The organism is Bradyrhizobium cytisi (assembly GCF_008123515.1).
Lineage (GTDB): Bacteria > Pseudomonadota > Alphaproteobacteria > Rhizobiales > Xanthobacteraceae > Bradyrhizobium > Bradyrhizobium cytisi.
Genome location: NZ_VSSR01000013.1, coordinates 113,373 through 168,307, shown reverse-complemented (window position 1 = coordinate 168,307; position 54,935 = coordinate 113,373). Strand labels below are relative to the sequence as shown.

The following is a 54,935-nucleotide window of genomic DNA, read 5'->3' as shown; positions in this document are numbered from 1 at the left end:
TTGAGCACGACGACGTCGCCGACGGTCTGGATGTCACCGGCAGTGACAGCGCCCGGGCCCTGCTTCTTCACGACCATGCGCTTGGGGCCTTCGCCCTGCATCCTGATCGCGATATCCTTGATGTTCAGCACGATGTCGGTGACGTCCTCGCGGACGCCGGCGATCGAGGAGAACTCGTGCAGCACGCCGTCGATGTGCACCGACTGCACCGCCGCGCCCTGGAGCGAGGAGAGCAGGATGCGGCGCAGCGCGTTGCCGAGCGTCTGGCCGAAACCGCGCTCGAGCGGCTCGGCAACGATGGTCGCGAAACGCGAGGAATCGCTGCCGGGCTGAATCTGGAGCTTGTTCGGCCGAATCAGTTCTTGCCAATTTTTCTGGATCGTCACTGTTTCACCCATACAGGCCAGTCGATTTGAAAATTCAAATACTGGCGTTGGAGAAAGGCCGCAGATCAAACCCGCGGCTTCTTAAAAAAAGCATCGCGGGCGACGATGCGCCCGCAAGTTCGTATCAGACGCGCCGACGCTTGCGCGGACGGCAGCCGTTGTGCGGGATCGTGGTCACGTCGCGGATCGAGGTGACGGTGAAGCCAGCAGCCTGCAGCGCGCGGAGCGCCGACTCACGGCCCGAACCGGGACCGGCGACTTCGACTTCCAGCGTGCGCATGCCGTGCTCCTGCGCCTTCTTCGACACGTCTTCGGCGGCAACCTGCGCGGCATACGGGGTCGACTTGCGCGAGCCCTTGAAGCCCATGGTGCCGGCGGAGGACCAGGCAATCGTGTTGCCCTGTGCGTCGGTGATGGTGATGGTCGTGTTGTTGAACGACGAGTTCACGTGCGCGACGCCGGAGGCGATGTTCTTGCGCTCACGACGACGAACGCGGGTGGCTTCCTTGCCCATAGACTACCTTTCCTGGAGATCTCAAACGCCGCCGTAATGCCAGCGGCTACACCTGTGGAGGCGAATGGTGAGTAGCGAATGGCGAATAGGGACCCTCCCTACTCGCCATTCGCCAAACCCTATTCGCCAGTTTACTTCTTCTTGCCGGCGATGGCCTTGGCCGGACCCTTGCGCGTACGCGCATTGGTGTGGGTCCGCTGACCGCGCACCGGCAGACCGCGACGATGACGCAGGCCGCGATAGCAGCCGAGGTCCATCAGACGCTTGATGTTGATGCCGACCTCACGACGCAGATCGCCCTCGACGAGATAGTCGCGGTCGATCACTTCGCGGATCTGGAGCACTTCAGCGTCGCTGAGCTGATTGACACGACGATCCGCGGGGATCTTCACCTTCTCCACGATCTCGCCAGCGATCTTCTCGCCGATGCCATGGATGTACTGAAGCGCGATCAGCACGCGCTTGTTGGTCGGAATGTTCACGCCGGCAATACGGGCCACGGCCTTCTCCTGTTGCCGATCCCTCGTCAGGAATCGGGCTTTAAGTGCTTGTGTTTCTCGGGCAGGTGTTCACAAACGCGAACACGACGCCCACCCCTGGTCTTCCTGGGGCCCGGCATCGTTTGAAACTATCCGACTTGGATGCGGGGCTTATTAAGGGATTCAGGGGGCTTTCGTCAACTGCCGCTAGCGTTTGGCTCGCTTTTTCGTGACCTTTTTTGGACTCTTCTTCGAACCTTTCTTGACGGCCTTTTTGACCGTTTTCTTGGCTGTCTTCTTGGCCGCCTTCTTGGCGCCCTTCACGGCCTTCTCGGCGGATTTAGCCGATTTAGCAGCCTTTTTGCCGGTTTTCGCCGGCTTTTGGGCTGCTTTCTTGGCTACCTTGGCCTTCTTCGCCCCCGTCTTGGCGGGTGCCGCCTTGGCCGCGCTGCGCGCATAGCTCTTGCCATGGGATTTGGGTTCGACCGCGCCGAGCGCCAGGAGCTGGCGGTGGATGGCGCGGGTGACCTCGTCGATGGCCATCATGCCGTCGATGGTGGAGAGCTTCCGACGCTCGGAATAGTAGTGAATCAGCGGTTCCGTCTGGCTGCGGTAGCTCGCTAACCGTTTGGTCAGCACCTCCGGGGTGTCGTCGACCCGGACCTCCTCCCCGCGCTCCCGCATCTGGGCGACGCGGGTCTCGACGCGGCTCAGCAGCGCGCTCTCGTTGACGCGGAGCTCGATCACCGCATCAAGCTTCATGTGCTTGTGCTTGAGAAGCTCGTCCAGCGCCTCGGCCTGCGGCACGGTGCGCGGGAAACCATCGAGGATGAAACCGTGCCTCGCGTCCGGCTGATCGATGCGGTCGGAGATGATTCCAACCACGACATCGTCGGGCACGAGCCCGCCGCTGGCCATGATCTCCTTGGCCTTCAGTCCGACAGGCGTTCCGGCTGCAACGGCTGCACGCAACATCTCACCGGTCGAGAGCTGGACGATGCCATAGCGCTGCACCAGCAGTTGCGCCTGGGTCCCCTTGCCCGATCCCGGCGGTCCCAGCAGGATAATTCTCATCGGCGTACGCCCCCCCGATTGGTGAGCGATACGTCGCGCACCTGTGTTTGAAGTTTGACAACAGTGCAAACCATAATCGGCGCCGCACCGCTACCCATATCATAGGGGAGCAAATGCCCGGACGCCAAGAACGCCTTTGAAATCAGTGATTGCGCTGCAGTGAGAGCAGCTCTGCCGATGCGACCGAATGACTGGCTGATCACCTCGGCGGGCGCCGCGCGTGACTCGCGCGGCGAATCGGCAGCACAGGCGTGCTGCCTCGAGAGGACGCGGCTTAGCGGCGGCGACCCCGGAGCTTCGACTTGCGGATCAGGCCCTCATACTGATGAGCCAGCAGATAGCCCTGCACCTGCGCAACCGTGTCCATGGTGACACTGACGACGATCAGCAGCGAGGTGCCGCCGAAGTAGAACGGCACCGAGGCGTAGGAGATCAGGATTTCCGGGATCAAGCAGACGATCGCCAGATAGATCGCGCCGAGCACCGTGACGCGCGACAGCACATAGTCGATATATTCCGCGGTGCGCTCGCCCGGACGGATGCCCGGGATGAAGCCGCCATGCTTCTTCAGATTGTCCGCGGTCTCGGTCGGGTTGAACACGATAGCGGTGTAGAAGAAGGCGAAGAACACGATCAGCGCGAGATAGAGAATCAGGAACAGCGGACGGCCGTGGCCGAGCTGGGTCGTGATCCACTGGAACCATTCCGGCCCACTGCCCGCGTTGAAGTTCGCAACCGTGGTCGGCAGCAACAGCAGCGAGGACGCGAAGATCGGCGGGATCACGCCGGAGGTGTTGAGCTTGAGCGGCAGATGCGAGGACTGCCCCTCGAACATCTTGTTGCCGACCTGGCGCTTCGGATACTGGATCAGAAGCCGGCGCTGGGCGCGCTCCATGAACACGATGAAGGCGATCACGGCGACCGCCATCACGATCACGACCAGGATCAGGCCGGTCGACATCGCGCCCTGACGGCCGAGCTCGAGCATGTTGGCGAGCGCCGAGGGCAGTTCGGCGACGATGCCGGCGAGGATGATCAGCGAAATGCCGTTACCGATGCCGCGCGAGGTGATCTGCTCCCCCAGCCACATCAGGAACATGGTGCCACCGGTCAGCGTGATCGCGGTGGACAGACGGAAGAACATGCCGGGATCGCTGACGACATTGCCGGCACCCTCGAGGCCGACCGCAATGCCATAGGACTGGAACGCGGCCAGGATCACGGTCAGATAGCGGGTGTACTGGTTCAGCAGTTTGCGGCCGGACTCACCTTCCTTCTTCAGCGCCTCGAGCTGCGGCGAAACGGTGGTCAGAAGCTGGATGATGATCGAGGCCGAGATGTACGGCATGATGTTCAGCGCGAAGATCGCCATGCGGTGGATGCCGCCGCCGGCGAACATGTTGAACATGCCGAGGATGCCGCCGGCTTGCGACTTGAACACCTGCTCCCAGATGTTGGGATCGATGCCGGGCAGCGGGATGTAGGTCCCGAGCCGATAAACGAGCAGCGCACCCAGGGTGAACCAGATGCGCTTCTTCAGCTCATCGGCCTTGGCAAACGCGCCGAAATTGAGGTTGGCTGCCAGTTGTTCCGCTGCTGAGGCCATATTGGACTTTCTCCCGCCGCCTTTTGCGCCGTCATACCCGCGGCCGGGCTATTTTAGCGGACGCCGGACATTATCTGGGGCTTCGGCTTCGATAAGTCCATCGTTCCGCATGCGCAAAGGCCCGCGAGGCGCGGGCCAATGACGCAGTTGTTACGCCGCCTCGCCCTCTTCCTTGGCAGGGGCCAGGATCTTCACCGAACCGCCGGCCTTCTCGACCGCTTCGACCGCGGTCTTCGAGGCGCCATGCACTTCGATGTTCAGCTTGGCCTTGAGCTCGCCGCGGCCGAGCAGCCGCAGGCCGCCCTTGGCGCGGCGCAGCACGCCAGCCTTCACCAGGGCCTCGACGTTCACGACGCTACCGGTGTCGAGCTTCTTGGCATCGACCGCATCCTGGAGCCGGTCGAGATTGATCTCGGCGTACTCGACGCGGAAGATGTTGTTGAAGCCGCGCTTGGGCAGACGGCGATGCATCGGCATCTGGCCGCCTTCGAAACCTTTGATGCGCACGCCCGAACGCGCGGTCTGGCCTTTGCCGCCGCGGCCGGACTGCTTGCCCTTGCCCGAACCGATGCCACGGCCGACGCGCATACGCTTCTTGCGCGAGCCGGCATTGTCGGCGATATCGCTGAGCTTCATCGCCCTGCTCCTTGTGTTTTGCGCATGATCTGGCCCGAAAACCGGTATCCACTTTTCGGGATCATGCGCGCAATTTTACTTCTCGTCGACGATGCGAACGAGATGGTGAACCTTTTCGATCATGCCGCGGATCGCCGGGGTATCCGGCAGTTCGCTGGTGCGGCCGATCTTGTTGAGCTTAAGCCCGATCAGCGTCGAACGCTGCGAGTGATGGCGGCGGATCGCGCTGCCGGTCTGCTCAACTTTGATCGTCTTTGCGGCCTTGGCCATCGTGGTCTACTCCGAAAAGCGTTCGTTAGTCCGCAGCCGCCTCGGCATCGCCGCCGACGCGACGACCCTGGAGGGTGGACACCTTGATGTTGCGGCGCGCCGCGACCGAACGCGGGCTGTCCTGGTGCTTCAGCGCATCGAAGGTCGCGCGAACCATGTTGTACGGGTTCGACGATCCGATCGACTTCGCCACCACGTCCTGGACGCCGAGCGTCTCGAACACGGCACGCATCGGACCGCCGGCGATGATGCCGGTACCGGCCGGAGCAGCACGCAGATAGACACGGCCCGCGCCATGACGGCCGGCGATGTCGTGATGCAGCGTACGGCCCTCGCGCAGCGACACGCGGGTCAGGTTGCGCTTGGCGGATTCCGTTGCCTTGCGGATCGCCTCAGGCACTTCGCGCGCCTTGCCGTGACCGAAGCCGGCACGGCCCTTCTGGTCGCCGATCACGACCAGCGCGGCGAAACCGAAGCGCTTGCCGCCCTTGACGACCTTGGCCACGCGGTTGATGTGGACGAGCTTGTCGACGAACTCGCTGTCGCGCTCCTCGCGCTGCTGACGGTCACGTCCGCCGCGTTGATCGCGTCCACCACGTTGTTCGCGTTCTGCCATTTTTCCAATCCTTCAGAAGCTTACGCCTCAATCCTCAAATTCTGTTAGAAGCTCAGCCCACTCTCACGCGCAGCGTCGGCCAATGCCTTGACGCGCCCGTGGTAGAGATAGCTGCCGCGATCGAACACGACTTCCTTGACGCCCTTCTCGGCGGCGCGCTCGGCCAGCAACTTGCCGACCGCCTTCGCCGCATCGATGTCGGCGCCGGTCTTGCCGCCGTCGCGCATCGACTTCTCGAGCGACGAGGCAGAGGCCAGCGTCTCGCCCTTCAGGTCGTCGATGACCTGGGCATAGATGTGCTTGGACGAGCGGAACACCGACAGACGCGGGCGGCCAGCACCGGAGCGGCGCAGCTTCAGCCGCACACTCCGCTTGCGCCGGGCATTTGTAACCTTGGCTTTGGACATGACCGGCTCCGTTACTTCTTCTTGCCTTCCTTGCGGAAGATGAATTCGCCAACATACTTCACGCCCTTGCCCTTGTAGGGCTCCGGCGGACGATAAGAGCGGATCTCGGCGGCGACCTGGCCGACGCGCTGGATGTCGCTGCCCGTCACCGTGATCTCGGTCGGCTTCGGCACGGTGATCGTGATCCCTTCAGGGATCGCATAGACCACGTCGTGGCTGTAACCGAGCGCGAGCTGCAGGTTCTTGCCCTGCATTGCGGCGCGATAACCGACGCCGGTGATTTCGAGCTTCTTCTCGAAGCCCTTGGTGACGCCTTCGACCAGATTTGCGACCTGGGCGCGAGCGGTGCCATACAAGGCGCGCGCGCGATTGGTCTCGACCCGCGGGTTCACCTTGATCTGGCCGCTCTCGAGCTTCACCTCGACGTCGTCATGGACGACGAACTGAAGCTGGCCCTTCGGCCCCTTCATCTTGACGGTCTGCCCGTCCACGGTCGCAGTCACACCGGACGGCACCGCAACAGGCCTTTTGCCAACACGTGACATGGATCAAAAATCCTTCTCAGAACACCGTGAAGAGGACTTCACCGCCCACGTTCGCTTCACGCGCACTGTGGTCGGCCATAATCCCCTTCGGCGTCGACAACACCGAAATACCGAGTCCGTTATTGACCCGCGGCAGGTTCTTCACCGAGGCGTAAACACGACGCCCGGGCTTGGAGACACGTTCGATCTCGCGGATGACGGGCTCGCCGTCGAAATACTTCAGCTCGATCTCGATCTCGCTGCGGCCCGAGGAGTGCTCGAGCGTGGCGTAACCGCGGATGTAGCCCTCGCTCTTGAGCACTTCGAGGACGTTCTCGCGCATCTTCGAGCCGGGCGTGGAGACCTTGCTCTTGGCACGCATCTGCGCGTTGCGGATGCGGGTGATCAGATCGCTGATTGGATCGTGCGTAGACATCTAAACGACCCTCCTTACCAGCTCGACTTCACGAGGCCCGGGACCATGCCCTTGGAGCCAAGGTCGCGCAGCGCGATACGGGACAGCTTGTTCTTGCGGTAGTTCGAGCGCGGGCGGCCCGACAGCTCGCAACGCAGACGGATGCGGGTGGCCGACGAATTGCGCGGCATTTCCGCCAGCTTCAGGGTCGCGGCGAACCGCTCTTCCATCGGCAGCGTCTTGTCGGCGATGATCGCCTTCAACCGCTCGCGCTTCGGGGCGGCGTTCTTCACCATCCGCTTGCGCCGGTTGTTCTTCTCGACTGAACTCTTCTTTGCCATGCTTGGCTCCTGGGTATCCGCGTTTGAGAGGCTTTAGGTCAGCGTCTCACTGCCGGAACGGGAAATTGAAAGCGGTCAACAAGGCCCTCGCCTCTTCGTCGGTCTTGGCCGTGGTGCAGACGGTGATGTCCATACCGCGGGCTTCCGAGACCTTGTCGAAGTCGATCTCGGGGAAAATGATGTGCTCCTTGATGCCGAGCGAGTAGTTGCCGCGACCGTCAAAGCTCTTCGGGTTCAGGCCGCGGAAGTCGCGGACGCGCGGCAGCGCGACCGTCACCAGGCGATCGATGAACTCGTACATGCGAGCCTTGCGCAGCGTGACCTTGCAGCCGATCGGCTGGTTCTCACGCAGCTTGAAGGTCGCGATCGCGATACGCGAGTAGGTCACGATCGCCTTCTGGCCGGCGATCTGGGTCAGCTCGGCAGCGGCGGTCTCGGCCTTCTTGCGGTCGTTGACGGAATCGCCAACACCCATGTTCAGCACGATCTTGTCCAGACGCGGAACCTGCATCACGTTCTCATAACCGAACTTCTCGGTCATCTCCGTGCGGATCTTCGCATCGTATTCCGCGCGCAGGCGCGGCGTGTAAGCGGCCTCAGCCATCGATCTCAGCTCCCGAGCGCTTGGCGATGCGGACTTTCTTGCCGTCCGCCAGAATCTTGAATCCGACGCGGGTCGGCTTTCCATCCTTGCCGACATACGCGATGTTGGACAGTTGGACCGGCGCCTCTTTCGAGATGATGCCGCCCTCCTGGGCCTGCGTCTGCTTCTGGTGACGCTTGACCATGTTGATGCCGCGCACCAGCGCGGTACCGGCGTCGGGACGCACCTCGAACACTTCGCCGGTGCGACCCTTGTCGCGGCCGGTCAGCATGACGACCTTGTCGCCCTTGCGGATCTTCGCAGCCATCACAGCACCTCCGGCGCGAGCGAGATGATCTTCATGTGGTTCTTGCCACGCAGCTCGCGCGGCACGGGCCCGAAGATACGGGTGCCGATCGGCTCGGACTGGTTGTTGATCAGGACGGCGGCGTTGCGGTCGAAGCGGATGACCGAACCGTCGGCGCGGCGGATGTCCTTGCGGACACGCACCACGACGGCCTTCATCACGTCGCCCTTCTTCACCTTGCCACGCGGAATCGCTTCCTTGATCGAGACGACAATGATGTCGCCGATCGTGGCGTAGCGGCGCTTCGAGCCCCCGAGCACCTTGATACACATGACACGGCGTGCGCCAGAATTATCGGCCACGTCGAGGTTGGTCTGCATCTGAATCATTGATGCACCTCGTCCTCTTCTCTTTGCGCCAGCCTAGCCGGCGCTCAACATTTCCCTGAAGTCAGTCGGCCAAGGCCAACAGATCAGGCGCTTTTCTTGTGCTCGCCCCGGATCACGATCCAGGACTTCAACTTCGAGATCGGCTTCGATTCCTCGATCCAAACCATGTCGCCCGGCTTGAACTCGTTGTTCTCGTCGTGCGCGTGGTAGTTCTTCGAACGGCGGATCGTCTTCTTGTAGATCGGGTGCGTGAAGCGGCGATCGACGCGCACCACGACGGTCTTGGCAGTCTTGTCGCTGACGACCACGCCTTGCAAAGTACGTTTCGGCATATCCGTTAGCCCCTTACTTCTTCTTCGCGCGCGCTTGCGCAGCGACGGTCTTGATCCGGGCGATGTCACGACGGGCCTCGCGCAGGCGCGAGGTGTTCTCGAGCTGCCCGGTGGCACGCTGGAAGCGCAGGTTGAAGCGCTCCTTCTTCAGGTTCAGGACGGCGTCGTCCTGCTGGTCGGGGCTCATCGCGCGGATGTCTTCGATCTTCATCTGGGCCATGGCCATTACTCCGCAATGCGCTCGACGAAGCGCGTCTTGATCGGCAGCTTGGCGGCCGCCAGCGTCAGCGCCTCACGCGCCGTCTGGGTGTTGACGCCGTCGATCTCGAACAGCACCCTGCCCGGCTTGACACGCGCGACCCACAGTTCCGGCGCACCCTTGCCGGAGCCCATGCGGACTTCGGCGGGCTTCTTCGACACCGGAACGTCGGGGAACACGCGGATCCAGACCCGACCGGCACGCTTCATGTGGCGGGTCAGCGCGCGGCGGGCGGCTTCAATCTGACGCGCGGTGACGCGCTCAGGCTCGGTCGCCTTCAGGCCGAACTGGCCGAACGCCAACGTCGCGCCCGAAGTCGCAACGCCGTGAATGCGGCCCTTATGCGCCTTCCGGAACTTCGTTTTCTTAGGTTGCATCATGGCTTCAAGCCCTCAAATTCTCTGTGCTGGCGTCAGGCCGCAGCGTGGTCACGGCGCTGACGGCCGCCACGATCACCACCGCCGCCCGTCTCGCCTTCGGCCATTCTCTTGTCCTGGGCCATCGGATCGTGCTCGAGGATCTCGCCCTTGAAGATCCAGACCTTGACGCCGCAGGTGCCGAAGGTCGTGAACGCGGTCGCAACGCCGTAGTCGATGTCGGCACGCAGCGTGTGCAGCGGCACGCGACCTTCGCGGTACCACTCCATGCGCGCGATTTCCGCACCGCCCAGACGACCCGAGCAGTTGATGCGGATGCCCTCCGCGCCGAGACGCATCGCCGACTGAACGGCGCGCTTCATGGCGCGGCGGAACGCCACGCGGCGCTCGAGCTGCTGCGCGATCGACTCGGCCACCAGCGTCGCATCGAGCTCCGGCTTGCGGATTTCGACGATGTTGATGACGACGTCGGACGAGGTGATGTCCGCGACCTTCTTGCGAAGCTTGTCGATGTCGGCGCCCTTCTTGCCGATCACCACGCCCGGACGGGCCGAGTGAATGGTGACGCGGCACTTCTTGTGCGGACGCTCGATCACAATGCGGGCGACGGCCGCCTGCTTGAGCTCCTTGTGCAGGATCTCGCGGATCTTGACGTCCTCGTGCAGCAGCTTGCCGTATTCCTGCTTGCCGGCGAACCAGCGGGAATCCCAGGTCCGGTTGATGCCGAGACGCAGACCGATCGGATTGATCTTTTGACCCATCGTTTTCTCCTGCGACCCTTAAGCCGCTGCTGCTTCGGCTTCGACCTGACGAACAATGATCGTCAGCTGCGAAAATGGTTTGTAGACACGGCCCGAGCGGCCACGGCCGCGGGCTGCAAAGCGCTTCATCACGAGGCCGTTGCCGACGAAGGCCTGCGCCACGACGAGATCGTCGACGTCGAGGTCGTGGTTGTTCTCGGCATTGGCGATAGCCGATTCCAGGCACTTCTTCACGTCAACCGCGATCCGCTTGCGCGAAAACTGCAGGTCGGCGAGCGCAGCGGAAGCCTTCCGGCCGCGAATGAGCTGGGCGACCAGGTTGAGCTTCTGCGGGCTCACCCGCAGCATCCGGGCGACCGCCTTGGCCTCGTTCTCGGCGAGGCTCCGTTCGCGCTTAGGTTTGCTCATCGTTTAATCCTCAAGCCTTCTTGGCTTTCTTGTCGCCCGAGTGGCCATGGAAGGTCCGGGTCGGCGAAAACTCACCAAACTTGTGACCGACCATTTCCTCGTTGACGGCCACCGGCACGTGCTTCTGGCCGTTATAGACGCCGAAGGTCAGGCCGACGAACTGCGGCAGGATCGTCGAGCGACGGCTCCAGATCTTGATGACGTCGTGACGGCCGGACGCGCGCGCGGCATCTGCCTTCTTGAGCAGAGAACCCTCGACGAACGGGCCTTTCCAGACTGAACGAACCATGTCCGGCGTTCCTTACTTCTTCCGCTTGTGGCGGCTTAGGAGAATGAATTTGTTGGTCGACTTGTTGCTGCGGGTCTTCTTGCCCTTGGTCGGCTTGCCCCACGGGGTGACCGGGTGGCGGCCGCCCGAGGTCCGACCTTCACCACCGCCGTGCGGATGGTCGATCGGGTTCATCGAAACGCCGCGGTTATGCGGCTTGCGGCCCAGCCAACGGTTGCGGCCGGCCTTGCCGATCGAGGTGTTCATGTGATCCGGGTTCGACACCGCGCCGATCGTGCCGCGGCAACGGCCGTGCACGAGACGCTGCTCGCCCGAGTTCAGGCGGATGATGACGTAATCCTGGTCGCGGCCGACGAGCTGGGCGTAGGTGCCGGCGGAACGGGCGAGCTGGCCGCCCTTGCCGATCTTGACCTCGATGTTGTGGATGATCGTCCCGACCGGCATGTTGCCGAGCGGCATGACGTTGCCCGGCTTCACGTCGACATAGTTGCCGGCCACCACGGAATCGCCGACCGCCAGGCGCTGCGGCGCCAGGATATAGGCCTGGGTGCCGTCTTCGTACTTGACCAGCGCGATGAACGCGGTGCGGTTCGGATCGTATTCCAGCCGCTCGACAGTCGCGGGCGCATCGACCTTGTCGCGCTTGAAGTCGACGATGCGCAGCGTCTGCTTGTGACCGCCGCCACGGAAGCGCACGGTGATGCGACCGGTGTTGTTGCGACCGCCCGAGGAGTGCTTGCCTTCGGTGAGCGCCTTGACCGGCTTGCCCTTGTAGAGGGCTGAACGATCGACCATGACCAGCTGGCGCTGGCCCGGTGTCGTGGGATTGAATTTCTTCAGTGCCATCGTCGTGCGACCTTACAGACCGGTGGTCACGTCGATCCGATGACCCTCTTCGAGGGTCACGATCGCGCGCTTGGTGTTCGACTGCGAGCCGAGATTGCCGCGGAAGACCTTGGTCTTGCCCTTGCGGACCAGCGTGTTGACGCTCTTGACCTTGACGTCAAACAGCTTCTCGATCGCTTCCTTGATCTGCGGCTTGGTCGCCTTGGCGGCCACCTTGAACAGGACCTTGTTGTGCTCGGACGCCAGCGTCGCCTTTTCGGTGACGACCGGGGCGACGATCACGTCGTAATGGCGAGCCTCGATGTTCTTCGTCATTTGAAGCGCGCCTCCAGCGCATCGATGGCGGCCTTGGTCAGAACAAGCTTCTGACGGCGCAGGATGTCATAGACGTTGATGCCCTGGATCGGCAGCACGTCCATGTTCGGAATGTTGCGGGCCGCAGCGGCAAAGCCGTTGTTGAGCTCGGCGCCGTCGATGATCAGCGCGTTGGTGAGGCCCAGACCCGAGAAGTGACCGAGCAGCGCCTTGGTCTTGGCGGCTTCCAGCGCGGCCTTGTCGATCACGAGGAGATCGCCGTCCTTGGCCTTGGCCGAGAGCGCATGCTTGAGGGCGAGCGCACGGACCTTCTTCGGCAGGTCGGTGGCATGCGAACGCACCACCGGACCGAAGGCACGACCGCCGCCGCGGAACTGCGGCACGCGGGCCGAGCCGTGACGAGCACCGCCGGTGCCCTTCTGCTTGTACATCTTCTTGCCGGTGCGCCAGATCTCGGCGCGGCCCTTGGCCTTGTGGGTACCGGCCTGGCGCTTGTTGAGCTGCCACTGCACGCAACGCGCAATGATGTCCTGGCGCGGCTCGAGGCCGAAAATGGCGTCGGAGAGCTGGACGGAGCCCGCTTCCTTGCCCTCGAGGGTGGTGACCTTCAATTCCATCTCACGCACCCTCTTGCTGGGCCGAGGCTTCCGCTTCGCCGCCCGCAACCTTGAACTTGCCAGGCTTCGGAGCTTCCTTCGGCAACGGCTTCTTGACGGCGTCGCGCACGCGGATCCAGCCGCCCTTGGAGCCGGGAACGGCGCCTTCGACGAGGATCAAGCCACGCTCGACGTCGAGCTGAACGACCCGGAGGTTGAGCGTGGTGATGCGGTCGACACCCATGTGGCCGGGCATCTTCTTGTTCTTCCAGGTCTTGCCGGGGTCCTGACGACCGCCGGTCGAACCGATCGAGCGATGCGAAACCGACACGCCGTGGGTGGCGCGCAGACCGCCGAAGTTCCAGCGCTTCATGCCGCCGGCAAAACCCTTACCGACCGAGGTGCCGGTAACATCGACGAACTGGCCGACGACGAAGTGGTCGGCGAGGATCTCGGCTCCAACCGGGATCATGGCATCCGCAGAGACGCGGAACTCCTCGACCTGACGCTTCGGCTCGACCTTGGCGACCGCGAACTGGCCGCGCTCTGCCTTGGGCAGATACACGGTCTTGCGGCTACCCGACCCGAGCTGGAGGGCGACGTAGCCGTTCTTCTCTTCAGTGCGGTGGGCTACGACTTGGCAATTGCCGAGCTTCAGCACGGTCACGGGGATATGTTCGCCGGTCTCTGTAAAGACCCGCGTCATCCCGACCTTTTGTGCGATCACTCCGGAGCGCATCGGCGTGCTTCCTGTTCTTTCTGTCCGCAAGTGGCGAACGTGATCCAAAAATCTTAGAGCTTGATCTCGACGTCGACACCGGCGGCCAGGTCGAGCTTCATCAAAGCATCGACGGTCTGCGGGGTCGGATCGACGATGTCGAGCAGGCGCTTGTGGGTGCGCATCTCGAACTGTTCACGGCTCTTCTTGTCGACGTGGGGCGAACGGTTGACGGTGAACTTCTCGATGCGGGTGGGCAGCGGAATGGGTCCGCGGACCTGCGCACCGGTGCGCTTCGCCGTGTTCACGATCTCGCGGGTCGACGTATCGAGGATACGATGGTCGAACGCCTTGAGACGGATACGAATATTTTGGCCGTTCATTGCCGTGTCTTTCTTGGGTGAGTGGCGAGTAGCGAATAGCAGGTGGTTCTGGCCCACTCGCTACTCGCCATTCCCTATTCGCTTGCTTACTCGATGATCGAAGCGACGACGCCGGCGCCGACGGTGCGGCCACCTTCGCGGATCGCGAAGCGGAGCTTCTCCTCCATCGCGATCGGCACGATCAGGTGCACTTCCATCGCGATGTTGTCGCCCGGCATCACCATCTCGGTACCTTCCGGCAGATGCACGACACCGGTCACGTCGGTGGTGCGGAAGTAGAACTGCGGACGGTAGTTGGTGAAGAACGGGGTGTGGCGACCGCCCTCTTCCTTGGTGAGGATGTAAGCCTCGGCCTTGAACTTGGTGTGCGGCTTGACCGAACCCGGCTTGCACAGCACCTGGCCGCGCTCGACGTCTTCGCGCTTGGTGCCGCGGAGCAGCGCACCGATGTTGTCGCCGGCCTGGCCCTGGTCGAGCAGCTTGCGGAACATTTCGACGCCGGTGACGGTGGTCTTCTGGGTCGCACGGAGACCGACGATCTCGATTTCCTCGCCGACCTTGACGATGCCGCGCTCGACACGGCCGGTCACGACGGTGCCGCGGCCCGAGATCGAGAACACGTCTTCAACCGGCATCAGGAACGGCTGGTCGATCGGACGCTCCGGCTGCGGGATGTACTCGTCGACGCTCTTCATCAGCTCGAGGATGGCTTCGTGGCCAAGCTTCTTGTCGGAGTCTTCGAGAGCGGCGAGCGCCGAACCCTTGATGATCGGGATCTTGTCGCCCGGGAAGTCGTACTTCGAGAGCAGCTCGCGGACTTCGAGCTCGACGAGCTCGAGCAGTTCCGGATCGTCGACCATGTCGCACTTGTTCAGGAACACGACGAGTGCGGGCACGCCGACCTGGCGGGCGAGCAGGATGTGCTCGCGGGTCTGCGGCATCGGGCCGTCAGCAGCCGACACGACCAGGATCGCGCCGTCCATCTGCGCGGCGCCGGTGATCATGTTCTTCACGTAGTCGGCGTGGCCGGGGCAGTCGACGTGGGCGTAGTGGCGGTTCTTGGTCTCATACTCGACGTGCGCGGTCGAGATGGTGATGCCGCGCGCCTTCTCTTCCGGCGCCTTGTCGATCTGGTCGTACGCGGTGAACGTTGCGCCGCCGGCTTCGGCGAGAACCTTGGTGATCGCCGCGGTCAGCGACGTCTTGCCATGGTCGACGTGACCGATGGTGCCGATGTTGCAGTGCGGCTTGTTACGTTCAAACTTTGCTTTGGCCATTTGACTCTCCGTTCAATCGTCAGCTCTGGACCGACGACAATCAGGCAAACTTCTTCTGGACTTCTGCCGACACGTTGGCCGGCGCTTCTGCGTAGTGGTCGAACTGCATGGTGAAGGTCGCGCGACCCTGGCTCATCGAGCGCAGGTTATTCACGTAACCGAACATGTTCATGAGCGGCACCATCGCGTTGATGACGTTGGCGTTGCCGCGCATGTCCTGCCCCTGGATCTGACCGCGCCGGGAATTCAGATCGCCGATGACCGAGCCGGTGTAGTCTTCCGGGGTCACCACCTCGACCTTCATGATCGGCTCGAGCAGGACGGACTTGCCCTTCTGCAGCGCTTCGCGGAACGCCGCGCGCGATGCGATTTCGAAGGCGAGCGCCGACGAGTCGACGTCGTGATACTTGCCGTCGACGAGCTGAACCTTGACGTCGACCACGGGGAAGCCCGCGACCACGCCGGAGCCCATCACGCTGTTGAGGCCCTTTTCGACGCCGGGGATGTATTCCTTCGGAACCGCGCCGCCGACGATCTTGGACTCGAACTCGTAGCCCTTGCCGGGCTCGTTCGGCTCGACCACGATCGACACTTCCGCGAACTGACCGGTACCGCCGGTCTGCTTCTTGTGGGTGTACTTGACCTCGGCCTTCTTGGTCACGCGCTCACGGAACGCCACCTGCGGCGCGCCGATGTTGGCGTCGACCTTGTAGGTGCGACGGAGGATGTCGACCTTGATGTCGAGGTGAAGTTCGCCCATGCCCTTGAGGATGGTCTGGCCGGACTCCTGATCGGTCGACACGCGGAAGGACGGATCCTCCGCAGCGAGCTTCGCCAGCGCCACGCCTAGCTTTTCCTGGTCGGCCTTGGACTTCGGCTCGATCGCGATCTCGATGACCGGCTCGGGGAATTCCATCTTTTCCAGGATCACCTGCTTGTCGGGATCGCACAGCGTGTCACCGGTGCGCGCTTCCTTCAGGCCGGCCAGCGCGACGATGTCGCCGGCATAGGCTTCCTTGATGTCCTCGCGGTTGTTCGCATGCATCAGCAGCATGCGCCCGATGCGCTCCTTCTTCTCGCGGGTCGAGTTCACGACGCCGGTGCCGCTCTGGAGAACGCCGGAATAGATGCGGCAGAAGGTGATGGTGCCGACGAACGGGTCGTCCATGATCTTGAACGCGAGCAGCGCGAGCGGCTCCTTGTCGTCCGCCCTACGCACGACCTCGTTGCCGCGATCGTCGGTGCCCTTGATCGCAGGCACGTCGATCGGCGACGGCAGATAGTCGACGACGGCGTCGAGCAGCGGCTGCACGCCCTTGTTCTTGAAGGCCGAGCCGCACAGCACGGGATAAAACGCGCCGGTCAGCACCGCCTTGCGGATCAGCCGCTTCAGCGTCGCTTCGTCCGGCTCGTTGCCGTCGAGGAAAGCGGCGAGCGCATCGTCGTCGAGCTCGACGGCGGCTTCCACCATCTTCTCGCGGTATTCCTTGGCCTGGTCGACGAGATCTTCCGGAATGTCGACATAGTCGAACTTCGCGCCGAGCGACTCGTCGTTCCAGACGATGCCCTTCATCTTCACGAGGTCGACGAGACCCTTGAAGTTGTTCTCGGCACCGATCGGAAGCTGGATCGCGATCGGCTTGGCACCGAGGCGGTCAACGATGTCGGCCAGGCACTTGAAGAAGTCGGCGCCGGTCTTGTCCATCTTGTTGGCGAAGACGATGCGCGGAACCTTGTACTTGTCGCCCTGGCGCCAGACGGTCTCGGTCTGGGGCTCAACGCCATGGTTCGAGTCGAGCACGCAAACGGCGCCGTCGAGCACGCGCAGCGAACGCTCGACCTCAATGGTGAAGTCGACGTGGCCGGGGGTGTCGATGATGTTCAGACGCTTTCCGGCCCAGAACGCGGTGGTCGCAGCCGAGGTGATCGTGATGCCACGCTCCTGCTCCTGCTCCATCCAGTCCATCGTCGCGGCACCTTCGTGCACTTCGCCGATCTTGTGGCTCTTGCCGGTGTAATAGAGGATGCGCTCGGTCGTCGTGGTCTTGCCGGCGTCAATATGCGCCATGATACCGAAGTTACGGTAGTCCTCGATGGCATGTAGGCGGGGCATGGGTCGTTCCTTGCGAGTCCGAGTGTGTCGCCGTTACCAGCGATAGTGCGAGAAGGCGCGGTTGGCTTCCGCCATCCGGTGCACGTCTTCGCGCTTCTTGACGGCGTTCCCGCGGTTGTTCGATGCGTCCAGAAGCTCCGCCGAGAGCCGCTCGGTCATCGTCTTCTCGTTGCGCTCGCGCGCAGCCGAGATCAGCCAGCGAATGCCCAGCGCCTGACGGCGCACCGAGCGAACCTCGACCGGAACCTGATAGGTCGCACCACCGACGCGGCGGGAGCGCACTTCGATCGTCGGCATGACGTTCTCGAGTGCCTGCTCGAACACGCCGAGCGGGTTCTGCTTGGTCTTGGATTCGATGAGACCGAACGCACCGTAGACGATGCCTTCGGCGACCGACTTCTTGCCGGCGTACATCACCGAGTTCATGAACTTCGTGACGATGATGTTCCCGAACTTCGGATCGGGAAGAACTTCGCGCTTTTCCGCTGAGTGGCGACGAGACATTGAGCTGGTTCCCGCTTACTTCGGACGCTTGGCGCCGTACTTCGAACGACGCTGCTTACGGTTCTTGACGCCCTGGGTATCCAGAACGCCGCGGAGGATGTGGTAGCGCACGCCGGGCAAATCCTTGACGCGACCGCCGCGGATCATGACCACCGAGTGCTCCTGGAGGTTATGACCCTCACCCGGGATGTAGCCGATCACCTCGAAGCCGTTCGTCAGGCGCACCTTGGCGACCTTACGAAGCGCCGAGTTCGGCTTCTTCGGGGTCGTGGTGTAGACGCGGGTGCAAACACCACGCTTCTGCGGCGACTGCTGCAGCGCCGGCACCTTCTTGCGCGACTTCTGCACTTCACGCGGTTGAGCGATCAGCTGGTTGATCGTCGGCATCCTGGCCTTACCCTTTGTTATCGCGGCCCCTTGCGGGCCCGCTGTCTTGCCGCGGCCCGTTGCCGGGACCGCAAATTCTTTCGAGCTACCCGCCCGACGAGGCCGCCTCGCACGGAACAATCCGCACAAAGCGAAATTGCGCCAACCGCTCCATCACTGAGCGGAAAGCGTTTCGACGCACAGAGGACCGCAGTCTTCGGGCCAGTCGGCGAAAACGCCGCAGCCCGCGCACCGAGGTCATGCATCCGAGTTCGATCTCAAGAGAACGTGCTCAAGAGACCTAAATTCGCCTGGCATTGCCTAGCTATAAGCGACAGCGTTTGAGCGGCATTCGTCGAGGTTGGTGCCTGCCAAGCGACCCCAACGGGATCAGGCAGGTGCTCCGTACCGACGCTGGCGATGCTCACCGCCTGTCGTTAAGTGAGGCGCTTTCTATAAGTGAGAATCGATCAAGTCAAGGTGAAATGACCGTCAGAAAGCGCTTATCGCGCCTGTAGAAAAAGCCTGTTCGCCTTCTTCCCCACGCGTCCCCCCCATATGGGGTCGAAGTGCCGGTTCCGCCAGCCCGACGGCAAATTATACCCGGGAGAAATATACTTTTATGACCCGCGCTAAGGCTTTTTTTCCTCTTGATGCGTCAATCTGCCCTCTTCGGCAGAGACAAACGCCATGCGGTACACCGACATTACCATCATCGGCGGGGGACTTGCCGGCTCGACCGTCGCCGCGATGCTCGGGCGCGCCGGCATTTCGGCGGTGCTGATCGACCCGCATGAGACCTATCCGGCCGACTTTCGCGTCGAAAAACTCAGCGGTCACGGTCAGGTCGAGCGATTCCAGCGGACGGGAATCGCCGACTCAGTGCTGCGCCAGGCAACCTTCTCCGGCAAGAACTGGATCGCACGGTTCGGGCATCTCCTCGACAAGGCGCCGAGCCGGCAGTTCAACATCCTTTACGATTCCCTGGTCAACGCGATCCGCGACGAGATTCCCGAAACCGTCGAGCGAATCTGGACCAAAGCGGTGTCGGTCGAGACCAGCCCGGAACGGCAGAGAATCTCGCTCGCCAATGCCGAGACGATCTCAGCGCGCCTGGTCGTGCTCGCCAACGGCCTGAATGTCGGCCTGCGCCACCAGCTCGGCATCACGCGAAACATCATCAGCGCCTGCCATTCGATCTCGATCGGGTTCGACGTGGTGCCGGCCCGGCGGAATTCGTTCGACTTCCCGGCGCTGACCTATTTCTCGGAGCGGCCGAACGACCGTATCCCCTACATCACGCTGTTTCCGATCGGCACGCGGATGCGTGCCAATCTGTTCGTGTACCGTGGCTTCGACGATCCCTGGCTGCGCGAGCTGCGCCGCGCGCCGGCCGCAACGCTGGACGCCGCCCTGCCGCGGCTCAAGCGCATCACCGGTGCCCTCGACATTCAAGGCGAGTTGAAGATCCGCCCGGTCGATCTCTATGTGAACGATGCCAGCCATCAGCCCGGCGTAGTGCTGGTGGGCGATGCCTTCGCGACCTCCTGCCCGGTCGCAGGTACCGGTTGCGACAAGGTGTTCACCGACGTCGAGCGGCTCTGCAACGTCCACATCCCGCAATGGCTGGCGTCCGACGGGATGGATGCGGACAAGATCGCCGCCTTCTACGCCGACCCGGTCAAGCAGGCCTGTGATGAATGGTCGGCGGCGAAAGCCTTCGACTTCCGCTCGGTGTCGATTGCAACGAGCCCGTACTGGACCGCGCAGCGCTGGGCGCGCTTCATGGCGTGGTCGAGCCAGGGACTACTGCGGCGGCTGGGAGGGGCGTTCCATCTGGAGCCGAACTTCCTCGGTCATTCCTCCTCGTCGTCCTCGTCCTCATCATCCTCGTCGAGGTCGTCATCGTCGCTGTCGTCGTCGGCCTGAGCCGCCGCGCTATGCGGCTGATGGGTCTGGTCATTCCACAGCTTGCGGTAGGTGCCGTTCCTGGCGAGCAGCTCGGCATGGGAACCGCGCTCGATCGCCCTGCCTCCTGAAATCACGATGATCTCGTCCATCTCGACCACCGAGGAGAGGCGGTGAGTCGACCAGATCATGGTGCGGCCCTTGGCGACCTTCAGCAATGTGCGGTTGATTGCGGCCTCCGTGGTCTGGTCGAGCGCCGAGGTGGCTTCGTCGAGCAGCAGCACCGAGGGATTGCGGATGATGGCGCGCGCGATCGCGATGCGCTGGCGCTGGCCGCCCGACAGCGTGTCGCCGCGCTCGCCGACCGGGGTCTCGTAGCGCTGCGGCAGGCTCATGATGTAGCGGTGGATCTCGGCCTTCTTGGCGGCGTCCTCCACCTCCTCGTCGGTCGCGCCTTCCTTGCCGAGCCGGATGTTCTCCCGGATCGACATGTTGAACAGCATGTTCTCCTGGAACACCACGGCCATGCTCCGGCGCAGCGAATTCAGCGTCACCTTGCGCACGTCGACACCGTCGATGGTGACCCGCCCCTCGTCCGGCACGTAAAGCCGCAGGATCAGATTGAGCAGCGTGCTCTTGCCGGATCCGGAAGGACCGACGATGGCGATGCTCTTGCCGACATTGAGCTTGAGGCTGAGATTGTCCAGCACCGGCGTCTGGCCGCCCTCGTACTGGAACGTCACGTGGTCGAAGGTGATGTCGTGGGTGATGCGCGGCAGATCGGGCGCGCCGGGACGATCGGCGCCGCGTGTAGGCTCGTCCAGCAGCTCCTGGATGTGGCGGATCGCGGCGGCCGAGGAGATCGACACCGGGATGAAGTGCATCACATGGGCGATGTTGTAGGAGACCTCCCAGAACGCGCTCTCGAAGGTGACGAAGGTGCCGATGGTGATCTGGCCCTTGGTCGCCAGATACGCGCCGATCGCGAGCACGACGAGGTGCAGCAGCAGCACCGAGATCGTGACGGTCCGCTCCACCATGGTCGACAGGAACGCGGCGGACGCAATCCTGTTGCGGGTCTCGTCGTTGCGGAAGCTGAAGAAGCCGAACATCCTGCGTTGCAGGCTGAAAGCCTTGATCACCGCTTGCGCCGCCACGTTCTCCTGCACCATTCCGAGCAGCGCGCTTTCGTTGAGCTTCTGCTCGTAATTGGCTTGCACCGCTTTCGGGGTGAGCATGCGCGGCCCGATCAGCGTGATCGGGAACACCAGCAGCGCGACCACGGCGAGCTGCCAGTTCAAGAAGAACATCAGGATGATGCCGGCGATCAACTCCAGGAACGGCAGCGCCGCGCTGTTGGCGAAGGTCTTGACCGAGCCCTCGAAGGCAGCCTGGTCGACCGAGAAGCGCGACAGGATCTCGCCGCGCTTGGTGCGGCCGAAATAGGCCGCCGGCAGGTCCTGGACGTGCTCGAACAGGCGCTTGCGGACGTCGGAGATGATGCAGGCGGCCAGCCGCGCGTCCCAGCGCTCGTACCAGACCGCGACGATCGAGGTGAAGATGCCGGCGACCGCGAGCACGCCGAGGATCTTGTACAGCGCCTGGAAATCCTCCTCGCCGAGCGCGTCGTCGATCAGGAACTTCAGACTGAGCGGCATGATGACGTTGAACAGCGTCTCGACCAGAACGCCGAACGCTACATAGCCCAGGATGCGCTTGTAATTGGACAGGAACGGCTTGACGAAGCCCAGGATGGTCGCGAGCGCACCGGCGGCTTCGCGGGCGGTAAAGACGACGAGGTCCTCGTCATCCTCGTCGTCGAGCCCAAGCTCGTCGTCGTCCTCGTCTTCGTTGTCGTCTTCCAGCTCCGGCTCGTGACCGGCGTCGAGCTTGTCCTCGAGCTCCGCCGCCTCTTGTGCGGCGAGCTTCTGTTTGTCGGGAGAGAGAGGCTTGGACGCCATGAAACCAACCGATGCTGACGGCCGGCATGACCGCAGAGAAGCAGGGAAATAGCGGAGCGCCGCTACTGCCACCGATTCTATGCGATCAGGATGAATTCAGCAAAACAATTGGCGAATCCATCCGCCCTGTGACGCTAGTCGTCGTTGTCTTCGTCCTCGACCTTGTCGAAGAAGGAATAACGCAAGGAGTCGGCGTCGGCATACCACTGCCCCGGCCCCTTGTTGGCGGCAAGCGTCGCCGACCAGAGCGCGTCAGTGCAGTCCTTGCGGTGCATCGACAGATCGAAGCCGTTGCCGAAGAACAGTTCGGACCATTCCCACCAGGTGCCGAGCTTCTTGACCCCGCGCAGCAGGTCGTAGCGGTCGATCACGACTGAGGCCATGTCCGAGGTGATCGAGCCGAACACGAGGCCGGTCTTGACCACGCGGTTCAACTCGCGGATCGCGCGGACCACCTGCTTCGGGGCAACGTGGCAGAGACTGGTCTCGAACACGTAGTCGAACGCGCCGTCCTTGAACGGCATGTCCAGGATCGATCCCAGCTTGTTGTACTTCTTCAGCGCCTTCGGCGTCTTGGCATGAATGGCGCGGTTGTTCTCGATGCCCCAGGCGTCGATGCCTCGCTCGCGCAGCGCGCCGACCAGCTCGCCGCTGGCGGAGCCCGCGACCAGGAGTTTTGCGCCCTTCGCTGTGCCCCAGACGATGCTGATCAGCTCTGCAAGGTAGTCGGGATCGGTGAACTGCCGCCACGCTTCGCTATAAGGGCCGACGCCGCGATAGTTCTCGAAATAATCGCGGTCGATCTTGTCCGAGACTGGCTTGCTATCCTGGGCATGCTCGCGGCGCAGCCGCATCATCTCGGTCAGGATGATGTCGGTCGCCGCGTCCGATGAGTCGAGCAGGCCGTTCAGCGTGGAGTCGAACAGATAATCGCCGACCACGACGATGCCGGGATGATCCTTCGGCTCGGGCCGGTGATTGGTCATGACGTCGCGCACGGGCAGACCGCCCGGGATCGCGTTCACCGACGACAGCCAGCGGTGGATCTTGCCTTCCATGAAATAAGCACGCGCATCGCCGAGCGAAGCCGGCAGCGATTTCAGCGCGGCGTCGATCAGCTCCTGATCCGACAGATTGGCGAACGCCAGCGCATCGGAACCCGGAATGAGCCAGTTCAGGACGCCGTGCTTGCCGACGTCGTGGCGCGCGCCTTCATTGTAGACGCAGCAGCCGCCGAAGGCTTCCGACATGAACCAGGCGCCGGGAATCTTGTCTCCCCAGAACGGGGAATCGAACAGGATCGAGACGCGCAGGTAATGCGCGGGACGGTCGAAATAGGAGACGTGCTTGACCATCGACTTGCGCAGTTGCTCGCCTTCCCAGCCGACGGTGGAGAGCCAGGAATGCGGCAGGCAGACCACCACAAGATCGAAGTCGCGCGTCTCCGGTCCCTTCCCGTTCATCATCTTGAGCTGATAGCGGCCGGTCGTCGCCTTGCCGACGGTAAGCACGCGGTGATTGAGCTGGATGTCGGCGTTGACCTCCGACTGCAGGCATTCGATCAGCTGCTCGTTGCCGTTCTGGATGGAATAGAGGCCGATATAGCCGTCGACATCCATCAGATAGTTCTTGAGTGCGTTGAGGCCGTTGGTGTTGTGGCTTTCGGTCGCGAGATCGGAGCGCGCCATCACCTTGAAGAAGCGCTTTGCGATCTCGTCCTCGACCTCCTCGTCGAGCACCTGCTCGGCGGTCTTGTAGGCCCAGGGGTTCTCGTTGTCGTGCGCGCCGACGCCCTCGTAATATTCAATCGGCGACATCGCGTCGGCGCAGCGCTTGCGAAACGACTCGATCGCAGCCGCAGTCTTGGCGCCGTATTTGCGGCGCATGCCGGCGACGTCATTGAGCAGCTCGCCGCCGAACTGCACCTGCTCGGCATCCATCGGAATGGTCTGCAGGCCGAAATGCTGGATCAGCTCGCGCAGCGGATCGGGACCCGTCATCGAGTAGTCGTAGATCTCGGCGACGCCGGCCTCGTACATCGCCGGCGCGGAATCGAATTTGCGCGTGACGATCTTGCCGCCGAGCCGGTCGGAGGCTTCATAGATGGTGATGCGGCAGAGGTCGCCGAGCTTACGCTTCAGGTACCAGGCGCTCATCAGCCCGCCGGGGCCGCCGCCTACGATTGCGAGATCAAGCATATCAGTTCCGTGGTCTCCGGCCCTGCCCCCGTCACGGGACCACCGGTCTAAGCTCCCCTAGCAGAAGCGCTTTTCTGACTGAAGGAAAGATGAACAAAGGTTGATCCTGCACCGCAACAGGCAAACAAAGCAGCAAAAAGGCCGGCTTTCGCCGGCCCTTTCATTGTCCTCGGTATTCCTACGGATGAACCATCATTCCGCGGGCGGCAGCGCAGGAAGCTCCGCTTCTGGCGCAGGCGACACGACGGCCGCCTGCTTCTCGCGCTCGTCCAGGATCATCTTGTCGCGCTTCACGGCGACTTCGCGGATCTTGGCCATGGAGGCGCCGGTACCCGCCGGGATCAGCCGGCCGACGATGACGTTCTCCTTGAGGCCTTCGAGCGGATCGACCTTGCCGTTGACCGCCGCTTCCGTGAGGACGCGGGTGGTCTCCTGGAACGAGGCCGCCGAGAAGAACGAACGGGTCTGAAGGCTCGCCTTGGTGATGCCGAGCAGAACCGGCGTCCCCGTGGCGATCTTCTTGCCCTCTTCCTTGGCCTTCTCGTTCAGCGCGTCGAACTCGATCTTGTCGACCTGCTCGCCGGAGATCATGTCCGTGTCGCCCTGGTCGGTGACTTCCACCTTCTGGAGCATCTGACGGACAATCACCTCGATGTGCTTGTCGTTGATGAGCACGCCCTGGAGCCGGTAGACCTCCTGGATCTCGTTGACCAGATAGGCCGCGAGCTCCTCGATGCCCTTGACCGCAAGGATGTCATGCGGTGCCGGGTTGCCTTCCACGATGAAGTCGCCCTTTTCGACGACGTCGCCGTCCTGAAGGTGGATGTGCTTGCCCTTCGGGATCAGGTATTCGCGTGCCTCGTCGGTCTTGTCCATCGGCTCGATCGAGATGCGACGCTTGTTCTTGTAGTCGCGCCCGAACCGGATGGTGCCCGCGATTTCGGCGATGATCGCCGCATCCTTCGGACGCCGTGCCTCGAACAATTCCGCCACCCGCGGCAGACCGCCGGTGATGTCACGCGTCTTGGCGCTTTCGGTCGAGACACGGGCGAGGATGTCGCCCGTCTGAACCTTGGCACCGACGTCGACCGACAGAATGCCGTCGACCGACAGCATGTAGCGGGCATCGCCGCCACGGGCGAGCTTGAGCACCTTGCCGTCCTTGCCCTTGACCACGATGGCCGGACGCAGGTCCGCGCCGCCGCGGGTCGAGCGCCAGTCGATGACCACGCGCTTGGCGATACCGGTGGCCTCGTCCAGCGTTTCCGTGATCGACTGCCCTTCGACCAGATCCTCGAAGCCGATGGTTCCTTCGACTTCAGTGAGCAGCGGACGGGTGTAGGGATCCCACTCGACGATACGCTGGCCACGCTTGACCGTGTCGCCCTCGTCGATGTGCAGGCGCGCGCCGTACTGGATACGGTGCGTCGCACGCTCGGTGCCATCGGCATCGACGATCGCCACCACCATGTTGCGCACCATCGCGACCAGGTGACCTTCGCTGTTGCGGGCGATGGCCTTGTTCCTGATCACGATCTTGCCGTCGAAATTGGCTTCGACGAACGACTGCTCGTTGAGCTGCGCCGCACCACCGATGTGGAAGGTGCGCATGGTAAGCTGGGTGCCCGGCTCGCCGATCGACTGCGCCGCGATGACGCCGACCGCTTCACCGTGGTTGACCGGCGTGCCGCGGGCGAGGTCGCGGCCGTAGCACTTGCCGCAGATGCCGTTGACGAGTTCGCAAGTCAGCGCCGAGCGGATCTTCACCTCCTGCACACCACCCTGCTGGATGGCGTCCAGATGGCTCTCTTCCATCAGCGTATCGCGCTTGATGATCACCTTGCCGGAGCTGTCACGGATGTCTTCGCAGGCCGTGCGTCCGAGGATGCGCGAACCGAGCGAAGCGACCACGGTGCCGGCATCGACGATGGCGCGCATCTTGATGCCGAGCTTGGTGCCGCAATCGGACTGCGTGATGATGCAGTCCTGCGCGACGTCGACCAGACGACGGGTCAGGTAGCCCGAGTTCGCGGTCTTCAACGCGGTGTCCGCGAGGCCCTTACGGGCGCCGTGGGTCGAGTTGAAGTACTCGAGAACCGAGAGGCCTTCCTTGAAGTTCGAGATGATCGGCGTCTCGATGATCTCACCCGACGGCTTGGCCATCAGGCCGCGCATGCCGGCGAGCTGGCGCATCTGGGCCGGCGAGCCGCGGGCGCCGGAATGAGCCATCATGTAGATCGAGTTGATGTCGGCATCGGCTCCGCTGGCCGTCTTCTTGGTGGAGGAGATCTCCTTCATCATCGCCTTGGCGATTTCTTCCGTGGCCTTCGACCAGGCGTCGACGACCTTGTTGTACTTCTCGCCGTGCGTGATCAGGCCGTCGTTGTACTGCTGCTCGAAATCCTTCGCCAGCGTACGGGTGGTGTCGACGATCTTCCACTTGGAGTGCGGCACGACCATGTCGTCCTTGCCGAACGAGATGCCGGCCTTGAACGCATTGTAGAAGCCGAGCGCCATGATGCGGTCGCAGAAGATCACAGTCTCCTTCTGGCCGCAGTGACGGTAGACCTGGTCGATGACGCCCGAGATCTCGCGCTTGGTCATCAGCTTGTTGATGATCTCGTACGAAATCCGCGGGTTCCTCGGCAGCAGATTGCCCAGCATGACGCGGCCGGCGGTGGTCTCGATCCAGCGCTTGGAGATCTTGCCGGTCTCGTCCATGCCTTCCCACCGATACTTGATCTTGGTGTGGAGGTGGATGACCTTCGCGTGCAGGGCGTGCTCGAGCTCGGCCATGTCGCCGAACAGCTTGCCCTCGCCGGGCAGGCCTTCGCGCATGATCGAGACGTAGTAGAGACCGAGCACGATGTCCTGCGACGGCACGATGATCGGCTGGCCGTTCGCCGGATGCAGGATGTTGTTGGTCGACATCATCAGCACGCGCGCTTCCAGCTGCGCTTCAAGCGACAGCGGAACGTGCACGGCCATCTGGTCGCCGTCGAAGTCGGCGTTGAATGCGGAGCAGACCAGCGGATGAAGCTGGATCGCCTTGCCCTCGATCAGCACCGGCTCGAACGCCTGGATGCCCAGGCGATGCAGCGTCGGCGCGCGGTTGAGCAACACCGGATGCTCGCGGATCACCTCGTCCAGGATGTCCCAGACCTCGGGCCGCTCCTTCTCGACCAGCTTCTTCGCCTGCTTCACCGTGGTGGACAGGCCCTTGGCGTCAAGCCGCGAATAGATGAACGGCTTGAACAGCTCGAGCGCCATCTTCTTCGGCAGGCCGCACTGATGCAAGCGCAGCTCGGGACCGACCACGATCACCGAACGGCCCGAATAGTCGACGCGCTTGCCGAGCAGGTTCTGGCGGAAACGGCCCTGCTTGCCCTTCAGCATGTCGGCGAGCGACTTCAGCGGGCGCTTGTTGGCACCCGTGATGACGCGGCCGCGGCGGCCGTTGTCGAACAGCGCATCGACCGCTTCCTGAAGCATGCGCTTCTCGTTGCGGATGATGATGTCGGGCGCGCGCAGCTCCATCAGCCGCTTCAAGCGGTTGTTGCGGTTGATGACGCGGCGGTAGAGGTCGTTGAGGTCCGAGGTCGCGAAGCGGCCGCCGTCCAGCGGCACCAGCGGACGCAGGTCCGGCGGGATCACCGGAACGACAGTCAGGATCATCCATTCCGGCTTGTTGCCGGAGTGGCGGAAGGCCTCGACGATCTTCAGGCGCTTGGCGAGCTTCTTGTGCTTGATGTCGGAGTCGGTCTCGTGCATCTCCGCGCGCAGGGTCAGCTCGAGCTTCTCGAGGTCCATGCCCTTGAGCAGCTCGCGGATCGCTTCCGCGCCGATCATGGCGGTGAAGGAATCCTGGCCGTACTCGTCCTGCGCCTTCAGATACTCGTCTTCCGACAGCAGCTGACGGTCCTTCAGCGCGGTGAGGCCCGGCTCAAGCACGACGTAATATTCGAAGTAGAGGATTCGCTCGAGATCCTTCAGCGTCATGTCGAGCAGCAGGCCGATGCGCGACGGCAGCGACTTCAGGAACCAGATGTGGGCGACGGGAGCTGCGAGCTCGATATGGCCCATGCGCTCGCGCCGGACGCGCGACAGCGTGACCTCGACCGAGCACTTCTCGCAGATGATGCCCTTGTACTTCATGCGCTTGTACTTGCCGCACAAGCACTCGTAATCCTTGATCGGCCCGAAGATGCGCGCGCAGAACAGGCCGTCGCGCTCTGGCTTGAAGGTACGGTAGTTGATGGTCTCCGGCTTCTTGATCTCGCCGTAGGACCAGGACAGAATCTTCTCCGGGGACGCGATCGAGATGCGGATCTGGTCGAAGACCTGAGCCGGCGTCGTCGGGTTAAAGAGATTCATAATTTCTTGGTTCATCGTCTTCTCCTCGCGTGCCGGTCGCCTCCGGCCGCAAATTCGAAAATCACTCGAGCGGGGCGCCCTGCCCTCAAGGCATCGGGAGGGGCGCCAATGCCCGGCCGCGAAGGCCGGGCATGAAAGGTCGTATTACTCGGCTGCTTCCGACGTCGACGCCGGTCCCACCTTGGAATTGTGCAGGTCGACGTTGAGGCCGAGCGAGCGCATTTCCTTGACCAGCACGTTGAACGATTCCGGAATACCGGCCTCGAAGGTGTCGTCGCCACGCACGATCGCCTCGTACACCTTGGTACGGCCGGCGACGTCGTCCGACTTCACGGTCAGCATTTCCTGGAGCGTGTAGGCCGCGCCGTAAGCCTCGAGCGCCCACACCTCCATTTCGCCGAAGCGCTGGCCACCGAACTGCGCCTTGCCGCCCAGCGGCTGCTGGGTAACGAGCGAGTACGGACCGATCGAACGCGCATGGATCTTGTCGTCGACGAGATGGTGCAGCTTGAGCATGTAGATGTAGCCCACCGTCACCTTGCGATCGAAGGCATCGCCGGTGCGGCCGTCATAGACGGTCGACTGACCCGAAGCGTCGAGACCGGCAAGCTTCAGCATCTCCTCGATGTCGGCTTCCTTGGCACCGTCGAACACCGGCGTCGCGATCGGCACGCCGCGGCTGAGGTTATGGCCGAGTTCAAGCAGCTCGTTGTCGTTGAGCGTCTTGATCGTCTCGTCCTCGCCGTAGACCTTCTTCAAGGTATCCTTCAGCGGCTTGATGTCCTGCTTCGACAGGTAGGCATCGACCGTCTGGCCGATACGCTTGCCGAGGCCGGCGCAGGCCCAGCCGAGATGCGTCTCGAGGATCTGTCCGACGTTCATGCGCGAAGGCACGCCGAGCGGATTGAGCACGATGTCGGCATGCGTACCGTCCTCGAGGAACGGCATGTCCTCGATCGGCACGATCTTCGACACCACGCCCTTGTTGCCGTGGCGGCCGGCCATCTTGTCGCCGGGCTGGATCTTGCGCTTCACCGCGACGAAGACCTTGACCATCTTCATCACGCCGGGCGGCAATTCGTCACCGCGCTGGAGCTTCTCGACCTTGTCGAGGAAGCGCTGTTCAAGCCCCTTCTTCGACTCGTCGTACTGCTTCCGCATGGCCTCGATCTCGGCCATCAGCTTGTCGTTCGGCGAAGCGAACAGCCACCACTGCGACTTCGGGTACTCCTCGAGCACCGCGCGGGTGATCTTGGTGTCCTTCTTGAAGCCCTTCGGGCCCGCAATGCCCTGCCGTCCCTCGAGGAGCTCGGCAAGACGGTTGTAGACGTTGCGGTCCAGGATCGCCTGCTCGTCGTCGCGGTCCTTGGCCAGACGCTCGATCTCTTCCCGCTCGATCGCCAGCGCACGCTCGTCCTTGTCGACGCCGTGACGGTTGAACACGCGGACTTCCACGATCGTGCCCTGCACGCCCGGGGGAACGCGCAGCGAGGTGTCGCGAACGTCGGAGGCCTTTTCACCGAAGATGGCGCGCAGAAGCTTTTCTTCCGGCGTCATCGGGCTCTCGCCCTTCGGGGTGATCTTGCCGACCAGGATGTCGCCGGCGCGCACTTCCGCACCGATGTAGACGATACCGGCTTCGTCGAGGTTCTTCAGCGCTTCTTCCGAAACGTTCGGAATGTCGCGGGTGATTTCCTCAGGCCCGAGCTTGGTGTCACGGGCCATCACCTCGAATTCTTCGATATGAATTGAGGTAAACACGTCTTCCTTCACGATCCGCTCGGAGAGCAGGATCGAGTCTTCGAAGTTGTAGCCGTTCCACGGCATGAACGCGACGAGCACGTTACGGCCGAGCGCGAGCTCGCCGAGATCGGTCGACGGACCGTCAGCGATGATGTCGCCCTTCTTGACGATGTCGCCCACCTTCACCAGCGGACGCTGGTTGATGCAGGTCGACTGGTTGGAGCGCTGGTACTTCATCAGCCGGTAGATATCGACGCCCGACTTGGTCGGATCGAGATCTTCGGTGGCGCGGATAACGACGCGGGTCGCGTCGATCTGGTCGATCACGCCCGAACGGCGCGCCGCGATCGCAGCACCCGAGTCACGCGCAACCACGCCTTCCATGCCGGTGCCGACGAACGGCGCCTCGGCGCGAACCAGCGGCACCGCCTGGCGCTGCATGTTCGAGCCCATCAGCGCGCGGTTGGCGTCGTCGTTCTCGAGGAACGGGATCAGGGCTGCGGCGACCGAAACGAGCTGCTTCGGCGACACGTCCATGTAGTCGACCTTGTCCGGCGTCACCGGCAAGACTTCGCCGGCGTGACGGCAGACCACGAGGTCTTCGGTGAAGCGGCCCTTCGGGTCGAGCGGCACGTTGGCCTGCGCGACGGTGTAGCGGCCCTCTTCCATCGCGGAGAGGTACACGACCTCGTCGGTGACGCGGCCGTCCTTCACCTTGCGATAAGGCGTTTCGACGAAGCCGTACTTGTTCACGCGCGCGAAGGTGGCGAGCGAGTTGATCAGACCGATGTTCGGACCTTCCGGCGTCTCGATCGGGCAGATGCGGCCGTAATGCGTCGGATGCACGTCGCGCACCTCGAAGCCGGCGCGCTCGCGGGTCAGACCGCCCGGTCCAAGTGCCGACAGGCGGCGCTTGTGGGTGATCTCCGACAGCGGGTTGGTCTGGTCCATGAACTGCGAGAGCTGCGAGGAGCCGAAGAACTCGCGCACGGCGGCAGCCGCCGGCTTCGCGTTGATCAGGTCCTGCGGCATGACCGTGTCGATGTCGACCGAGGACATGCGCTCCTTGATCGCGCGCTCCATGCGCAGGAGGCCGATGCGATACTGGTTCTCCATGAGCTCGCCGACCGAACGCACACGGCGGTTGCCGAGATGGTCAATGTCGTCGATCTCGCCCTTGCCGTCGCGCAGATCCACCAGAGTCTTGATGACGGAAAGGATGTCTTCCTTGCGCAGCGTGCGCTGGGTGTCGGGCGCATCGAGATCGAGGCGCATGTTCATCTTGACGCGGCCGACCGCGGAGAGGTCGTAACGCTCTGAGTCGAAGAACAGCGACTGGAACATCGCCTGCGCCGAATCCAGCGTCGGCGGCTCGCCCGGACGCATCACGCGGTAGATGTCGAACAGCGCGTCTTCACGCGTCATGTTCTTGTCGGCCGAGAGCGTGTTGCGGATGTAGGCGCCGACATTGACGTGGTCGATGTCGAGCAGCGGCAGTTCCTTGTAGCCGTGCTCGTTGAGGGCCTTCATCGACTTGTCGGTGATTTCCTCGCCGGCTTCGGCGTGGATCTCACCCGTCTTCGGGTTGACGAGGTCCTCGGCGAGGTAGTTGCCGACGAGCTCCTCATCCGACAGGCGCAACGCCTTCAGTCCCTTCTCCTGCATCTGACGCGCACCGCGCACGGTGAGCTTCTTGCCGGCCTCGAGCACGACCTTGCCGGTGTCGGCGTCGATCAGGTCGTTGATGGTCGAGTAACCGCGGAAACGGTTGGCGTCGAACGGAACGCGCCAGCCTTCCTTGGTCCGCTTGTAGAGGATCTTCTTGTAGAACGTGGACAGGATCGCCTCGCCGTCGAGGCCGAGGGCGAACATCAGCGACGTCACCGGAATCTTGCGGCGACGGTCGATACGCGCATAGACGATGTCCTTGGCGTCGAACTCGATGTCGAGCCAGGAGCCGCGATACGGGATCACGCGGGCAGCGAACAGCAGCTTGCCCGAGGAATGGGTCTTGCCCTTGTCGTGGTCGAAGAACACGCCCGGCGAACGGTGCATCTGCGAGACGATGACGCGCTCGGTGCCGTTCACGATGAAGGTGCCGTTCATCGTCATGAGCGGAATGTCGCCCATGTAGACGTCCTGCTCCTTGATGTCCTTGACCGACTTCGCACCGGTTTCCTCGTCGATATCGAACACGATGAGGCGCAGCGTCACCTTGAGGGGAGCCGCGAAGGTCATGCCGCGCTGGCGGCACTCGTCGACGTCGTATTTGGGTTGCTCGAACTCGTAACGGACGAACTCCAGCATCGAGGTGCCCGAGAAGTCCGAGATCGGGAACACCGAGCGGAATACGGCCTGCAGGCCCTCGTCAAGGCGACCGCCCGCGGGTTCATCGACCATCAGGAACTGGTCATAGGACGCCTTCTGAACCTCGATGAGGTTCGGCATCTCGGCGACTTCCTTGATGTGTCCGAAGAACTTGCGAACGCGTTTGCGACCGGTGAATGTCTGCTGCGCCATCGTGGCCTCTCATTTCGTCGCCCGCTCTGGGCGCGCCGTCCAGGACTCGGCTGCCGCCGCTCCCCGGGTTGAATTTTTCGAACCCGTTTTGGGGACCGAAAATCCAGTTTCAGGCCGTCATGTCCTGAATCTGTTCTTCAGACCTTCAAAACGCAAAACGACGCGCGGGGCGCATAGGCACGCCCGCCCGTCTCAACGATCGTCTTCACGGACTGCAAAAGCCCGAAATAGCGTGCTCTCCCAACGGCTTACAGGGAAATCCGGCACCCTGCCCACCGCGCTTTCGTGCTGCCGACCCGATATGGGGCGACAATAGTGGAGATTCGAGGGGTATACCCTCAAATCCCCACACATTTTCGTGTTCGGCCTGCGTCGGGACGATCCGTCGCACGCCTTTTGCATCAGGCCCACCCTTTTGAGGGACGGACCAAGGTCCCGAGCCTTGGCCCGGGACCCCGCCAGTAAGCGTCGCTTACTTGAGCTCGACCTTCGCGCCAGCCTTCTCGAGCTGGACCTTGAGCTTCTCGGCCTCGTCCTTGTTCACGCCTTCCTTGACAGGCTTCGGCGCGCCCTCGACGAGGTCCTTTGCTTCCTTCAGGCCCAGGCCGGTGATGGCGCGGACTTCCTTGATGACCTCGATCTTCTTCTCGCCGGCGGCGGCCAGAACGACCGTAAACTCGGTCTTCTCTTCCGCCGGAGCGGCGGCAGCAGCGGCGGGACCGGCAACGGCCACTGCCGCAGCGGCGGACACGCCCCACTTTTCTTCGAGGAGCTTCGCGAGTTCGGCAGCTTCGAGCACGGTGAGGCTCGAGAGGTCGTCAACGATCTTCTGCAAGTCAGCCATTGTTCAGTTTCCTTGAATGTAAGTCTGGTTCGGGTTTGAGTTTTGCGAAGGGCGTCAGGCCGCTTCGCTCTTTGAGGCATGAGCCTGGATGACGCGCGCGAGCTTGCCCGCGGGCGCGTTGGCGAGCTGTGCGATCTTGGTCGCCGGGGCCACAAGCAGGCCGACGATCTTTGCACGCAGTTCGTCAAGCGACGGCAGCGAGGCAAGTGCCTTCACGCCGTCGACATTCAGGACGGTCTTTCCCATCGAGCCGCCGATGATGACGAACTTTTCGTTCGTCTTGGCGAATTCGATGGCGACCTTTGGCGCCGCTACCGGATCGTCCGAAGTGGCGATCACGGTCGGTCCCTTCAGCATGGGGCCGATGGCAACGACATCAGTGCCTTCAAGAGCAATTTTGGCGAGACGGTTCTTCGAGACCTTCACCGAGGCGCCAGCCTGCTTCATCTGCGTCCGCAGCTTCTGCATCTGGGCAACGGTCAGGCCGGAATATTGGGCAACGACCGCGACGCTCGTGGCCTTGAAGACCCCATTGAGCTGTTCGACCGCTTCCTTTTTTGCCGCTCGTTCCACAGCAAGCTCTTTCCGGTTGGCGGTCATCGCGAAAAGCGGGACCGCCGGGTTGCACCCATCGTCCCACCCAAAACCTGAACCTCAGGGTCAAAACCCATCGGACACGCGCCGGGCGAGACGACAATTCAAAGCCTGCCCTCCGGGAGCTGGTGAGAGCCCACGGCGTGTCGAGGTCCGAACCAAACTCCTTCCGCGACCACCCTAAGGTGGGATGCGAAGTGAAATCCGGTCTTCACCCGTCTATGCAGGCCATGCGATTAAGCCGTTGAGAAATCGAAATTTCCCGCAGGCGCCTGCAGTCTTGGACAGGACAAGGCCAGCCGGCGAACCGCCTGACCTCTGCCCGCACCCCCACCAACCGATGGATTTTCCTTCCTTTTCGGGCAAATCCTTGCGGACGTCCTGAAAAGGAATGATCTCCTGCGCGTCGGGTTTTCGGAATGCGTGCACAGACGCGCCAGCCAAGGCCGGCGCGTCCGGAAGCGGTTCTTTAACCGCTCTCTGCCCGCTTGCCAAGAGCAAAATTCACACCAGTTCCAATCCGTTGCCCACGGGGCTTGAGGCGGCCGGACAAGGGGCGATTCAGGCCGATTTGACCCCATAAGGCAGCGGCTTGCCCGCGAAGAACGCATTCAGGTTGGCCAGCGCGCAGTTCTGCATGGCGACGTGCGATTCGAGGGTGTGGCCGCCGATATGCGGGGCGAACACGACGTTTGGGAGCGCGGTCAGGGCGTCGGGGGCGTGCGGTTCCGTCTCGAAGACGTCGAGGCCGGCGCCAGCGATGGTCTTGTCGGCGAGCGCCGCGACCAGGGCCTTCTCGTCGATGACCGAGCCGCGGGAGATGTTGACGACATAGCCGTCCGCGCCGAGGCGCTTGAGGATGTCGGCGTCGACCACATGCTGGGTCTCGGCCCCTGCCCGGACAGCGATCATCAGCACGCTGCACCAGTCGGAGAGCGCCTCGAGCGTCGGGAAATATTGATAGGGCAGATCGTATTTGCTGCGGCTGAAATAGCCGACCTCGCTCTCGAACGTGGCGCAGCGCGCCGCGATCTTGCGGCCGATCTCGCCCATGCCGTAGACGCCGATGCGGCGGCCGGGCATGCCGGCCTGCGGGCGCATCATCGGCGACTGTTTTGACCCAGCCCAATCACCGCTGCGAACATATTGATCGGCCACCAGGATCCGCCGCGTCGTCGCCAGCATCAGGGTCATCGCGATGTCGGCGACCGATGCAGCATTGGCGCCCGGGCTGTGGCCGACTGCGATATTGCGCGCGGCAGCAGCCTTCAGGTCGACGCCGTCATAGCCGGTGCCGTAGCAGACGATCGCGCCGAGTTTTGGAAACAGGTCCATCGCCTCGGCATCGAGCGGCGAGCCGCCAGCCGTCAGCATCGCACGGATGCCGCCGAGTTCTTCCGCCGAAAACACCTCCCGCGCAGGCTTGCCGCCGGTGTCGAGCAACTCGAATCGTTCGGCGAAGCGCACCATCATCGTCTTGGGAAAGCGCGAGTAGATCAGGACCTTGTCAGCCATTGTTGTTGTTTCCGGTGAGCGAAGTCGAAAACGGAAAGGGGCGGAATCGGTCGCCCGATTCCGCCCCTCGCCTCATGCAATTTCCAAACCTTAGCCGAGAATGGTACCCGGCTCGACCTTCACGCCCGGGCCCATCGTCGAGGACACCGCAACGCGCTGGATGTAGGTGCCCTTGGAGCCAGCCGGCTTCGCCTTCGAGACAGCATCGGCGAGAGCCTTGATGTTCTCGACCAGCTTTTCCTCGGAGAACGAGGCCTTGCCGACGCCGGCCTGCAGGATGCCGGCCTTCTCGACGCGGAACTCGACCGAGCCGCCCTTGGCACCCTTCACCGCACCGGTGACGTCCATGGTCACGGTGCCGATCTTCGGGTTCGGCATCAGGCCGCGCGGGCCGAGCACCTTACCGAGACGGCCGACCAGCGGCATCATGTCGGGGGTGGCGATACAGCGGTCGAAATCGATCGAGCCGTTCTGCACCTTCTCGACCAGGTCTTCGGCGCCGACGACGTCGGCACCTGCGGCCTTGGCTTCGTCAGCCTTGGCGCCACGGGCGAACACGCCGACGCGGAGCGTACGGCCGGTGCCGTTCGGCAGGGTCACGACGCCGCGGACCATCTGGTCGGCGTGACGCGGATCGACGCCGAGATTGATCGCGACCTCGATGGTCTCGTCGAACTTCGCCTTGGCGCGTTCCTTGACCATCTTGATGGCGTCCGCGAGCGGGTAAAGCTTTTCGCGGTCAACACCTTCGCGGGCTTTGTTCAAACGCTTTCCGATTGCCATAGCCGCTTACCCCGCCACTTCCAGACCCATCGAACGGGCAGAGCCCTCGACCATCTTCATGGCCGATTCGATCGAGTCGCAATTGAGATCCTTCATCTTCTTCTCGGCGATCTCGCGCACCTGCGCCTTGGTCACCGCGCCGGCCTTGTCACGGCCCGGAGCTTTCGAACCGGACTGAATCTTGGCGGCCTGCTTGAGGAAGAAGGACATCGGGGGGGTCTTCATCTCGAAGGTGAACGAACGATCGGCGTAGATCGTGATCACGACGGGAATCGGGGTGTTCTTCTCTTCCTTCTGGGTCTGGGCGTTGAACGCCTTGCAGAACTCCATGATGTTGAGACCGCGCTGACCGAGCGCGGGACCGATCGGGGGCGAAGGATTCGCCGCACCGGCCGGGACCTGGAGCTTCAGGTATCCGGTCACTTTCTTTGCCATGTATCACTCCTGTTGTGCCGGCAACGCCGGCGGTTTCAGGTTCGTGGTCTGGGTCGGATGCGGCTGGCGACCGCCCTTTCCCTCCCACGGCCTCTCTTTGCGTGACGCCTTAGGGCGTCCCGCGCGACCCGATCAGACCTTCTCGACCTGACCGAATTCCAGCTCGACCGGCGTGGCGCGGCCGAAGATCGACACCGCGACCTTCACGCGCGAGCGCGCCTCGTCGATTTCCTCGACGACACCCGAGAACGAGGCGAATGGGCCATCGGCCACGCGCACGTTCTCGCCGATCTCGAACGACACCGACGCCTTCGGCCGTTCCACACCCTCCTGCACCTGGTGCAGGATGCGCATGGCCTCGGCCTCCGAGATCGGCATCGGCTTGTTCTCGGCGCCGAGGAAGCCCGTGACCTTCGGCGTGTTCTTGATCAGATGAAACGCCTCGTCGGTCAGCTTCATCTTCACCAGCACGTAGCCCGGGAAGAACTTGCGCTCGGCGTCGATCTTGCGGCCGCGGCGCACTTCCGTGACCTTCTCGGTCGGAACCAGTACCAGCTCGAACAGCTCCTCGAGCCCGCGCTGCTTGGCCTGCTCGCGGATCGATTCGGCGACCTTCTTCTCGAAGTTCGAATAGGCGTGGACGATGTACCAGCGCTTGTCGGTCGATTGGGTTGCAGCGGCTGCTGTTGCCATCAGTGAATGCCCAAAAGGAAGGTGATGAGGTAGCGGATGATCTGGTCGGCGGCGAAGAAGAAGATCGAGGCCACGGCGACCATCACGAACACCATGATGGTGGTGATCGTGGTCTCACGACGGGTCGGCCAGGTGACCTTGGCGGTCTCCGAGCGTACTTCCTGCAAGAACTTGAACGGGCTGACTGCCATCGTTTGAGACGCCAATAATGATTTCAGGGATCCGAACAGCCGCCTGTGGCCCAGCCCTCTGTCTCGAAGGATGAGCCGGAAAACCGGGCTCGATTGTTCGGGGGATTTCAAAGCCGCGCCGGAAATCCGCGTTTAACGGGCCGGCTGCGAGTGCCGGGTATCTACTGCGGATGAGGCCAAAGGTCAAGGTGTGAGCGGGGGCGGAATGCGCGCGAGCCCGGCTGACGGACGCGATGCGGATCAAGGGCTTATCCGGTCACCATGATCCAACGGCCGAGGCGTTGGCCCCACCGCCGTCCTGCCTGTCGATCCTGATTGTCGGGATTAGCTGGCAGGAGTGGCAGGGCTCGAACCTGCGACCCCCGGTTTTGGAGACCGGTGCTCTACCAATTGAGCTACACTCCTACGGACCCTGCGTTGCCGCGGATCAGGCCGCTTTCAAGCACAGGGGACGGCTGGTTTGCAAGGACGGATTGCAAGGGTGAAGCGCGCTGGCTTCGCTTGTTTGTGCCGCGCCTTCTGGGCCAGAGTTCGTTCCCGATAATAACATGCCCCCGGGAGTGAACATGACCGCGACAGCCGCCCCTCGCCCCTCGACCGCGCCGAAAACCCCGCCTTTGCCCGAGGCCAAGCCGGAAACGCTGGGCCTGTCGCGCCCTCGTCTCCAGGCGATGTCGGATGCGTTCAAGCGCGAGATCGACAAGGGAACCGTCCCCGGCGTGACCGTGCTGGTGGCCCGCCGCGGCCAGGTCGGCTGGTTCGAGGCGCTCGGCAAGCAGAGCCCGGCGGCTTCCGCGCCGATGGCGCTTGATTCGATTTTCCGGATCTTCTCGATGACCAAGCCGATTGTGTCGGTCGGCATCATGGCGCTGGTCGAGGACGGCCACCTTCTCCTCGGCGATCCCGTCGCGAAATTCATCCCCGAGTTTGCCGACCAGAAGGTCGGCGTCGTCAGCGGCGGCAGGCTGGAACTGGTTCCGCCGAAGCGGCCGATGACGGTGCAGGACCTGCTCCGCCACACGTCTGGTTTGACGTATGAGCACCAGGGCGACGGCCCGGTGCACAAGCTCTACCAGGAGTCCCGCGTCCGCAGCCGCAAGATCACCAATGCCGAGCACGCCGCGCTGGTGGCGAGCTTCCCGCTGGTCTGCCACCCCGGCGACGAGTTCAACTACAGCCGTTCCACCGACATCCTCGGCCGCATCATCGAGGTCATCAGCGGCAAATCGCTCGGCACGTACCTCACCGAGCGCATCCTCGCGCCGCTGCAGATGACCGAGACCGGGTTCTCCACCTCTGAGGCCAATGTCGGCCGGCTCGCCCAGCCGTTCGAAGCCGATCCCTGGACCGGCGACAAAGTCGCGCTGTTCAACATGCTCGAGCAGCCGGTGATGGAATCCGGCGGCGGCGGTCTGGTCTCGACCACGATGGACTACGCCCGCTTCGCGCTGATGCTGCGCAATGGTGGCACGCTCGACGGCGCCAGGATCATCGGGCGCAAGACGCTGGAGCTGATGGCGTCCGATCACCTCGGGCCGCACGTCGTGACCAACGGCACGCTGCTCTCGCCCGGCCACGGATTCGGTCTCGGCTTTGCGGTGCGCACGCAAGCCGGCATCGCACCCTTCCCCGGCAGCGTCGGCCAGTATTTCTGGAGCGGCATTGCCGGGACGTTCTTCTGGATCGATCCGAAAGAAGACCTGTTCACGGTGTTCATGAGCCAGGGCCCCGGCCAGCGCGATTTTACGCGGACGCTGGTGCGGGATCTGGTTTACGCGGCGGTGGATTAAACTTGCGCCGGATCACCAATCTCGCTGTCATGCTCCGCGAAAGCGGGGCATCCAGTACTCCGCGGCAGGTGTGGTGAAGGCGAGCTCTCCAACGCCGGTCTCTGGGATACTGGATCGTCCGCCTTCGCGGACGATGACACCTGAGTTTAGCCGGAGTGAGTGCCCTTCCCGCGAGGGAATCAACTAATCGTCGCGCCGCCGTCGATCACCATGGTCTGGCCGGTCATGAAGTCGCCGGCCGCCGATCCCAGGAACACGGCGGCGCCCGCGATCTCGTCGGGGATGCCGATGCGGAGCAGCGGCGAGCGCGCGGTCGAGGCTTTCAGGTTCTCCGGATTGTCCCACAGCGCCTTGGCAAAATCGGTCTTGATCAGGCCAGGCGCGATGCAGTTCACGCGGATGTTGTGCTTGCCGTATTCGCAAGCCAGGTTGCGTGCGAGCTGCATGTCCGCAGCCTTCGAGATCGCGTAAGCCCCGAGAATGGTCGAGCCCTTGAGGCCGCCGATCGAGGAGACGATGATGACCGAGCCGTCCTTGCGCTCGATCATCTGCGGCACCACCATCGAGATCAGCCAGTTGTTGGCGACGATGTTGTTGTCGAGAATTTTGCGGAACTGATCGTCGGAGATGCCGGCAAGCGGACCGTAATACGGGTTCGACGCGGCGTTGCAGACCAGCACGTCGATCCTGCCGAAGGCGCGGTTGCTCTCGTCGACGAGGTTTTGCAGATTCTCCTTCGACGAGATGTTCGCGGCGATCGCGACCGCGGTGTCCTTGCCGAACTTGTCGTTGATGCCCTGGGCAACCTCATCGCAGACATCGGCCTTGCGCGAGGAGATCACGACCTTGGCGCCGTGCTCGGCCATACGCTCGGCGATCGCAAGCCCGATGCCGCGGGTCGATCCCGTGATGACGGCAACTTTGCCCTTCATGTCGAACAAGGTCATGTTTCTCTCCCAGAGTATGATTTGATTTGCTTGAAGCTTACGCCGTGTCCGCGCGAACGGACAATAACGCAGGTAAATTTGGCCTCATGCGAGCTTCTTGACTTCCGGTCCCGCCGGCTGATGCATCTCGGCATGCGCATCGTCGGCGATCCACGGTTGCTGGTTCACCATCGGCAGCCGCCAGACCGAGCGCTCGGGGCTTGTGAAATAATCGAGCCGCGTGATCGAGCAATTGTCGATATCGAACGACAACGCCCTCTCAACCTCGCCATTGAGCGCGAGTCCCAGTGCGGCCTTGATGGTGCCGCCATGCGCGACCGCGATCACGTCCTGCCCCGCCGCCTCATTGTTGATCCGCTCGACGGTACGGCGGGTGCGGTTGTAGAGATCCATAAAGCTTTCGCCGCCGGGCGCGGGCTCGTTGATGTCGGCAAACCAACTCGAGCCGACGGGACGGCTGGCAACGAACTCGGCGCGGTTCATGCCCTGCCAGCGGCCGAGATTCTGCTCGGCGAGATCGGCTTCCCATTTCATCGACGCAGGACGCGGGTAGCCCGCCGCCCAGATCGCTTCGGCCGTTTGATGCGTGCGCATCAGATTGCTCGAATACCAGGCCGCCTTGCGTGGCAGCACCTTGGCCACAGCATTGAACACGTAGGTGTCGCTGGTGTCGCAGGCGAGATCGCTCTGTCCGTAGATGTTGCCGCCGTCATTGCGCACCGGCGCATGACGAACCCACCACCAGCGTGTCGTGACCACATTCGGCTTGTCTGCGGTTGCCATGAGCCTCTTCCATCCCGTGTGATGTCGCTGTACGTCAGTAGCGAACGTGTCTCAAGACACTTTACCGTTTGAAATTCTGTTTGAAATTCCGTCGCGCGGCAAGCGTCACGCGGCACACCAGGAGAGAAACGCATGGGCCGTCTGCAAGGCAAATCCGTCATCATTACCGGCGCCGGCAGCGGCATCGGCCGCGCGGCTGCGCTGCTGTTCACCAGGGAAGGCGCCAAGCTGATCGCGGTCGACCGCACCGAGGCGGTGAAGGAGACCGTCGACGAGGTGAAGAAGGCCGGCGGCGTCGCGGAAGCGATGATCGCCGATGCCGGCTCCGAGCAGGACGTCATCGCGGTAATCGAAAAGGCAGTGAAGACGCACGGCCGGCTCGACGTGATCTGGGCCAATGCCGGCGTCTCCGGCGGGCTCGTCCCGCTCGGCGAGCAGACCGTCGAACAGTGGCAGGAGGTGCTGCGCATCAACCTGATCGGACCGTTCCTCGCGGTGAAGCATGCGATGCCGCATATGGTGAAGCAGCAGTCCGGCGCAATCGTGCTGACGGCATCGGTCGCAGGGCTCAAGGCCGGCGCGAGCGGGCATCCCTATGCGGCAAGCAAGGCCGGCGTGATCTCGCTGGTGCAGACCACCGCCTATTCGCTCACCGGCACCGGCGTGCGCATCAACGCGGTGTGCCCGGGCCTGATCGAGACGGGCATGACCAAGCCGATCTTCGACCGCGCTAGGGAGCGTGGCACTGCCGACAAGATCGGCCAGCTCAACCCCTTGAAGCGCCCCGGCCAGCCGCACGAGCTCGCCGCGATGGGATTGTTTCTGGCCAGCGACGAGGCGTCGTATGTGAACGGCCAGGCGTTTCCGGTGGATGGCGGCCTCACGGCGTCGATGCCGTATGCGGGCAAGCCGGTTTAGCAGGCACACTCTCGTGTCCCGGACGCGCTGCAGCGTTCTTACGCTGCTGCGCAGAGCCGGGACCCAGGAAGATACGGAGTTCGCTGTTGCATGGGCCCCGGCTCTGCAGCGCATCACTTCGTGCTGCGCAGCGTCCGGGGCACGAGACCGTCTTTGAAATATCAACAACGAGACCGTCTTTGAAATATCAACATGAGTTCGCATCCTCGCGGCTTGTTTCGCCCGAGCTTTGCTCCGTCGCCTCACCCTCATTTGAAAGAGGGCGCAGGGAAGGCCGGGAGCCGGCTGGCTCCCATTGACCGCCATGCCATGAGTAGATTGCGCTACACTGCACAGCGGATAACAGGGCAGCCGGAGGCATCCCGGCCTTCCCTGCGCGGATGGTTGGAACGACTTATGTCGTGCTCTCCCCGGGGAGCGATGCACTATTGCCCCCGTCGCCTCGCGGATGACCGATGCGCGAACCCGGTCGGGCCGCACGCATCACCGCAAAGCTTGGCGCACAGGCTCCGGGCGCCAGGACCACACGATTTGGCCGTACGCAGATCGCACCGGTCGTGTGCGCGAGGCCTTCGCTCACGGTTGCCCGCCCTGCAAAACCCTTCGCGCCGATGTGACCCTCGCCCACCGCCGCCCGGCCCGCGTTCGTGACGATCGCGATACGCCCCTCTTCCTTGGGCCGGAGTGGGACCACACATACGCCGTTTCCGAATTTCGGTAAAGTGGAATATTTGTGCCGATACGGATTGACCGAGGGTTTGGGTGTTTTGCCCGTCGGGCAACGCAAGGTCTCGTAGCCCTACCGCGTCATTCCGGGGCGCGACGAAGTCGCGAACCCGGAATCCATTTCACCGCGCGTGATGCCGCCCGATGGATTCCGGGCCCAATGCTGCGCATTGCCCCGGAATGACAGCTGCGGCTTCGTTTGCCCGACCGGCCGCAACATTGGTATGGTTCATGCAAGCGGCATCAGCCTCCGCAATTCTCTAACAAGAACGTGAAAATGCCGGACTCCAGACCCGACCGTATCCGCAAACTTCTTGCCGACCTCGTCGGCTTCGACACGATCAGCGACCGCACCAATTTGCCTTTGATCGCGCACATCGAGAGCTATCTCGCCTTCCTCGGCGTCAAGGGCGAACGCATCACCGACGAGACCGGCGAGAAGGCCTCGCTCTGGGTCACGATCGGCCCGGAAGATCGACCCGGTCTCGTGCTATCAGGGCATACCGACGTCGTGCCCGTCGTCGGCCAGGACTGGAGCCACGATCCGTTCAAGCTCATCGAGCGCGACGGCAAGCTCTACGGCCGCGGCACCACCGACATGAAGGGATTTGTCGCAGTGTGCCTCGCCATGGTGCCGGAGATGCTGGAGGCGAAGCTGACAACGCCGATTCATCTTGCCATCTCCTATGACGAGGAGATCGGCTGCGTCGGCGTGCGGCCGATGCTTGCCGAGGTCGCGAAGAAGAAGGTCCGACCGCTCGGCGCCTTCATCGGCGAGCCGACCGAGATGAAGGTCATCATCGGCCACAAGGGCAAGCATGGCGTGCGCGCGACGTTCCACGGCCTCGCCCGCCACTCCTCGATTGCGCCCGACGGCGTCAATGCCATCGAATACGCGGCCGAGATGATCAGCGAGATCCGCCGCCGCGCGGTGAAGCTTGCAAGCGATGTCGAGCTCAGCAGTCTCTACGATGTCCCGCACTCGACGCTGCTGACCAGCATCGTGCATGGCGGCGCCGCGCTGAACATCGTGCCTGACACCTGCACCGTGGACTTCGAATGCCGCGGCATCGGCATCACTGAGTCCAGGGAGGTGACGGATGCGATCGTCGCCTGGGCCAAGGCCGAGCTCGAGCCCGCGATGAAGAAGCAGCATCCGGAATGCGGCATCGATTTCGAGGAGATCCTCGACTATCCCGCCCTCGACACCAAGGCGGACGCCGCGATCGTCACGCTGGCGAAGCAGCTTGCGGGACGCAACGACCACGCCAAGGTCGCCTTCGGCACCGAAGCCAGCCTGTTCGCCGGCATGGCCGATATCCCCTCAGTGGTGATCGGCCCGGGCTCGATCGCGCAGGCGCATACGCCGGACGAGTTTGTAGCGATGGCCGAGCTGGAGAAATGCGCGGGGTTCGTGGAGAAGCTGATCGCTCATTGCGCGAAAGCGGAGTCCTAAACGGCGCTGCCGTAAGGTGGGCAAAGGGACGCGTGCCCACCATTTTTCACCGCGATCGCTGACAGATGGTGGGCACAGCGCTACGCGCTTTTGCCCACCCTTGCTACAAGCTCCGATGCGTAGGGCTACGGGAGCGCCGCGCCTCAGCGCTCCTGCAAGGCCAGCCGGACGCCGACGGCGCAGTAGATGATCCCGACCACCTTGCCCTGCCACCGCACGACCGCAGGGTGGCGACGCAGGAGATTGCCGAGACGGCCGGCGCCGACTGCGAACACGACGGTGCTGACCAGGCCGAGCAGCACGAAGACGGTGCCGAGGATCGCGAGCTGAAGCGCGGTCGAACCGTTCTCGGGCCGGACGAACTGCGGCAGGAAGGCGAGGAAGAACAGTGCGGTCTTGGGATTGAGCACTTCGGTCAGCACGGCCTGCCGAAGGGCGCGCCCCGCGCTGATCGCGGGCGCGCCGTCGTCCAGCTTGATCGGTGCTTTGTCGAGCATCGCGCGGATGCCAAGATAGATCAGGAATCCCGCGCCCGCATATTTGACGATGCTGAACAGGAGCGCCGACGTGGCGATGACGGCCGAAAGGCCGACGATCGCCATGCTGGTGTGGATCACGTCACCCGCAGCAATGCCAGCGCCGGTGGCGATGCCGACCCTCGTTCCCGAGCTTGCAGCTCGCGCCATGGTGAGCAGCGTGGCCGGGCCGGGAATGAAGACGAAGCCGAGAACGATCAGGATGTAGGTGACGAGGGTGGCGTGGTCGATCATGCGCGCGGTCCCGAGGGCGAATTAGTATGACAGGCTGAGCGACGGCGAATAGTCCACCGGCACGAGCAGCCGGTCCTCGATCTGGCCGACCATCAGGCCATGCTCGGCGTGGGTCACGCGCTTGATCTCGGCCCACTCGGTATCCGCCATGAAGGCCGCCCACGCCGAAATCTTCGCTGCCTCGTCCGGCCACTCCAGGAGATAGGCGAACTCGGTACGATCGCCGAATTTGGTTTTCCACATCGCCACGATCTGAAAGCCCTATCGGCTTCGCATGATACGCGCGGCATGGTCGCGGAAACGGGTGTGGAATGCGGCCTTGTTCTTTTCGAAGATTTCGTAGATGCGCAATTGCTGGATCATGACCGTCTCCTTGCGGGGAGAGATAGGGTCGAACGGCGCGCCGTCAAACCGAGAAGTCAGCCGGCCTTCGTAGGGTGGGCAAAGCGAAGCGTGCCCACCATTTTCACTGCGATCGCTGACAGATGGTGGGCACAGCGCTACGCGCCTTTGCCCACCCTACGCACCCCACCCGCGGCACGCATCCTCGTCATTGCGAGGAGCTCTTGCGACGAAGCAATCCAGACTGCCGCCGCAGAGATAGTCTGGATTGCTTCGCTTCGCTCGCAATGACAGAACGTGTGGTGACAGCGACGCACCAAGCAAAAAGGCGCGCCCACCGACCGCGCCCTCGTTATTTCTACACCGCGCCTGCCTTCTGCGCGTAGTCCCATGACGCCTGCGACAGCGGCACGGTGCGCTTGGCGGATTCCAGCGCCTTGGCGTTGGCGGCGGTGCCGTCGCGGACGCGGCCGGCGATGCCTTGGGTGATGCCGGCGAGACGGAACAGATTATAGGCAAAGTACCAGTTGAGATCCGGCACCGTCATCTTGGTGACGTTGCAATAGATCTGCGCGGCTTCCTCCACGCTCGGGATGTTGAGCGCCTTGAGGTCTGCGCCGTGCAAGCCCGGCATGATCCACTGCATCAACAGGTAGGTGAAGTCGGCCATGGGATCGCCGAGCGTCGACAGCTCCCAATCCAGCACGGCCTGCACGCGCGGTTCCGTCGCGTGGAAAATCATATTGTCGAGACGGTAGTCGCCGTGGACGATCGAGACGCGCGCCTGCTCCGGCACAGTCTTGGGCAGCCATTCCGCGACCTTCTCGAACTCGGGAATGTGCTGGGTCTCGGACGCCCGATACTGCTTGGTCCAGCGGTCGATCTGGCGCGCGAAATAATTGCCAGGCTTGCCGAACTCGCCGAGGCCAATCGCGACGGGATCGTACATGTGGAGCTTTGCCAGCGTCTCGATCTTGCTGGTGAAGATCTTTCGGCGCGCATCGCCATCCTGGCTCGGCAGCGTCGGATCCCAGAACACCCGCCCCTCCTCCATCGACATGATGTAGAAGGCGGCGCCGATGATGCTGTCGTCCTGGCACAGCGCATAGGCGTGCGCGACCGGAAAGCCCTGCTTTCCAAGGGCCGCGATGACGCGATATTCGCGATCGACCGCATGCGCCGACGGCAGCAGTTTGCCGAAGGGCTTTCTGCGCATCACGTAGGAGCGCTTCGGCGTGTTCAGCCGGTAGGTCGGATTGGATTGGCCGCCCTTGAACTGCAGGACGACCAGCGGGCCCTCAAAGCCTTCGACGTTGTCACGCATCCAGGCCTCGAGCCCGAGCTCGTCGAAGCGATGACGCTCCTCGACCGGCTTGGTGCCCGAGAACTCTTCGTCTTTCCTGACGCCGTCAGCCACGGTGACGCTCCCTCTTTTTGTTTTCCGTCATTCCGGGATGGTCCGAAGGACCAGACCGAAATGACAGTGAAGGGAGCGCCATCAGCTCTCCCTGTCAATGCTTGGGAGAGTTGGCATACTTCCGAACCTCTAACCTTGCAATGGCGCGATTGTGCACCTCGTCCGGACCGTCGGCGAGCCGCAACGTGCGGATCCCCGCATAGTCCTTGGCAAGGCCAGCTTCGTCGGAGACGCCGGCACCGCCGAAGGCCTGAATCGCCTCGTCGATGATCTTCAGCGCCATGTTGGGCGCTGCGACCTTGATCATGGCGATCTCGGCCTGCGCGGTCTTGTTGCCGACCTTGTCCATCATGTCGGCGGCCTTGAGACACAGTAGGCGCGTCATCTCGATGTTGGTGCGGGCCTCGCCGATGCGCTGCTCCCACACACTGTGCTCGACGATCTTCTTGCCGAAGGCGGTGCGCGACATCAGCCGCTTCACCATCTTCTCCAAGGCCTCCTCGGCCTTGCCGATGGTGCGCATGCAGTGATGGATGCGACCGGGACCGAGGCGGCCCTGCGCGATCTCGAAGCCGCGGCCTTCGCCGAGCAGGATGTTCTCCTTCGGCACGCGCACGTTCTCGAGCAGCACCTGGGCGTGGCCGTGCGGCGCGTCGTCGAAGCCGAACACCGGCAGCATCTTCTCGACCTTGATGCCGGGGGTGTCGAGCGGAACCAGGATCTGCGACTGCTGCTGATGTTTCGCGGCGTTGAAATCGGTCTTGCCCATCAGGATCGCGATCTTGCAGCGGGGATCGCCGACGCCGGACGACCACCATTTGCGGCCGTTGATGACGTAATGATCGCCGTCGCGCGCGATGCTGGTCTCGATGTTGGTGGCGTCCGACGAGGCAACCGCCGGCTCCGTCATCAGGAAGGCGGAGCGGATCTCGCCGTCCATCAGCGGACGCAGCCATTTGCGCTTCTGCTCCCTGGAGCCGTAGCGCATGAACACTTCCATGTTGCCGGTGTCGGGCGCGGAGCAGTTGAACACTTCCGAGGCCCAGGAGATGTGACCCATCTGCTCCGACAGCAGCGCGTATTCCAGGTTGGTCAATCCGGCGCCGCGGAATTCGTCGTCTTCATGCTCGTTCGGCGGCATGAACATGTTCCAGAGGCCTTCGGCCTTCGCCTTCTTCTTGAGGTCTTCCAGGACCGGGATGACCTTCCAGCGATCGCCGCTCTTGTCCTGCTCGTTATAGATCGGCACCGCCGGCCGCACGTGCTTGGTCATGAAGGACTGCACGCGGTCGAGCCATTCCTTCTGCTTGGGCGACAGATCGAAATCCATGGGACGCTCCTCGGTCTCTCTTTGAAAGCCTATTTTGGAAAGCCTGTTTTGCGCCGGACTGTCCTCCCGCCGCGCGCGGCCCGCAAGCGCCATTCGGCGGTTCGCGGGTCGAGGAACCCGCACCGCTTTCAACGGCGGCGCAATTTCCATCGTGCGGATTGACTTTCTCCGGCCTTCAAACGATAGTTTCATACAAGTGTTTGAATTGCAACTCCCTCCCCTGAGCGCATCCATGGCCAGCGATCATACGAGGTCTGCCATTCTCGCCGCCGCCGAACGGCTCTATGCCGATCGCGGTTTTGGCGACGTCACGCTGCGCGACATCGTCGCGGAGGCCAATGTCAATTTGGCCGCGGTGAACTACCATTTCGGCTCGAAGGACGAGCTGATCGCGGAATTATTTGTCACCCGCTCGATCGCGACCAACCGCGAGCGCCTGCGCGAGTTGAAGGCGGCGGAAGAGCAAGGCGGCGGCCGCGCGCCGATCGAGGTGATCTTGCGCGCGCTGGTCGGGCCGACCCTGCGCGGCTGCTTAGGCCCGGAGAACCAACGCTCCACCGCGGCCCGCTTCATGATCCGCGCCTCGATCGAATCCGTGCCACCGATCCGTCGCATCAAGAACCGTGAGATCGACCACTTGCGGAAATTCGCCGGCGCGATGCGAAGGTCCCTGCCCGACCGCAGCGACGTCGATATCTATTGGGGCCTGAATTTTGCGCTCGCGATGGCGCATCACACCATCCGCGAGAGCGAGCGCCTGACAAAGCTGTCGGACGGCAAATGCGATCTCGACGACGTCGAGGACGTGGTCGCGCGCGTCGTCAACGTCGCGACGATGGCGCTGACGGCGGGCAAGGCCGAAGCCAAGGTGCCATCACGGATCGCCGCGCGGTAGCCCTTACATCATCGCGATGCAGTCGATCTCGACGTCGAAGGGGCCGAACCATTCCGGCGTGCAGACAAAGATCCGCGCCGGCGGATCGACCGGGAAATAGCGCGCATAGACCGCGTTGAACGCGGCGAAGTGTCTTGTCGAGGTGCAGTAGACATTGCACTTCATGACGTTATCCAGCGAGGCGCCAGCCGTCTGAAGGCAGAGCTTCATCTGCTCCATGATGATCTCGCTCTGTCGCTCGATCGGCATCCCTCCAATCTCGCCCGTCTCGGGGTCGAATGGCGGCAGGCCGGCGACGAAGATCATGTTGCCGGCGCGCGTCACCGGCGAGGTCGGAGCCTTCACGCGGTCGAGAAAGGACGAGATCGGTTCGACGCGGAGCGCTTCGCGTTTCATGGCGGCCACCTTCGGTTCGAGCGAGACTGAGGCCTTGCTACACAATATTGCAGCCGGCATGCTTCGCTTTTGATCGAAGTGTGGTTGCGATGCGCGGGCTAGGCTCGCTGCGGCATCTCCTCGGCCTCTTCCTTGGCGAGCAGCAGCAGCATCTCGATGCCCATCTCGCCTTCCTGTGGCGAGCGGATGAACTTGATCTCTTCGGCACTTTGCCGCAGCGCCGCAATGATCGCGACAGCCTGGTTGGCCGTGGCCGCCTCAGTCGCCAGAATGGCCTTCTGGTTCTTTGCTTGGAACCCGATGGTATAGGACATGCGCTTCCCTCCCGAACTCAGTGGGAGAGATCGAATCTGAGTCGCGGGCGAAGCGGAAGCCGGTTGTACTACGGACCGGGTTTGTCTGGGGATTGCGCGCAAGCCTCGGGTAAGGCCACGAGATCGTCATGCTTCCGTCACGAATTGATCGGCGCCATTCCCGGCTCTACGCGAGCCCGAGCATCGCGCGCACGCTTCCAGCGCGGACGTCGCGCCTTGCTTTTGCCGGTCATGAAATCAGATGATCCCCTGCTGCTTCAGCTCCTCGATCTTCCCCGCGTCATAGCCGAGCTTGCCACCGAGCACTTCCTGGGTGTGCTCCCCGAGCAGCGGCGGGGCGCGGTAAGTCTCGATCGGCGTCTCCGAGAACGTCAGTGCGTTGCGGATCAGCGACAGATCGGGATCGAAGGGATGATCGACCTTCACCCGCATGCCGCGTGACTGAACGTGCGGATCGGAAAACACCTGCTCGAAATTGTTGATCGGCCCCGACGGCACGCCGGCCTCCTCGAGCTTGTCCAGCCAATAGGCCACGGGCTTGGTCAGGAACAGGCCGGCGAAGATCGCCATGATCTCCTTGCCGTGCACGACGCGGTCGTTGTTCTTGATGAAGCGCTTGTCGTTGGCGAGCTCGGGCTGGCCCAGCACGGCGCAGGTGCGCTGGAACTGGCCGTCATTGCCGACCACCAGCATCAGCTCGCCGTCGGTGCAGCGGAACACGCCGGCGGGCATGCCGCCATTGCCCCAGGTGCCGCGGCGCGGCGGCGTCTTGCCGTTGACGAGGTAGATCTGCAGCCAGTGCGACAGCGAGGCGATGACGGTGTCGAACAGGCAGACGTCGATGTGCTGCCCCTGCCCGCCATTGACGTCGCGATGGTAGAGCGCCGACAAAAGCCCGATCGAGGTGTTCATGCCGGTCATGTAGTCGACGATCGACGGGCCGACCTTCATCGGGCCCTCGCCCGGCTCGCCGTCGATATGGCCGGTGACGCTCATCAGGCCGCCCATCGCCTGGAGGATCGCGTCGTAGCCGGCGCGTGGCGCATAGGGTCCGGTCTGGCCGAAGCCGGTCACCGAGCAATAGATGATCCTGGGGTTGATCGCCTTGATGGTCTCGTAGTCGAGGCCGTAGCGCTTGAGATCGCCGACCTTGTAGTTCTCCATGAAGACGTCGGCGTCCCTGGCGAGCTCGCGGATGATCGCCTGCCCCTCGGGCTTGGCGATGTTGACGGTGACCGACTTCTTGTTGCGGTTGGCGCAGAGATAGAATGAATTGTTGTTGTTCGCTTTGCCCTCGGGATCGGTCAGATAAGGCGGGCCGAAGGCGCGCGCGTCGTCGCCGGTGCCGGGCCGCTCGATCTTGATCACCTCCGCGCCGAGATCGCCCAGCATCTGGGCCGACAAGGGCCCTGCAAGCACACGCGTGAGGTCAAGGATCTTGATGCCTGAGAGCGGCAGGGCCGACATGTCGATTTCCTCCGGGGAACTGGATTTTGGCGCGGCGGCGAGATCGCGGACCGTGCTCCCTGCGGATACACCATTTTTGCGGCCCCGAGCACTGCGCGCTGGGCATACGGCCATCCCCCGCCCCGCAGCGGAAGTAGCCTGCGACGCCCAATTCCGCGTTGCGAATATTATCCGGTCGACCTCAGGTCGCGGCTACCGCAGCCAACTGCGGACGACGCCGGCCCAGTAGAATCAGGATCAAGGCCAAGGTGAGCCCAAGCGCGCCGCGGCTGCCGAACTGGGTAAGCAGGCCAGCCAGAAGCGGCGGCGAGATCGCGGAGGCCAGATTGAGCGGCAGCGCGATCATCGACATCGCCTTGGCGAACTCGGCCTGGTCATAGAACACGAGCGGGATCGTCGCCCGCGCCACCGCCATTGCGCCGCTGCCGGCACCGTAAAGCAGGATGAAGCTCGCGACCGCCCAGGTCGCACCCTCGCTCAGCATCAGCAGCACCATGGCAACGGGAAGCGCGGTGCCGGCGACCAACCCGGTGGTGATTCCGTCCCACCGGCCACCGCCGAGGAAGTCGAGACCGCGGGCGCTGACCTGGATCACGCCCAGCATGGAGCCGAATGCGAGCGCCTGCGCCGGCGCAAGGCCTTCCGCCCGCAACAGCTCGATCAGGATGGCACCGATGCCGAAATTGACGAAGGCATTCATCGTGATCACGCAGACGACGAGGCCGAAGGTGCTTCTTGGAATCGCAGGCGGCGGCGCAGCCTTGACGGCCTCGCCACCATGGTCAGTCGCAATTTTCCAGCGCGGCGCGAGAAACGCATAGAGCGGAAGGTTGATGGCGAGCATCATCGCCGCATAGACGAGACAGGTCCCGCGCCAGCCGAGCCAAGCGCTGAGGAACGACGTGGTCGGCCAGAAGATGCTGCTGGAGAGACCCGTCACCAGCATCAGCCCGCCGATGGCATTCTTGGCGCCCCGTCCGGCGACCTCGTTCAGCATGATATACGCGCCGGTCGACAACGTGGCGCTGCCGCCCATGCCAAGAATGACCCAGCCGGCGAAATAGAGCATCGGCTCACGCGCGAAGAAGAGGACGATGTAGCCCGGCACGGAGACAACAGTGCCCACCATCATGACCTTGCGCGCACCGTGCCGCGCAAAGGCCTTGGCGAGCCAGGGCGCGCACAGGCCCATGGTGACATAAAGGACCGAGCTGCCCGCAAACACCGCCGGCAGGCTCAGGCCGAGGTCGGCCCCGAGGTCGCGGCCGACCACGGCCGGAAGGCCGATCGTGCCCCATCCAATGAGCTGGGTGATTGCAAGCACCAGTAGGACCCCGATGAGCCTGCCGTCAGATTTCAAGAACCGCATTCCACCCGTCGCCTGCCCGGCAGGCGCCGATCACGCCTGTCAGTCTGTCTTACCCGGAGACTCAGCGCACGGAAACGCTGGCCGCCGAATGGCAGAAGGCACCCGGAAGCATGTCAGGTGGAGAACGGTCCTCCCTACCCCGCGATCCCGAGCAGGGATCGCGCCTCGGCTGCCGTCGCGATGCGCCGGCCGTGGCGCGTGACAGCCTCGGCGGCGATAGTCACGAGCTCCGCGTTGCTGGCGGCCAGCCGCGTCCTGTCGATCCTGATATTGTCCTCGAGCCCGGTGCGAACCGCGTCGGCGCCGCGCGCCAGCGCCCAGTCCATGACCTCGGCTTGATGGCGCCCGATCCCGGCCGCGGTCCATGTGGCTTTCGGGATCAGCCGCCTGAGCTCTGCCAGCAGGATGTCGAGGACATGCTCGTCGGCGGGCATCGCGTTCTTGACGCCCATGACGAATTGCACGTGCGGACGCGGGTCGATCAACCCTGCCTCGATCAGGCGTCGGGCGCCATGCAGATGCGACAGATCGAAGATCTCGATTTCCGGGCGGATGCCAGCTGCCTTCATGCCGGTCGCAAGCGTCTCGACCAGGGCGGCGCTGTTCTCGTAGACAATCGTCGGAAAGTTCACCGACCCCGTGGAGAGCGAGGCCATGTCCGGCTTCAGATAGAGCGATGATCCACGCGCCGAGGGATCGCGGCCCCGCCCGCCGGTCGAGAACTGCACGATCATCCCCGGACAATGCTTCCTGATCCCTTCCTGCACCAGGGCAAAGCGCTGGGGATCAGAGGACGGCGTCTCGTCATCGTTTCGCACATGGATATGGGCAAGCGTGGCGCCGGCTTCGAAGGCTTGTTGCGTCGACTCGATCTGTTCGGAAGGCAGGATGGGCACCGCCGGATTGTCCTTCTTGCGCGGAACGGAGCCGGTGATAGCGACAGCAACGACGACGGGGTTCATCCCTTGACCTCATGATGATCGCGCTCGCGCGCACAAAGTTCGAATAAGGAGTCACATAAGGCGTGAAGCCCTGCCGCTGCAAGCACGATTGATTGCAGCGGCATTGCGTTCACTCGTTCCTATCAGGTCGGAATTGCGGCCGCACCGCTCGCCGCCTCCGCGCGCTGTCGCTCATAGTCAGCCCGTGCCATCGGAACGGCCTCGGGATTGCCGAGATCGTCGATACTGACCCGATAGGTCTCACGGGCCGTGATGGCCGCCAGCGCCGCGATGACCGTGATGCCGAAGGCGATCGCCCCGACCGTCAAGGGAATGTTGGCAGAGCCGGGAGGCGCCACGGTCGCAAATAGGGCCGGAAGCAACGCCGTGATGGTCGTTCCGATGTTCTGCGAGATCGCCATGGCCGACACACGGGTGCGGGTCGGAAACAGCTCCGGGTAGAAGCTGGGGAAGATCGCGTTGTAGCCTTGATAGACGACGCCCCACATCAACAGCGACAGCAGGATCGCGAGCGGCACGTTCTTGATGCTGATGGCATAGAGATAGCCAAACGCGAGCAGACCGGAGAGCAGCGCGCCGAGGACGATCGGAGGCTTGCGGCCGACCTTGTCGGAGAGATTGCCGACGAAGGGAATGACGAACACGGCCAGCATGTTTCCGAGCACCGGGATCCAGAGATAGACGTCCTTGGCAAAGCCGATGCCGTAGGCCGGCTGTACCGCGTAGGCTGCACCGAAAATGGTCGCAACGACGGGAATGACGTTCATCAGCGCCATGCAGATGACCCTGAGCATATCGCGCCAGCTCAGCTTGATGGCTTGGACAATGGGCGCCCGCGGCGTTTCTCCGCGCTCGCCCTCGCGGGCAAAGGCGGGGGTCTCGTCGACTTCGCGACGGATGATATAGCCGGCAACGATGACGAAGAAGCTGAGCAGGAAGGGAATCCGCCAGCCCCAGCTGTTGAAGGCCTCGTTCGGCATGTAGGCCGCCAGCGGCAGGAAGACCGCGGCTGCGAGAATCTGTCCGGCCTGCACGCCCTGAAGGGCGAAGCTTGCATAGAAGCCGCGCCGACCGAACGGCGCGTGCTCCAGGATCATCGAGCTCGCGCCGGAGATTTCGCCGGCAACGGCAAATCCCTGGATGAGACGCAGGATGACGAGCAGGACCGGCGCGAGGATGCCGACCTGCTGATAGGTCGGCAGG

Annotated in this window: 58 protein-coding genes and 1 tRNA gene (2 of these 59 cut by a window edge); 5 read left to right on the top strand and 54 right to left on the bottom strand. The window is 63.2% G+C overall.

Translation table 11 applies throughout. The features are described 5' to 3' along the window. The 30 genes from FXB38_RS08040 to rpsL all read right to left on the bottom strand — a co-directional run. Positions 1 to 398: the start of a DNA-directed RNA polymerase subunit alpha gene (locus tag FXB38_RS08040; protein ID WP_148750347.1), read on the bottom strand. It extends 634 nt beyond the left edge of the window; the window shows 398 of its 1,032 coding nt (coding positions 1–398); the start codon lies at positions 396 to 398; its stop codon lies beyond the left edge, outside the window. 112 nt (positions 399 to 510) lie between these two features. Next, positions 511 to 900: a 30S ribosomal protein S11 gene (rpsK, locus tag FXB38_RS08035; protein ID WP_007603045.1), complete on the bottom strand. Its 390-nt coding sequence runs from the start codon at positions 898 to 900 to the stop codon at positions 511 to 513. A 131-nt stretch (positions 901 to 1,031) separates the two neighbouring features. Next, positions 1,032 to 1,400 (bottom strand): 30S ribosomal protein S13, encoded by a 369-nt coding sequence (rpsM, locus tag FXB38_RS08030; protein ID WP_148750346.1) that lies wholly within the window; start codon positions 1,398 to 1,400, stop codon positions 1,032 to 1,034. 186 nt (positions 1,401 to 1,586) lie between these two features. Continuing rightward, the gene (locus FXB38_RS08025; RefSeq protein WP_148750345.1) at positions 1,587 to 2,453 is read right to left on the bottom strand and encodes an adenylate kinase; all 867 of its coding nucleotides are present in this window, start codon (positions 2,451 to 2,453) and stop codon (positions 1,587 to 1,589) included. A gap of 274 nt (positions 2,454 to 2,727) precedes the next feature. Next, positions 2,728 to 4,059, bottom strand: a complete 1,332-nt coding sequence (gene secY / locus FXB38_RS08015; RefSeq protein WP_148750343.1) for a preprotein translocase subunit SecY — start codon at positions 4,057 to 4,059, stop codon at positions 2,728 to 2,730. 150 nt (positions 4,060 to 4,209) lie between these two features. Next, positions 4,210 to 4,695, bottom strand: a complete 486-nt coding sequence (rplO, locus tag FXB38_RS08010) for a 50S ribosomal protein L15 (RefSeq protein WP_148750342.1) — start codon at positions 4,693 to 4,695, stop codon at positions 4,210 to 4,212. A gap of 75 nt (positions 4,696 to 4,770) precedes the next feature. Further along, positions 4,771 to 4,965 carry a 50S ribosomal protein L30 gene (gene rpmD / locus FXB38_RS08005; protein ID WP_148750341.1) on the bottom strand — a complete coding sequence of 65 codons (195 nt, stop codon included), beginning with the start codon at positions 4,963 to 4,965 and terminating at the stop codon, positions 4,771 to 4,773. A gap of 25 nt (positions 4,966 to 4,990) precedes the next feature. Continuing rightward, a complete protein-coding gene (gene rpsE, locus FXB38_RS08000) occupies positions 4,991 to 5,581 on the bottom strand; it encodes a 30S ribosomal protein S5 (protein WP_148750340.1) in 591 nt (196 codons plus the stop codon). A 44-nt stretch (positions 5,582 to 5,625) separates the two neighbouring features. After that, complete coding sequence (gene rplR / locus FXB38_RS07995) at positions 5,626 to 5,988, bottom strand: 50S ribosomal protein L18 (protein ID WP_027535305.1); 363 nt, start codon at positions 5,986 to 5,988, stop codon at positions 5,626 to 5,628. A gap of 11 nt (positions 5,989 to 5,999) precedes the next feature. After that, positions 6,000 to 6,533, bottom strand: a complete 534-nt coding sequence (gene rplF, locus FXB38_RS07990) for a 50S ribosomal protein L6 (protein WP_148750339.1) — start codon at positions 6,531 to 6,533, stop codon at positions 6,000 to 6,002. Positions 6,534 to 6,549: 16 nt separating this feature from the next. Continuing rightward, on the bottom strand, positions 6,550 to 6,948 hold the full coding sequence (gene rpsH, locus FXB38_RS07985; RefSeq protein ID WP_027535303.1) for a 30S ribosomal protein S8: 399 nt from the start codon (positions 6,946 to 6,948) through the stop codon (positions 6,550 to 6,552). A 14-nt stretch (positions 6,949 to 6,962) separates the two neighbouring features. Next, the gene (rpsN, locus tag FXB38_RS07980) at positions 6,963 to 7,268 is read right to left on the bottom strand and encodes a 30S ribosomal protein S14 (RefSeq protein ID WP_057745473.1); all 306 of its coding nucleotides are present in this window, start codon (positions 7,266 to 7,268) and stop codon (positions 6,963 to 6,965) included. Positions 7,269 to 7,314: 46 nt separating this feature from the next. After that, positions 7,315 to 7,872, bottom strand: coding sequence for a 50S ribosomal protein L5 (gene rplE / locus FXB38_RS07975; RefSeq protein WP_148750338.1), 558 nt, complete (start codon positions 7,870 to 7,872; stop codon positions 7,315 to 7,317). After that, positions 7,865 to 8,179 carry a 50S ribosomal protein L24 gene (rplX, locus tag FXB38_RS07970; protein ID WP_027535300.1) on the bottom strand — a complete coding sequence of 105 codons (315 nt, stop codon included), beginning with the start codon at positions 8,177 to 8,179 and terminating at the stop codon, positions 7,865 to 7,867. The genes rplE and rplX overlap by 8 nt, the downstream gene beginning before the upstream one ends. After that, complete coding sequence (rplN, locus tag FXB38_RS07965) at positions 8,179 to 8,547, bottom strand: 50S ribosomal protein L14 (protein WP_027535299.1); 369 nt, start codon at positions 8,545 to 8,547, stop codon at positions 8,179 to 8,181. The genes rplX and rplN overlap by 1 nt, the downstream gene beginning before the upstream one ends. A gap of 83 nt (positions 8,548 to 8,630) precedes the next feature. After that, entirely contained in the window at positions 8,631 to 8,879 is a 249-nt protein-coding gene (rpsQ, locus tag FXB38_RS07960) for a 30S ribosomal protein S17 (protein ID WP_027535298.1), read from the bottom strand. 13 nt (positions 8,880 to 8,892) lie between these two features. Next, positions 8,893 to 9,099: a 50S ribosomal protein L29 gene (gene rpmC, locus FXB38_RS07955; RefSeq protein ID WP_027535297.1), complete on the bottom strand. Its 207-nt coding sequence runs from the start codon at positions 9,097 to 9,099 to the stop codon at positions 8,893 to 8,895. A 5-nt stretch (positions 9,100 to 9,104) separates the two neighbouring features. Beyond that, positions 9,105 to 9,518 (bottom strand): 50S ribosomal protein L16, encoded by a 414-nt coding sequence (gene rplP / locus FXB38_RS07950; protein ID WP_148750337.1) that lies wholly within the window; start codon positions 9,516 to 9,518, stop codon positions 9,105 to 9,107. Between the two features lie 32 nt (positions 9,519 to 9,550). After that, positions 9,551 to 10,276 carry a 30S ribosomal protein S3 gene (gene rpsC / locus FXB38_RS07945; RefSeq protein ID WP_148750336.1) on the bottom strand — a complete coding sequence of 242 codons (726 nt, stop codon included), beginning with the start codon at positions 10,274 to 10,276 and terminating at the stop codon, positions 9,551 to 9,553. Between the two features lie 18 nt (positions 10,277 to 10,294). Then, positions 10,295 to 10,684 carry a 50S ribosomal protein L22 gene (rplV, locus tag FXB38_RS07940; protein ID WP_057745488.1) on the bottom strand — a complete coding sequence of 130 codons (390 nt, stop codon included), beginning with the start codon at positions 10,682 to 10,684 and terminating at the stop codon, positions 10,295 to 10,297. Positions 10,685 to 10,694: 10 nt separating this feature from the next. After that, positions 10,695 to 10,973 (bottom strand): 30S ribosomal protein S19, encoded by a 279-nt coding sequence (gene rpsS / locus FXB38_RS07935; RefSeq protein ID WP_008136357.1) that lies wholly within the window; start codon positions 10,971 to 10,973, stop codon positions 10,695 to 10,697. A gap of 12 nt (positions 10,974 to 10,985) precedes the next feature. Further along, positions 10,986 to 11,819 carry a 50S ribosomal protein L2 gene (gene rplB, locus FXB38_RS07930; RefSeq protein ID WP_128951222.1) on the bottom strand — a complete coding sequence of 278 codons (834 nt, stop codon included), beginning with the start codon at positions 11,817 to 11,819 and terminating at the stop codon, positions 10,986 to 10,988. A gap of 12 nt (positions 11,820 to 11,831) precedes the next feature. Then, the gene (locus FXB38_RS07925; RefSeq protein ID WP_027535292.1) at positions 11,832 to 12,134 is read right to left on the bottom strand and encodes a 50S ribosomal protein L23; all 303 of its coding nucleotides are present in this window, start codon (positions 12,132 to 12,134) and stop codon (positions 11,832 to 11,834) included. Continuing rightward, on the bottom strand, positions 12,131 to 12,751 hold the full coding sequence (rplD, locus tag FXB38_RS07920) for a 50S ribosomal protein L4 (protein ID WP_011088150.1): 621 nt from the start codon (positions 12,749 to 12,751) through the stop codon (positions 12,131 to 12,133). The genes FXB38_RS07925 and rplD overlap by 4 nt, the downstream gene beginning before the upstream one ends. Before the next feature lies 1 nt (position 12,752). Next, positions 12,753 to 13,469, bottom strand: a complete 717-nt coding sequence (rplC, locus tag FXB38_RS07915) for a 50S ribosomal protein L3 (RefSeq protein WP_148750335.1) — start codon at positions 13,467 to 13,469, stop codon at positions 12,753 to 12,755. Between the two features lie 53 nt (positions 13,470 to 13,522). Beyond that, complete coding sequence (rpsJ, locus tag FXB38_RS07910; protein WP_002712302.1) at positions 13,523 to 13,831, bottom strand: 30S ribosomal protein S10; 309 nt, start codon at positions 13,829 to 13,831, stop codon at positions 13,523 to 13,525. An 86-nt stretch (positions 13,832 to 13,917) separates the two neighbouring features. Next, on the bottom strand, positions 13,918 to 15,108 hold the full coding sequence (gene tuf, locus FXB38_RS07905) for an elongation factor Tu (protein WP_148750334.1): 1,191 nt from the start codon (positions 15,106 to 15,108) through the stop codon (positions 13,918 to 13,920). 40 nt (positions 15,109 to 15,148) lie between these two features. After that, a complete protein-coding gene (gene fusA, locus FXB38_RS07900) occupies positions 15,149 to 17,221 on the bottom strand; it encodes an elongation factor G (protein WP_148750333.1) in 2,073 nt (690 codons plus the stop codon). Between the two features lie 33 nt (positions 17,222 to 17,254). After that, complete coding sequence (rpsG, locus tag FXB38_RS07895; protein ID WP_148750332.1) at positions 17,255 to 17,725, bottom strand: 30S ribosomal protein S7; 471 nt, start codon at positions 17,723 to 17,725, stop codon at positions 17,255 to 17,257. Between the two features lie 15 nt (positions 17,726 to 17,740). Beyond that, positions 17,741 to 18,112 carry a 30S ribosomal protein S12 gene (gene rpsL, locus FXB38_RS07890; protein WP_007603006.1) on the bottom strand — a complete coding sequence of 124 codons (372 nt, stop codon included), beginning with the start codon at positions 18,110 to 18,112 and terminating at the stop codon, positions 17,741 to 17,743. Positions 18,113 to 18,781: 669 nt separating this feature from the next. Between rpsL and FXB38_RS07885 the strand changes: the two genes are divergently transcribed. Then, positions 18,782 to 20,020, top strand: coding sequence for an FAD-dependent oxidoreductase (locus tag FXB38_RS07885; protein ID WP_148750331.1), 1,239 nt, complete (start codon positions 18,782 to 18,784; stop codon positions 20,018 to 20,020). Here the strand turns inward: FXB38_RS07885 and FXB38_RS07880 are convergent. The 12 genes from FXB38_RS07880 to FXB38_RS07825 all read right to left on the bottom strand — a co-directional run bounded on the left by FXB38_RS07880 (position 19,948) and on the right by FXB38_RS07825 (position 38,255). After that, positions 19,948 to 21,960, bottom strand: a complete 2,013-nt coding sequence (locus FXB38_RS07880) for an ABC transporter ATP-binding protein (protein ID WP_148750330.1) — start codon at positions 21,958 to 21,960, stop codon at positions 19,948 to 19,950. The two genes, FXB38_RS07885 and FXB38_RS07880, sit on opposite strands and share 73 nt — an antisense overlap. 134 nt (positions 21,961 to 22,094) lie before the next feature. Continuing rightward, positions 22,095 to 24,158: an FAD-dependent oxidoreductase gene (locus FXB38_RS07875; RefSeq protein WP_148750329.1), complete on the bottom strand. Its 2,064-nt coding sequence runs from the start codon at positions 24,156 to 24,158 to the stop codon at positions 22,095 to 22,097. Positions 24,159 to 24,350: 192 nt separating this feature from the next. Further along, the gene (rpoC, locus tag FXB38_RS07870) at positions 24,351 to 28,547 is read right to left on the bottom strand and encodes a DNA-directed RNA polymerase subunit beta' (protein WP_148750328.1); all 4,197 of its coding nucleotides are present in this window, start codon (positions 28,545 to 28,547) and stop codon (positions 24,351 to 24,353) included. 129 nt (positions 28,548 to 28,676) lie between these two features. Beyond that, positions 28,677 to 32,795, bottom strand: coding sequence for a DNA-directed RNA polymerase subunit beta (rpoB, locus tag FXB38_RS07865; RefSeq protein WP_148750327.1), 4,119 nt, complete (start codon positions 32,793 to 32,795; stop codon positions 28,677 to 28,679). 472 nt (positions 32,796 to 33,267) lie between these two features. Next, complete coding sequence (rplL, locus tag FXB38_RS07860; protein ID WP_148750326.1) at positions 33,268 to 33,639, bottom strand: 50S ribosomal protein L7/L12; 372 nt, start codon at positions 33,637 to 33,639, stop codon at positions 33,268 to 33,270. 54 nt (positions 33,640 to 33,693) lie between these two features. Next, complete coding sequence (gene rplJ / locus FXB38_RS07855; protein WP_148750325.1) at positions 33,694 to 34,212, bottom strand: 50S ribosomal protein L10; 519 nt, start codon at positions 34,210 to 34,212, stop codon at positions 33,694 to 33,696. Between the two features lie 582 nt (positions 34,213 to 34,794). After that, positions 34,795 to 35,748 (bottom strand): 2-hydroxyacid dehydrogenase, encoded by a 954-nt coding sequence (locus FXB38_RS07850; protein ID WP_148750324.1) that lies wholly within the window; start codon positions 35,746 to 35,748, stop codon positions 34,795 to 34,797. 90 nt (positions 35,749 to 35,838) lie between these two features. Then, on the bottom strand, positions 35,839 to 36,531 hold the full coding sequence (gene rplA, locus FXB38_RS07845; protein WP_014494487.1) for a 50S ribosomal protein L1: 693 nt from the start codon (positions 36,529 to 36,531) through the stop codon (positions 35,839 to 35,841). 6 nt (positions 36,532 to 36,537) lie between these two features. Beyond that, positions 36,538 to 36,966 carry a 50S ribosomal protein L11 gene (gene rplK, locus FXB38_RS07840; RefSeq protein ID WP_007602986.1) on the bottom strand — a complete coding sequence of 143 codons (429 nt, stop codon included), beginning with the start codon at positions 36,964 to 36,966 and terminating at the stop codon, positions 36,538 to 36,540. A gap of 132 nt (positions 36,967 to 37,098) precedes the next feature. Continuing rightward, positions 37,099 to 37,659, bottom strand: a complete 561-nt coding sequence (nusG, locus tag FXB38_RS07835; RefSeq protein WP_129268045.1) for a transcription termination/antitermination protein NusG — start codon at positions 37,657 to 37,659, stop codon at positions 37,099 to 37,101. Continuing rightward, the gene (gene secE, locus FXB38_RS07830) at positions 37,659 to 37,850 is read right to left on the bottom strand and encodes a preprotein translocase subunit SecE (protein ID WP_007611620.1); all 192 of its coding nucleotides are present in this window, start codon (positions 37,848 to 37,850) and stop codon (positions 37,659 to 37,661) included. The genes nusG and secE overlap by 1 nt, the downstream gene beginning before the upstream one ends. A 329-nt stretch (positions 37,851 to 38,179) precedes the next feature. Then, positions 38,180 to 38,255, bottom strand: a tRNA-Trp gene (locus FXB38_RS07825). Between the two features lie 161 nt (positions 38,256 to 38,416). Between FXB38_RS07825 and FXB38_RS07820 the strand changes: the two genes are divergently transcribed. Continuing rightward, the gene (locus FXB38_RS07820; protein ID WP_187434738.1) at positions 38,417 to 39,640 is read left to right on the top strand and encodes a serine hydrolase domain-containing protein; all 1,224 of its coding nucleotides are present in this window, start codon (positions 38,417 to 38,419) and stop codon (positions 39,638 to 39,640) included. A 179-nt stretch (positions 39,641 to 39,819) separates the two neighbouring features. On the opposite strand, the gene FXB38_RS07815 is transcribed toward FXB38_RS07820, so the two are convergent. Both FXB38_RS07815 and FXB38_RS07810 read right to left on the bottom strand, forming a co-directional pair. Further along, a complete protein-coding gene (locus FXB38_RS07815) occupies positions 39,820 to 40,587 on the bottom strand; it encodes an SDR family NAD(P)-dependent oxidoreductase (RefSeq protein ID WP_148750322.1) in 768 nt (255 codons plus the stop codon). Between the two features lie 84 nt (positions 40,588 to 40,671). After that, entirely contained in the window at positions 40,672 to 41,370 is a 699-nt protein-coding gene (locus FXB38_RS07810) for a histidine phosphatase family protein (RefSeq protein ID WP_148750321.1), read from the bottom strand. Positions 41,371 to 41,502: 132 nt separating this feature from the next. Here FXB38_RS07810 and FXB38_RS07805 point away from each other — a divergent pair, with 132 nt between their 5' ends. Both FXB38_RS07805 and argE read left to right on the top strand, forming a co-directional pair. After that, complete coding sequence (locus tag FXB38_RS07805; RefSeq protein ID WP_148750320.1) at positions 41,503 to 42,288, top strand: SDR family NAD(P)-dependent oxidoreductase; 786 nt, start codon at positions 41,503 to 41,505, stop codon at positions 42,286 to 42,288. Between the two features lie 1,003 nt (positions 42,289 to 43,291). After that, positions 43,292 to 44,470, top strand: coding sequence for an acetylornithine deacetylase (argE, locus tag FXB38_RS07795; RefSeq protein ID WP_148750318.1), 1,179 nt, complete (start codon positions 43,292 to 43,294; stop codon positions 44,468 to 44,470). Positions 44,471 to 44,613: 143 nt separating this feature from the next. Here the strand turns inward: argE and FXB38_RS07790 are convergent, their stop codons facing one another. From FXB38_RS07790 to FXB38_RS07775, 4 genes are all read right to left on the bottom strand, one after another. Next, on the bottom strand, positions 44,614 to 45,240 hold the full coding sequence (locus FXB38_RS07790) for a LysE family translocator (protein WP_148750317.1): 627 nt from the start codon (positions 45,238 to 45,240) through the stop codon (positions 44,614 to 44,616). 21 nt (positions 45,241 to 45,261) lie between these two features. After that, positions 45,262 to 45,483, bottom strand: a complete 222-nt coding sequence (locus tag FXB38_RS43655) for an NIPSNAP family protein (RefSeq protein WP_246229733.1) — start codon at positions 45,481 to 45,483, stop codon at positions 45,262 to 45,264. Positions 45,484 to 45,940: 457 nt separating this feature from the next. Continuing rightward, positions 45,941 to 46,999, bottom strand: coding sequence for a phosphotransferase family protein (locus FXB38_RS07780; RefSeq protein WP_148750316.1), 1,059 nt, complete (start codon positions 46,997 to 46,999; stop codon positions 45,941 to 45,943). Positions 47,000 to 47,093: 94 nt separating this feature from the next. Further along, complete coding sequence (locus FXB38_RS07775) at positions 47,094 to 48,329, bottom strand: acyl-CoA dehydrogenase family protein (RefSeq protein WP_148750315.1); 1,236 nt, start codon at positions 48,327 to 48,329, stop codon at positions 47,094 to 47,096. Between the two features lie 232 nt (positions 48,330 to 48,561). Here FXB38_RS07775 and FXB38_RS07770 point away from each other — a divergent pair, with 232 nt between their 5' ends. Further along, positions 48,562 to 49,224, top strand: coding sequence for a TetR/AcrR family transcriptional regulator (locus FXB38_RS07770; RefSeq protein WP_148750314.1), 663 nt, complete (start codon positions 48,562 to 48,564; stop codon positions 49,222 to 49,224). 3 nt (positions 49,225 to 49,227) lie between these two features. Here FXB38_RS07770 and FXB38_RS07765 read toward each other — a convergent pair whose 3' ends face one another. The 6 genes from FXB38_RS07765 to FXB38_RS07740 form a co-directional block, all read right to left on the bottom strand. Beyond that, positions 49,228 to 49,620, bottom strand: a complete 393-nt coding sequence (locus tag FXB38_RS07765; protein WP_187434737.1) for a RidA family protein — start codon at positions 49,618 to 49,620, stop codon at positions 49,228 to 49,230. A gap of 98 nt (positions 49,621 to 49,718) precedes the next feature. Next, on the bottom strand, positions 49,719 to 49,934 hold the full coding sequence (locus tag FXB38_RS07760) for a hypothetical protein (RefSeq protein WP_128951178.1): 216 nt from the start codon (positions 49,932 to 49,934) through the stop codon (positions 49,719 to 49,721). A gap of 237 nt (positions 49,935 to 50,171) precedes the next feature. Next, the gene (locus tag FXB38_RS07755) at positions 50,172 to 51,401 is read right to left on the bottom strand and encodes a CaiB/BaiF CoA transferase family protein (protein WP_148750312.1); all 1,230 of its coding nucleotides are present in this window, start codon (positions 51,399 to 51,401) and stop codon (positions 50,172 to 50,174) included. A 181-nt stretch (positions 51,402 to 51,582) separates the two neighbouring features. Next, positions 51,583 to 52,770 (bottom strand): MFS transporter, encoded by a 1,188-nt coding sequence (locus tag FXB38_RS07750; protein ID WP_148750311.1) that lies wholly within the window; start codon positions 52,768 to 52,770, stop codon positions 51,583 to 51,585. Between the two features lie 134 nt (positions 52,771 to 52,904). Further along, positions 52,905 to 53,732, bottom strand: a complete 828-nt coding sequence (locus tag FXB38_RS07745; protein WP_148750310.1) for a 3-oxoadipate:acetyl-CoA acetyltransferase — start codon at positions 53,730 to 53,732, stop codon at positions 52,905 to 52,907. Between the two features lie 122 nt (positions 53,733 to 53,854). Continuing rightward, positions 53,855 to 54,935, bottom strand: partial view of an MFS transporter gene (locus tag FXB38_RS07740; protein WP_148750309.1) — the 3' portion only. It continues 308 nt past the right edge of the window; the window shows 1,081 of its 1,389 coding nt (coding positions 309–1,389); its start codon lies off the right edge, out of view; it ends in the stop codon at positions 53,855 to 53,857.

What these genes read in the sequence shown, in the direction of transcription:
- rpsK (WP_007603045.1), bottom strand. Translation starts at nt 900, where the DNA reads ATGGGCAAGGAAGCCACCCGCGTTCGTCGTCGTGAGCGCAAGAACATC.
- FXB38_RS08025 (WP_148750345.1), bottom strand. Translation starts at nt 2,453, where the DNA reads ATGAGAATTATCCTGCTGGGACCGCCGGGATCGGGCAAGGGGACCCAG.
- secY (WP_148750343.1), bottom strand. Translation starts at nt 4,059, where the DNA reads ATGGCCTCAGCAGCGGAACAACTGGCAGCCAACCTCAATTTCGGCGCG.
- rplO (WP_148750342.1), bottom strand. Translation starts at nt 4,695, where the DNA reads ATGAAGCTCAGCGATATCGCCGACAATGCCGGCTCGCGCAAGAAGCGT.
- rpmD (WP_148750341.1), bottom strand. Translation starts at nt 4,965, where the DNA reads ATGGCCAAGGCCGCAAAGACGATCAAAGTTGAGCAGACCGGCAGCGCG.
- rpsE (WP_148750340.1), bottom strand. Translation starts at nt 5,581, where the DNA reads ATGGCAGAACGCGAACAACGTGGTGGACGCGATCAACGCGGCGGACGT.
- rplR (WP_027535305.1), bottom strand. Translation starts at nt 5,988, where the DNA reads ATGTCCAAAGCCAAGGTTACAAATGCCCGGCGCAAGCGGAGTGTGCGG.
- rplF (WP_148750339.1), bottom strand. Translation starts at nt 6,533, where the DNA reads ATGTCACGTGTTGGCAAAAGGCCTGTTGCGGTGCCGTCCGGTGTGACT.
- rpsH (WP_027535303.1), bottom strand. Translation starts at nt 6,948, where the DNA reads ATGTCTACGCACGATCCAATCAGCGATCTGATCACCCGCATCCGCAAC.
- rpsN (WP_057745473.1), bottom strand. Translation starts at nt 7,268, where the DNA reads ATGGCAAAGAAGAGTTCAGTCGAGAAGAACAACCGGCGCAAGCGGATG.
- rplE (WP_148750338.1), bottom strand. Translation starts at nt 7,872, where the DNA reads ATGGCTGAGGCCGCTTACACGCCGCGCCTGCGCGCGGAATACGATGCG.
- rplX (WP_027535300.1), bottom strand. Translation starts at nt 8,179, where the DNA reads ATGGCTGCGAAGATCCGCAAGGGCGACAAGGTCGTCATGCTGACCGGC.
- rplN (WP_027535299.1), bottom strand. Translation starts at nt 8,547, where the DNA reads ATGATTCAGATGCAGACCAACCTCGACGTGGCCGATAATTCTGGCGCA.
- rpsQ (WP_027535298.1), bottom strand. Translation starts at nt 8,879, where the DNA reads ATGCCGAAACGTACTTTGCAAGGCGTGGTCGTCAGCGACAAGACTGCC.
- rpmC (WP_027535297.1), bottom strand. Translation starts at nt 9,099, where the DNA reads ATGGCCCAGATGAAGATCGAAGACATCCGCGCGATGAGCCCCGACCAG.
- rplP (WP_148750337.1), bottom strand. Translation starts at nt 9,518, where the DNA reads ATGATGCAACCTAAGAAAACGAAGTTCCGGAAGGCGCATAAGGGCCGC.
- rpsC (WP_148750336.1), bottom strand. Translation starts at nt 10,276, where the DNA reads ATGGGTCAAAAGATCAATCCGATCGGTCTGCGTCTCGGCATCAACCGG.
- rplV (WP_057745488.1), bottom strand. Translation starts at nt 10,684, where the DNA reads ATGAGCAAACCTAAGCGCGAACGGAGCCTCGCCGAGAACGAGGCCAAG.
- rpsS (WP_008136357.1), bottom strand. Translation starts at nt 10,973, where the DNA reads ATGGTTCGTTCAGTCTGGAAAGGCCCGTTCGTCGAGGGTTCTCTGCTC.
- rplB (WP_128951222.1), bottom strand. Translation starts at nt 11,819, where the DNA reads ATGGCACTGAAGAAATTCAATCCCACGACACCGGGCCAGCGCCAGCTG.
- FXB38_RS07925 (WP_027535292.1), bottom strand. Translation starts at nt 12,134, where the DNA reads ATGACGAAGAACATCGAGGCTCGCCATTACGACGTGATCGTCGCCCCG.
- rplD (WP_011088150.1), bottom strand. Translation starts at nt 12,751, where the DNA reads ATGGAATTGAAGGTCACCACCCTCGAGGGCAAGGAAGCGGGCTCCGTC.
- rplC (WP_148750335.1), bottom strand. Translation starts at nt 13,469, where the DNA reads ATGCGCTCCGGAGTGATCGCACAAAAGGTCGGGATGACGCGGGTCTTT.
- rpsJ (WP_002712302.1), bottom strand. Translation starts at nt 13,831, where the DNA reads ATGAACGGCCAAAATATTCGTATCCGTCTCAAGGCGTTCGACCATCGT.
- tuf (WP_148750334.1), bottom strand. Translation starts at nt 15,108, where the DNA reads ATGGCCAAAGCAAAGTTTGAACGTAACAAGCCGCACTGCAACATCGGC.
- fusA (WP_148750333.1), bottom strand. Translation starts at nt 17,221, where the DNA reads ATGCCCCGCCTACATGCCATCGAGGACTACCGTAACTTCGGTATCATG.
- rpsG (WP_148750332.1), bottom strand. Translation starts at nt 17,725, where the DNA reads ATGTCTCGTCGCCACTCAGCGGAAAAGCGCGAAGTTCTTCCCGATCCG.
- rpsL (WP_007603006.1), bottom strand. Translation starts at nt 18,112, where the DNA reads ATGCCGACGATCAACCAGCTGATCGCTCAACCGCGTGAAGTGCAGAAG.
- FXB38_RS07885 (WP_148750331.1), top strand. Translation starts at nt 18,782, where the DNA reads ATGCGGTACACCGACATTACCATCATCGGCGGGGGACTTGCCGGCTCG.
- FXB38_RS07880 (WP_148750330.1), bottom strand. Translation starts at nt 21,960, where the DNA reads ATGGCGTCCAAGCCTCTCTCTCCCGACAAACAGAAGCTCGCCGCACAA.
- FXB38_RS07875 (WP_148750329.1), bottom strand. Translation starts at nt 24,158, where the DNA reads ATGCTTGATCTCGCAATCGTAGGCGGCGGCCCCGGCGGGCTGATGAGC.
- rpoC (WP_148750328.1), bottom strand. Translation starts at nt 28,547, where the DNA reads ATGAACCAAGAAATTATGAATCTCTTTAACCCGACGACGCCGGCTCAG.
- rpoB (WP_148750327.1), bottom strand. Translation starts at nt 32,795, where the DNA reads ATGGCGCAGCAGACATTCACCGGTCGCAAACGCGTTCGCAAGTTCTTC.
- rplL (WP_148750326.1), bottom strand. Translation starts at nt 33,639, where the DNA reads ATGGCTGACTTGCAGAAGATCGTTGACGACCTCTCGAGCCTCACCGTG.
- FXB38_RS07850 (WP_148750324.1), bottom strand. Translation starts at nt 35,748, where the DNA reads ATGGCTGACAAGGTCCTGATCTACTCGCGCTTTCCCAAGACGATGATG.
- rplA (WP_014494487.1), bottom strand. Translation starts at nt 36,531, where the DNA reads ATGGCAATCGGAAAGCGTTTGAACAAAGCCCGCGAAGGTGTTGACCGC.
- rplK (WP_007602986.1), bottom strand. Translation starts at nt 36,966, where the DNA reads ATGGCAAAGAAAGTGACCGGATACCTGAAGCTCCAGGTCCCGGCCGGT.
- nusG (WP_129268045.1), bottom strand. Translation starts at nt 37,659, where the DNA reads ATGGCAACAGCAGCCGCTGCAACCCAATCGACCGACAAGCGCTGGTAC.
- secE (WP_007611620.1), bottom strand. Translation starts at nt 37,850, where the DNA reads ATGGCAGTCAGCCCGTTCAAGTTCTTGCAGGAAGTACGCTCGGAGACC.
- FXB38_RS07820 (WP_187434738.1), top strand. Translation starts at nt 38,417, where the DNA reads ATGACCGCGACAGCCGCCCCTCGCCCCTCGACCGCGCCGAAAACCCCG.
- FXB38_RS07815 (WP_148750322.1), bottom strand. Translation starts at nt 40,587, where the DNA reads ATGACCTTGTTCGACATGAAGGGCAAAGTTGCCGTCATCACGGGATCG.
- FXB38_RS07810 (WP_148750321.1), bottom strand. Translation starts at nt 41,370, where the DNA reads ATGGCAACCGCAGACAAGCCGAATGTGGTCACGACACGCTGGTGGTGG.
- FXB38_RS07805 (WP_148750320.1), top strand. Translation starts at nt 41,503, where the DNA reads ATGGGCCGTCTGCAAGGCAAATCCGTCATCATTACCGGCGCCGGCAGC.
- argE (WP_148750318.1), top strand. Translation starts at nt 43,292, where the DNA reads ATGCCGGACTCCAGACCCGACCGTATCCGCAAACTTCTTGCCGACCTC.
- FXB38_RS07790 (WP_148750317.1), bottom strand. Translation starts at nt 45,240, where the DNA reads ATGATCGACCACGCCACCCTCGTCACCTACATCCTGATCGTTCTCGGC.
- FXB38_RS43655 (WP_246229733.1), bottom strand. Translation starts at nt 45,483, where the DNA reads ATGTGGAAAACCAAATTCGGCGATCGTACCGAGTTCGCCTATCTCCTG.
- FXB38_RS07775 (WP_148750315.1), bottom strand. Translation starts at nt 48,329, where the DNA reads ATGGATTTCGATCTGTCGCCCAAGCAGAAGGAATGGCTCGACCGCGTG.
- FXB38_RS07770 (WP_148750314.1), top strand. Translation starts at nt 48,562, where the DNA reads ATGGCCAGCGATCATACGAGGTCTGCCATTCTCGCCGCCGCCGAACGG.
- FXB38_RS07765 (WP_187434737.1), bottom strand. Translation starts at nt 49,620, where the DNA reads ATGAAACGCGAAGCGCTCCGCGTCGAACCGATCTCGTCCTTTCTCGAC.
- FXB38_RS07760 (WP_128951178.1), bottom strand. Translation starts at nt 49,934, where the DNA reads ATGTCCTATACCATCGGGTTCCAAGCAAAGAACCAGAAGGCCATTCTG.
- FXB38_RS07755 (WP_148750312.1), bottom strand. Translation starts at nt 51,401, where the DNA reads ATGTCGGCCCTGCCGCTCTCAGGCATCAAGATCCTTGACCTCACGCGT.
- FXB38_RS07750 (WP_148750311.1), bottom strand. Translation starts at nt 52,770, where the DNA reads ATGCGGTTCTTGAAATCTGACGGCAGGCTCATCGGGGTCCTACTGGTG.
- FXB38_RS07745 (WP_148750310.1), bottom strand. Translation starts at nt 53,732, where the DNA reads ATGAACCCCGTCGTCGTTGCTGTCGCTATCACCGGCTCCGTTCCGCGC.